The organism is Microbacterium sp. P5_E9, assembly GCF_054049175.1.
In genome coordinates this window covers 55798-112486 of the sequence record NZ_JBFUMV010000011.1, presented here as the reverse complement: position 1 = coordinate 112486, position 56689 = coordinate 55798, and the positions used below count along the sequence as shown (strand labels likewise).

The following is a 56689-nucleotide window of genomic DNA, read 5'->3' as shown; positions in this document are numbered from 1 at the left end:
GTATCTGGACAGCGCCAACATCGCGCGGCGGATCCTGGGTCAGAACGCCACGCCCGAGGCTGTGGCGCAGAAGACCGAAGAACTCGGTCTCAATCGACCCGTCGTCGTGCAGTACTGGGACTGGCTCACGAACGCTCTGACCGGCGACCTCGGTCGATCGTGGTTCAACGGTCAGCTCGTGTCGGTGAGTCTCACGGGCCGTGTCGCTGTGACCCTTTCGCTCGTCATCGGCACGACGATCGTCACTGCGATCTTCTCGGTCCTTCTGGGTGTCTGGGCTGCTCGCCGCAGTGGTGCGGTGGACGGCACGGTGCAGTTCTTCTCCGTGCTGGGCTTCGCGATCCCCGGCTTCCTCATCGCCCTGTACCTCGTGCTCATCTTCGCGATCAACCTGCACTGGTTCAAAGCGACGGGATATATACCGTTGACGGAGTCCTTCACGGGATGGATGTCGTCGGTGACATTACCGATCATCGCCCTCTCCATCGGCGCGATCGCCGCAGTCACCCAGCAGGTGCGCGGGTCGATGATCGACGCGATGTCGCGCGACTACGTCCGCACGCTCCGCAGTCGCGGACTCGACACCCGCAGCGTCGTCTACAAGCACRCACTGCGCAATGCCGGCGGGCCCGCCCTCGCGATTCTGGCCGTGCAGTTCATCGGCCTCCTCGGAGGCGCCGTCATCGTCGAGCAGATCTTCGCCCTCCCGGGGATGGGCCAGCTGACCGTGCAGGCCGGAGTCCAGGGCGACATCCCCGTGATGATGGGGCTCGTCGTCGCGACGGCCGTCATCGTCATCATCGTCAATCTCGTCATCGATCTCGCGCAAGCCGCGCTCAACCCGAAGGTGCGACTGTCATGACCGCCATCGAAGTCCAGGCTGTTCCCACGCCGCACGTCAAGACCTCGCTCTTCCGGAGACTCGTGCGCAAGCCCGTCGGGCTCATCGCCCTCGGCTACCTCGCCTTCGTCATCCTCATCGCGATCATCGGGCCGTTCATCGCCCCATACGACCCCAATAAGGCCTCGCTTCAGCTTGTGCTCGCGCCGCCGAGCCCGGAGCACCCGCTCGGCAACGACAGCGCCGGCCGCGACGTCCTGTCACGGCTGCTGTGGGCGACGTCCACGACGCTGGCGGCAGCATCCGTCGCCATCGTCACGGCCCTCCTGATCGGCGTCATCGCGGGTCTCATCGCCGGCTACTTCAAGGGCTGGTTCGATGCGGCCGCCTCATGGGTGACGTCGCTCATCATGGCGCTGCCTGGCATCGTCGTGCTCATCGCGGCCCGCGCCGTGCTCGGCCCCTCGGTGTGGTGGGCGATGCTCATCTTCGGCATCATCCTGTCGACGGCCTACTACCGGCTCACCTACGCGGCCGTCGTGGGCGTACGCAGCGAACTGTACGTGGATGCGGCCCGTGTCTCGGGCCTCAGCGATATGCGCATCATCGGTCGCCACATCCTCTCGGTGGTGCGCGCGCCGATCATCATCCAGACCGCGATCATCGCGGGCATCGCGATCGGCATCCAGTCGGGGCTGGAGTTCCTCGGGCTCGGCGACATGTCCGTCCCGACCTGGGGCTCGATGCTCAACGACGGCTTCGCGAACATCTACCGCGCACCACTGCTCATGCTGTGGCCCTCGCTCGCGATCGCGACGACGTGTATCGCGCTCACTCTGCTCGCGAACGCGATGCGGGACGTGCTCGAGCGCACCGTGACCGTGCGCCGTCGGCGCCGCCGTGCCGTCGCGACGGCCACCGGCTCGATCGCCGCGGTGACGACCTCGATCTCGATGGGCGGCGGAGACGCCGCCGCGCTGGAGGACTCGGCCGAGCTGCCCGTCGTCGGCATCGACACGATCGTCCACGAGGACGACGTGTTCACCGCCGACCGGCCGCAGGAGGTGGTGCTGTCGATCCGCGACCTGAAGGTGGCGTACCAGCAGACCGAGGGCACCGACATCGAGGTCGTCCACGGTGTCTCGCTCGACGTCCGCAAGGGCGAGATCCACGGCCTCATCGGCGAGTCGGGCTCGGGCAAGACCCAGACCGCGTTCGCCGTTCTCGGGCTGCTCCCCCGCGGCGGTCACGTATCGGGCGGCTCGATCGACTATGAGGGCACCGAGCTCGCGGGTGCATCCGAGCGCGCCTATGCCGGCATCCGCGGCAAGCGGATCGGATACATCCCTCAGGAGCCCATGTCGAACCTCGATCCGTCGTTCACGATCGGGTACCAGCTCGTCGAGCCGCTGCGCAAGACGCTGGGCCTGAGCAAGAAGGAGGCGACCGAGCGCTCGCTCGCGCTGCTGGAGCGCGTCGGCATCCCGAACCCGAAGCGCACCTTCGCGGCGTACCCGTTCGAGGTCTCGGGCGGCATGGCTCAGCGCGTGCTCATCGCCGGCGCCGTCTCGACCGACCCCKACCTGATCATCGCCGACGAGCCCACCACGGCGCTCGACGTCACCGTGCAGGCCGAGGTGCTGGACGTGCTGCGCGACCTGCAGCGTGAGCGCCAGATGGCGATGCTCCTCGTGACGCACAACTTCGGGATCGTCGCGGACCTCTGCGATCGGGTCACCGTCATGCAGCAGGGTCTCTTCGTCGAACAGGGCCCGGTCCGCACGATCCTCGGCGCCCCGTCGCACCCGTACACCCAGTCCCTGCTGGACGCGATCCTCGACGAGGGTCCCGCCCGACCGCCGCTGTCCTACGCAGGCGGCGCATCAGAAGGAGCGAAGTCATGAGCACTCTGCTGAAGGTCACCGACCTCGAGGTCGCTTACCCGGGCAAGGGCTTCCGCGCCAAGCCGTTCCAGGCGCTGAAGGGCGTCTCGCTCGACATCAAGCCCGGCGAGACCGTCGGACTCGTGGGCGAGTCGGGCTCGGGCAAGACCACCCTCGGCCGCGCCGTGCTCGGGCTCGCGCCGGTCACCGCCGGGTCGATCACCTACCGCGACAAGGAGATCGGGCACCTGAACCGTCGGCAGCGCCGAGACCTCAGCAGCGAGATCCAGGTGGTCTTCCAGGACCCGTACTCGTCACTGAACCCCTCGCTGACCATCGAGCAGATCCTCGCCGAGCCGCTCACCGCGCGCGGCGTCGCCGCCAAGGAGGCCCGCGGCCGGGTCGGCGAGCTGCTGGGGCAGGTAGGCCTTCCAGCGGATGCCGCGAGCCGGCTGCCACGCGAATTCTCCGGCGGTCAGCGGCAGCGCGTCGCAATCGCCCGGGCGCTCGCGCTCGACCCGCAGCTCATCGTCTGCGACGAGCCGGTCTCCGCGCTCGACCTGTCCACCCAGGCTCGGGTGCTCGACCTGTTCATCGAAATCCAGGAGCGCACCGGCGTCGCCTACCTCTTCATCTCGCACGACCTGGCCGTGGTACGCCACATCAGCCACCGGGTCGCCGTGATGTACCGGGGCGAGCTGGTCGAGACCGGCGACGGCGACCAGGTCACCGCCCGCCCGGAGCACCCGTACACCCAGCGGCTGTTCCTCGCCGCGCCGGTCCCCAACCCGGACCACCAGAAAGAACGCCGCGCGGCTCGCCGCGCGCTGCTCGACGCCGAGATCTCGCAAGGAGAAGCCGCATGACCACTCCCGCCACCTCGACTCAGCCCGAAACGGTCCAGCACCTGATCCCGCTGCTCGACAAGCTCACCCTCGAGCAGAAGGCCGCCCTCGTGCAGGGCGCGGACTTCTGGACGACCGTGCCGCTGCCCGAGATCGGCCTGCGCGCCATGACGCTCTCCGACGGTCCGGCCGGGGTCCGCGGTCCCCGGTGGGACGAACGGGAGCCCTCGCTCAACATGCCCTCCGGGTCGGCCCTCGCCGCCTCGTGGGATGTCGAGCTTGCGTACCGGTACGGCGCGGCCGCGGCATCCGAAGCCCGTCGCAAGGACGTGGACGTCGTGCTCGGCCCGACCATCAACCTGCACCGCTCCCCGCTCGGCGGCCGCCACTTCGAGTGCTTCAGCGAAGACCCGGAGCTGAGCGCCGAGCTTGCCGCCGCGTATGTGCGCGGTCTGCAGGACAACGGCGTCGCCGCGACGCCCAAGCACTATGTCGCGAACGACTCCGAGACCGACCGGTTCACGGTCGATGTGCGGGTCGACGAGCGCTCGCTCCGCGAGCTCTACCTCGCCCCCTTCGAGCGCGCGGTCGAGGCCGGTGCCTGGAGCGTGATGAGCGCGTACAACGCGGTCGACGGCGTCACGATGACCGAGAACGACCTGCTCGAGACCCCGCTCAACTCCGAGTGGGGCTTCGACGGCGTCGTCATCAGCGACTGGACCGCAGTGCGATCCCTCGACTCGATCCCCGCCGCGCAGGACCTCGCGATGCCCGGTCCCGCCCCCGCCTGGGCCAACATCGTCGAGGCGATCCGCGACGGCAGCCTCGACGAGGCCGACCTCGACCGCAAGGTGCTGCGCATGCTGCTGCTCGCGGAGCGCGTCGGCGCACTCGGCGAGAGCACCCCGATCACCCCCGCGGCGGTCGACGGCGAGGCGTTCGTCCGCGAAGCGTCCGCCGCCGGTTCGGTGCTGCTGAGCAACGACGGCATACTGCCGCTGGATGCCTCGGCCCTGCGTCGCGTGGCGCTCATCGGGCACAACGCCCGTGATGCCCGCACCCAGGGCGGCGGCAGCGCCACGGTGCTGCCCGAGCGCGTGATCTCACCGCTCGACGGCCTCCGCACCGCCCTGCCCGGCGCCGAGGTGACCTACGAACTGGGCGCGGTCGTGCAGGAAGGCGTCGCCGAACTGCCCCTCGAGACGATCACCAACCCGGTGACCGGCCAGCCGGGCGTGCGGGTGACCTTCCTCGACGCCGAGGGCGGCGAGATGTTCGCCGAGGATCGTCGGGCCACCGCGCTGGTGTGGTTCGGCGGCGACGCCCCCGTCTCGACCGCGTCGACCCTCAAGCTCGAGACGACCTACAACCCGGCCGAGTCGGGCGAGATCCTGCTCGGGTTCGCCGGCTCGACCCGTGGCCGCGTATGGGTCAAGGATGAGCTCGTCCTCGACGACACCCCGGCCATCACGGGCACCGACCTCGGCGCCGCCTTCCTGAACCCGCCGTCGGTGACGGCGCGCCTCAGCCTCACTGCGGGCACCCCGGTCGCCCTGCGCGCGGAGTTCGACATCCAGTCCGACGGCGCGCTCGCCGGCGTGCTGAGCGCGACGTTCGGCATCGCACCCGACGACTCCGACCCCGACGGGCTCATCGCCCGCGCGGCGGCCGCGGCCGCGGCATCCGATGTCGCGATCGTCGTCGTCGGCACCAACTCGAAGGTCGAATCCGAGGGCTACGACCGCGAGAACCTCGATCTGCCCGGCCGCCAGGACGACCTCGTCCGCGCCGTCGTCGCGGCGAACCCGCGAACGATCGTCGTCGTCAACGCCGGCGCGCCTGTGGTGCTGCCGTGGGCCGGCGAGGTCGCCGCGGTGCTGCAGGGCTACTTCGGCGGCCAGCAGTTCGGCGCGGCGCTCGCCGACGTCCTCACCGGCGCCGTCGAGCCCGGCGGTCGCCTGCCCACGACCTGGCCTGCCGCGCTCGCGGAGGTGCCGGTCACCGATGTGACCCCCGACTCCGGGGTGCTCGACTACGCGGAGGGCATCCACATCGGCTACCGGGCTTGGCTGAAGGCGGATGCTTCGTCTCGTGCCTCGCTCAGCACAGGTGTCGCGCCGGCGTTCCCGTTCGGCCACGGCCTGGGCTACACGACGTGGTCGTGGGGCGTCGCGCACCGTGACGGCGACGTCGTCGAGGTGACCCTCGCCAACACCGGGGCCCGCCCGGGCAAGCAGGTCGTGCAGGTCTACGCCGAGCGCGCCGACTCCACGATCGAGCGCCCCGAGCGCTGGCTCGTCGGCTTCGCCGTCGTGCACGCCCAGCCCGGCGAGACGGTCACGGCCCGCATCGCGGTGCCCGCCCGCCGCCTGGCGCATTGGGCCGGCGAATGGGTCGTCGAGCCCGGTTCGTTCACCCTGCGGGCCGGGGCATCCGTCCTCGATCTGCCGCTTTCGCTCGAATGGACAATCGAAGGATGACTCAGCTCGCCACCCTCACCGGCGCACTTCACGGCCGCGCCGACTCGCGTCTCGACGACATCGTCGCCCGGCTCGAGGGCTTCCTCGCGGGCGACCCCGACCTGTCGTTCCAGGCGGCGGCCTTCCACGACGGCACTCCGGTGCTCGACGTGTGGGGCGGCCCGCACCTCGACGAGGACTCCGTCTCGGTGCCGTTCTCGGTCACGAAGAACACGATCGGACTCTCGATCGGGCTCCTCGTCCAGCGCGGCCAGCTCGACCTCGACGCGCTCGTCGCCGAGTACTGGCCGGAGTTCTCGCAGAGGGGCAAGGCGCACGTCACGGTCCGGCAGCTGCTGTCGCATCAGGCCGGGGTGCCGCAGGCGACCCCGCCCCTGACCACCGCGGAGCTGCTCGATGACCATGTCGGAGCGGAGCGCCTCGCCGCCTCGACGCCGTTCTGGTACCCCGGCACCGCCTTCGGCTATCACGGCCTCACGATCGGCAATCTCGCGTCGGAGCTGGTGTTCCGGGTCACCGGACGCACGCTGCACGAGTTCTACGAGCAGGAGATCCGCGCGCCGCACGGCATCGACTTCTACCTCGGCCTCCCCGCCGACCAGGAGTCGCGAAAGGCGCCGACCCTCCCGATGATCCGGCCGGTCGCCGACACCTCAACGTTTTACGCCTCGCTGCTCGGTCCGCTCGTCTTCGCATCTCCTGGTCCACCCGTCGATCTCGCGAACGACCCGATCAGCTGGCGGTTCGGGCACCCCGCAGTGTCAGGCACCGGCACGGCTCGCGGACTCGCGCGCCTGTTCGCAGCGGCGGTCACCGGCGTCGAAGGCGCTCCCCCGTTCCTGTCGACGGATACCGTGCTGACCATCGGCCAGCAGCAGGTGCGGGGCTACGACGAGGTGCTCGGGCAGCCCAATCGCTCGCACGCCGTCGTGTTCCAGAAGCCCACTCCCACTCTCGCATTCGGCGGTCCCCGCGCCTTCGGGCACGACGGGGCGATGGGTGCACTCGCGTGCGTCGATCCCGACACCGGCATCGCGTTCGCGTGGATGATCGCCCGCGGCCCCTGGCCGGGCGGCGCAGATCCGCGCGCCCTCGCCCTCGCGAGCGACCTCGGCGCGACCCTCGCGCGCTGAATCCGACGCCGCTCGCGGCATCCCGACCGGAGATGACATGACCACCCTCTACAACCCGCTGCTGAACGGGTTCCACCCCGACCCGAGCGTCGTCAAGGTCGGCGACGAGTGGTTCCTGGCGACCTCGACCTTCGAGTACCTGCCGGGCATCCCGATCCACCGCTCGCGCGACTTCGAGACGTGGGAGCTCATCGGCCATGTCTCGGGTGACCCCGACGTGTTCGGCATCGCCGACGTGCCCACGGCGGGCGGCGTCTGGGCACCGACGATCCGGCACCGCGACGACGTCTTCCACCTCGTCATCACGGTGGCGATGGGGCGCGGGATGCTGCACTTCACCGCGACGGATGCCGCCGGCCCCTGGAGCAAGGGCGACGTGATCCGCACCGCCGACGGCTCGGAGAGCATCAACGGCATCGATCCCGACATCGCGTGGGATGCCGACGGCAACGTCTACATCACCTACTCCGGCCTGATCCTGAGCGGAGCCGACATCGGCACCCACCTCGGCATCCTGCAGGTGAAGGTCGATCTCGACAGCCACCTCGCGCTCGAGGAGTCGCGCTCGGTGTGGTCGGGCACCGGCGGGCAGTTCCCCGAAGCCCCGCACCTCTACGAGGTCGACGGCACCTGGTACCTGATGATCGCGGAGGGCGGCACGGAGCGCGGCCACGGCATCAGCATCGCGCGGTCGGACTCGCCGGAAGGTCCGTTCGAGACGGCGCCGCAGAACCCGCTCGTGTCGGCCCGCTCCACGATCCGTCCCGTCCAGAACACGGGGCACGGCGACCTCGTCGTCGGCCCGGACGGCGACTGGCTGTGCGTCCTGCTCGGCGTCCGTCCGCGCAGCATGACCCGCGCCTTCTCCGCGCTGGGCCGCGAGACCTTCGTCACGCCGGTGCAGTGGCAGGAGAACGGCTGGCCGACGATCGACCCGGTGCTGCTGAACCCGCGTCCCGGAACCCGGGTCGAGGTCGACTTCGCCCCCGACGAGGCGCTCGACGGCGAATGGCTCGCCATCCGCCGCACTCCCTCTGCCGTCGCCGATCTCACCTCGCGACCCGGCTGGCTCACCCTTCAGGGCGACAGCACCACGCTCGACGACGCGCACCCGGTCTTCCTCGGGCGCCGACAAGAGCACCTGACCAACCGCGTGAACGTGCGGATGGATGCCTCGGCCGGCGTCGGCGGTCTCGCCGTGCGCTACGACGAGCGGTTCCACGTCGAGGTCGAGGTGGGCGGCGGCACGGTCACGGCGCGGGCGGTCATCGGCGGCCTTCGGCAGGAGTGGAGCACCGCCTTCGATGGGGATGAACTCGTGCTGCACCTCGATTCGGTGAAGCCCAGCGGCTCCGGCTTCGTCCTGACCAGCGACCTGTTCCACCTCGGATACACCCCGGCCGGCGGCGAGCGCGTGGACCTCGCCGAGATCGACGGCCGCTTCCTGTCGTCGGAGACGACCGAGTCGTTCACCGGCCGAGTGATCGGTCTGTATGCGGAGGGCGGTGTTGTATCGTTTCAAGATTGGATCGCCGAAGGAGACGATGAGTGACCGAGCCCTCCCGTGTCGCAACGCTGCGCGCAGAACTCCGAGACGACACCGCGTTCGTCGCCACCCCGACCCCGCGGCTGAGCTGGACTGTCGAATCGTCCGAGGCCGGCTGGCTGCAGGCCTCCGCGGAGCTGAGTGACGGCCGCGAGACCGTGACCATCGACGGGCGCAGCAGTGTGCTCGTCGCGTGGCCGTTCCCCCCGCTCGCACCCGGCGAGCGCCGCGATGTCACAGTCCGCGTGCGTGCGGTGTCGGGTGCGGAGACCTCGCAGAGCGAGCCGCTGCGCGTCGAGGCCGGCTTCCTCGCCGAGGGCGAATGGGTCGCCCAGCCGATCGGACTGCAGAACCCGTCACGCGAGGCGCAGCCGGTGCTGCTGCGCACGACGTTCAGGCTCGACCGGGCGGTGGAGCGCGCCCTGCTCTTCTGGACCGCCCTCGGCGTCGCCGAGCCCGAGCTCAATGGCTCACCGGTTTCGGACGACGTCCTCGCCCCCGGCTGGACCAGCTATCGCGACCGGCTCGTGCACGAGACCGTCGACATCTCCGCGCTCCTCCGCGAGGGCGAGAACGTGCTGGGCGCATCGGTCGCGGGCGGCTGGTACACCGAGAAGTACGGGTTCTTCGACTTCGCGGCCCGCCTCTACGGCACCCAGCCGTCGTTCCTCGGCCAGCTCCGCGTCACCTACGCCGACGGCACCACTGCGACGATCGCGGCGACCGGCGCCGACTGGACGGCCTTCGGCGACGGCCCGATCGTCGACAGCGGCATCTACCCGGGCGAGACCCAGGACCTGCGCCGTGCCGTGCCCGGCTGGTCGGCCCCGTCTCCCCTGTCGGTCCCTGAGCTCCACCCGGCGGTCCCTGAGCTTGTCGAAGGGCCGGACGACGACGCTTCGACAGGCTCAGCGACCGGCCCATCAGCGGCCGGCCCATCAGCGACCGGCCCATCAGCGACCGACGCCGGCTGGACACCCGTCCGCGTCGGCACGGCCGCGCTCCCCGAGTACGAGAACGTGCCGGTCCCGGAGGCGCGGATCGCCCCGCCGGTGCGCCGCACCCAGACCCTCCCGGTCGTCGAGGTGATCCCGACACCCTCCGGCGGTCGCATCCTCGACTTCGGGCAGAACCTCGTCGGGCGCGTGCGGATCCGGGCCACCGGCGCCGCCGGCACGACCCTGACCATCCGGCACGCCGAGGTGCTCGAAGACGGCGAGCTCGGCATCCGTCCCCTGCGCAACGCGAAGGCGACCGCCGCCTTCACCCTCGCCGGCGCCGGCGTCGAGATCCTCGAGAGCCGGTTCTCGTTCTACGGGTTCCGGTACGCCGAGATCACTGGCGGCGAGATCGACCCCGCCGACGTCGAGGCCGTCGTGCTGCACACGGACATGACTCGCACGGGGTGGTTCGAGGCATCCGACCCGCTCATCGAGCGCCTGCACGAGAACGTCGTGTGGGGCATGCGCGGCAACTTCCTCTCGATCCCGACCGACTGCCCGCAGCGCGACGAGCGCCTCGGGTGGACCGGCGACATCCAGGTGTTCTCGCCGACCGCGAGCTTCCTCTACGACAGCGACGGCTTCCTCACCTCGTGGCTGCGCGACCTGGCCCACGAGCAGGCGCGCAACGACGGCGAGGTGCCCCTCGTCATCCCCGCGGCGCTCCCCGCATTCGGTGGCGGCGGACCGACCGCGGCCTGGGGGGATGCGGCGACCGCCGTGCCGACCGTGCTGTACGAGCGGTTCGGCGATCTCGGCGTGCTCGAGGCGCAGTACGCCAGCATGAAGGCGTGGACCGATGCGGTGCTTCGGGATGCCGGACACCAGGGTCCCTGGGCGGGCCGCATGCAGCTCGGCGACTGGCTGGATCCTTCCGCTCCGCCGGACAAGCCCTTCCAGGCCAAGGTCGACGGCGACATCGTGGCGACCGCCTACCTCGCCCAGTCGCTCCGTCAGGTCGCGGATGCGGCCGCTCTGCTCGGTCTCGACGACGACGCCGAGACCTACGCCGCGCTCGCCGAGCGCAGCCGGGCAGCGTTCGTGGCGCACTACGTGACACCGGCCGGCCGCATGATGAGCGACGCCCCCACGGCGTACGCGCTCGCCCTCGAGTTCGATCTCGTGACCGATCCGGAGCTGCGTCAGGCCCTCGCCGACCGGCTCGCGGTGCTCGTCCGCGAAGGCGGGTACCGCATCGCCACCGGCTTCGTGGGCACACCGCTCGTGACCGATGCGCTCACCGATGGTGGACATCTCGCCGCCGCCGAGCGCCTGCTCGTCCAGACGGAGTGCCCCTCGTGGCTCTACCCCGTGACGATGGGCGCGACGACGGTCTGGGAGCGCTGGGACAGCCTGCTGCCGGACGGTTCGGTGAACCCGGGCGAGATGACCTCGTTCAACCACTACGCCCTCGGAGCGGTCGCGGACTGGCTGCACCGGACCGTGGCGGGGCTCGCCCCGGCCGCGCCGGGCTACGCGCAGCTGCGCATCGCGCCGCAGCCGCTCGCCGGACTCGAGCACGCGTCCGCACGCCACCTCACGCCCTACGGCGAGGCCTCCGTCGCGTGGCACCGCGACGGAGCCGAGATCGTCGTGCGCGCGGTCGTGCCCGCGAACACGACCGCGGTCGTCGAGCTGCCCGGGACATCGGTCGCCATCGAGGTGGTGTCCGGCGTGCACGAGTGGCGCGTCCCCGCGCCGGTCGCGGTCGAGCGAGCGCCGCTGCCGGGGCTCGAAGCATCCCTCGCCGAGATCATCGACGACCCGCGGGCCTACCGCGCCGTGCTCGACACTCTCGCCGCCGTCGACCCAGGCATGGCCGAGGGCGTACGCGCGGGCACCTCCTGGGGCGCGGGGCGGCCACTCGCCACCGCGCTCATGTTCACCCCGCCCGACGTGCTCGCGAAGGTGGATGCGGCCGTGCGCGCCGCGACCTCCTGACTGCCCCGCCGCGTAACCACCACTAGGAGACATCATGTTCGACCGCGCGTCCACCTTCGGCGAAGCCCTCGACAACCCCGCCGCGCGGGCCATCCTGGAGCGGTACATGCCCGGCATCGCCGCGTCGCCGATGGTCGCGCAGTACCGCGACGGCCGGCTGGGTTCACTCGTCGCCTTCATCCCGGCCCTCGAAGACCCGGCCGAGCGGGAGCGCCTGTGGGACGAGCTCTCCGGGGTCGGCGACGGCGTCGGCCGCCCGCCGTACGCGCCGGCGATCGCGCCCGACCCCGCCTACGAGGACGAGACGGTGGCGCGGGGCTCGGCATCCGTCGTCCTTCCGGCTCCTGTGCCGCTCTGGGATGTGCTCGAGGTGCGTCTCGACGGCCCGTCGCACGGCAACCCCTTCGTCGATGTGGAATTGGATGCCGTCTTCACGCGTGGCGACAAAAGGCTGCGGGTCGGCGGGTTCTATGACGGCGGCGGGCGCTACGTCATCCGCGCGCTCGCCGACGTCGAGGGGGAATGGAGCTTCGTCACGCGATCCACCGCGCGATCGCTCGACGGCATCGTGGGGACGGTCACGGTTGTGCCCGCGCGCAAGGGCAGCCACGGCCCGGTTCGCGTGGACGGCTTGCACTTCCGGCACGCCGACGGCACCCGCCACCGCCCGCTCGGCACTACGGCCTATGCCTGGACCCACCAGCCCGCCGCCCTGCAGGAGCAGACGCTGCGCACCTTGGCCGACGCCCCGTTCACCAAGCTGCGGATGTGCGTCTTCCCGAAGTCGTACCTCTACAACGCGAACGAGCCCGAGGACTTCGTCTTCCCCGGGTCGCTCGAAGACGGGTTCGACCTCGAGCGCTTCGATGTCACGCACTTCCACCGACTCGAGGAGCGGATCACCCAGCTCGCCGACCTGGGCATCGAAGCCGACCTCATCCTCTTCCACGCGTACGACCGGTGGGGCTTCGCCGACCTCGGTCCGGCTGTGGACGAGCGCTACCTCCGCTACCTCGTGCGCCGCCTCTCCGCCTACGCCAACGTGTGGTGGTCGATGGCGAACGAGTACGACCTGCTGTGGTCGAAGGACGAAGCCGACTGGGAGCGGCTCGCCGCGATCGTCGGCGAGGAGGACGCATTCGGCCACCTCAACTCGATCCACAACTGCCGGCCGTTCTACGACTATTCGAAGCCGTGGATCACGCACGTCAGCGTGCAGCGCGTCGACGTCTACCGCACCGCGGAGAACACCGACGAGTGGCGGGAGCGCTGGGGCAAGCCCGTCGTCATCGACGAGTGCGCCTACGAGGGCGACATCGACCAGGGCTGGGGCAACATCACCGGCGAGGAGATGACCCGCCGGTTCTGGGAGGGCGCCGTCCGCGGCGGCTATGTCGGCCACGGCGAGACCTACCTGCCGATCGAGTCGGGCGGCACCACCGTGCCCTCTCCCTCCGCCGGCGAAGACCCCGAGGTGCTCTGGTGGGCGAAGGGCGGCGAGCTCTATGGCTCTTCCCCCGCGCGCATCGGCTTCCTCGACATGCTGCTGGAAGAGACACCCGGCGGCGTCTGGGATCCGCTGCCGTCCGACTGGGACGTGCCCTGGGGCGGTATCGCCGGCCAGCACCTGGTCGGGTACTTCGGGTTCAACCGGCCGCGGTTCCGCAACCTGATCCTCCCCGAGGGGCAGTGGAGCGTCGAGGTGATCGACACCTGGAACCTCACCATCGAGCCGGTCGAGGGAACCCATTCCGGCACGGTGCGGGTCGACCTGCCCGGGCGGCAGTTCATGGCGATCCGCGCCATCCGCGTCGCCTGAGGCCCCGCCTATCGAGCCGAGACTCAGCCCCCGGTGGACTCCCGGACGACGAGCTCGGGCTGGAACCGCACATTGCGCTCGTGGTCGGCGCCTGCGACCTCGGCGAGCAGGATGTCGACCGCGCGGTAGCCGATGAGCGCGGCCGGCTGACGGATCGAGCTGAGCGGCACGACGGTCGCCGAGGCGAAGTCGATGTCGTCGTAGCCGATGAGGGCGATGTCCTCCGGCACCCGCAGGTCGGCGATGAGGTGCAGCCCCTGCAGCAGTCCGACGGCGAGCAGGTCGTTCGCGGCGAAGACCGCGTCCGGCCGATCCCCGGGCGCACGGGCGACGATCTGCTCGCCCGCGGCGCGTCCGCGCAGCACTGACAGGGCAGGCATCTCGATCACCTCGAGCGTCGCTCCTGGACATTCCGCGACGGCACGGCGCGCGCCCTCGAGCCGGTCGGCGACCTGCCGGATGCCGAGCGGTCCGCTCACGTACGCGATTCTCCGGCGGCCGATCTCGAGGAGGTGCGCGACGGCCAGATGCCCACCCTCGACGTCGTCGACGGCGACCGAGCTGAACGCCCCGCCGTCGGGCTCGCGGTCGACCAGCACGACGGGCACCCCGGAGTCGCGCAGGCGCTCGACCGCGCCGAGGTCGTCGGTCACGGGGGTGATGAGCACCCCGTTCACCCGCTGCTCGCGGAAGAGGTCGAGGTAGGCGCCCTCCCGCTCGGGGGTCTCGTCGCTGTTGCCGACCAGCACCGACAGCCCGTCCTCCGCCGCACGGTTCTCGGCGCCACGGACGATCTCGGCGAAGAAGGGGTTGCCGACGTCGAGCACGACGAGTCCGATGCTGCGGCTCCGGCCCGCGCGCAGCTGCCGCGCGGCGTCGTTGCGCACGAAGCCCAGCTCCTCGATCGCCAGGAGCACCCGCTCCACGGTCGCCGGCGCGACTTTGGAGGGCGTGTTGAGCACGTTCGACACAGTTCCGACCGAGACGGATGCCGCGGCCGCGACATCCTTCACACTCACCGCCATATCGAACCCTCCCTGGTGGTGATCATCGCAGAACTTGCGCGCGCGCCGCGGACAGCTCGGCCAGTCGGTCAGCGATCAGCTGCTGCAGCTCCGGGCCGGTCTGGTGGAAGATCGCCTCCCCGAGATCGCGGCCGGGCTTCCACTGGATGTTCGTCTTGAACGCGTGCGCGGCAACGGGTTTCCCCGCCTCCAGCACGTCGAGGATGAGACGGTACGCCTCCGGATCGTCGATCACCGCCGCGAGGCTCGAGTCGAATCCGACCTGAGCCGGCGGCAGCGCCGCGGGCGCGGCATCCACCTCCCATTCGTAGATCCCCGAACCCACCTCGAACGTGCGCCCGTCCGGCAGCTCGACCGTGGCGGTCGTGTTGGGCGGGATGGTGGCTTCGATGAGGATGCGGCCGCCGGTGCGCGTCCAGGCCGCACGAGCCCGGCCGTAGGGGGTGAGGTGCTCGGCGGAGGCGGAATCGATGCCGTCCAGCGGGTGCGGCGCGATGCGGATTCGCTCGTAGCCGGGAGCATCGGGGGCGAGCCCCGCGACGACCCGGTGCAGCCAGTCGCCGATGGCGCCGAACGCGTAGTGGTTGAACGACGTCATCTGGCCCGGGTTGATCGTGCCGTCGGGGAGCATCGAGTCCCAGCGCTCCCAGATCGTCGTCGCGCCCATCGTCACCGGGTATAGCCACGAGGGGTTCTCGGTCTGCACGAGCAGGCGCCGCGCGGTGTCGAGGTGCCCGGTGCGCGTCAGCGCGTCCTGGATGATCGGCGTCCCGACGAACCCGGTGCCGATCTTGTAGCCCGACTCGCGAGTGAGCTCGGCCAGGCGAGCGCCCAGCGCCGGGATGAGCGAGGCGGGGGCGATCTCGAAGACGATCGCCATCGCGTACGCCGTCTGCGCGTCGGAGACCATGCGGCCGGACGGCGTCACGTACTCGTTTAGGAAGGCGTCGCGCACCTCCTCCGCGACCGCCGCGTAGTGCTCGGCATCCGCCGAATCACCGAGGAGACGCGCAGCACGTGCCACGGCATCCGCCGACCGGAACAGGTAGGCGCTCGCGACGATGTCGCCGTCGGTCTTCGCCCGCGCCGGCTGGTCCGGCGGAGCGTCCGGGTCGAGCCAGTCCCCGAACTGGAATCTCCCCTCCCACAGCCGGCGGTCCCCGGCGATGTCGAGCAGCACATCGGTCCAGGCCTTCATGCTCGGATACTGCCGTTCGAGGGTTGCCACATCGGCGTAGCGCTCGTTGAGCACCCAGGGCACCACGGTCGCGGCATCCCCCCACGCGGCGGCGGGACGGGCAGACCCCAGCACGTTCGGCACGACGAAGGGCACGATCCCGCCCTCGTGGGCCTGCTCGAGGGCGAGGTCCCGCAGCCAGGAGTCGAGGAACCCGCGCACGTCGTAGAGGAAGCTGGCGGTCGGAGCGAACACCTGGATGTCGCCCGTCCAGCCCAGGCGTTCGTCGCGCTGCGGGCAGTCCGTCGGCACGTAGAGGAAGTTTCCCTTGAGGCCCCAGACCACGTTCTCGTGGAGCTGGTTCACAAGGACATCGGATGTCGCGAACCAGCCGGTGCGCTCCATGTCACTGTGGATCACCACGGCCGTGACGGCTGACGGGTCGAAGACGCCAGGCCATCCGGAGATCTCGGCATAGCGGAACCCGTGGAACGTGAACTCGGGCTCCCACTCGATCTCACCGCCCGCGAGGGTGAGCTGGTCGGTGGCGGCGGCGTCGCGCAGCGGCCGGGTGCCCAGCTCGCCGTGCTCGAGCACCTCGGCGTGGCGCAGGACGATCTCGGTGCCGGCGGGCCCGGTCACCCGCAGCCGCAGCCGGCCCACCAGATTCTGGCCGAAGTCGAGGACCGTCTTGCCCGAAGGAGTCGTGATCACCTCGACCACGGCGAGCTCTTCGAGCCGACGGACGAACGGCGAGACCCGCGCCTCGGGCACCACCACGGGGTCCTGCTCGGCGACGAGGGCCCAGCCCGACTCGTCGTAGCCGGCGTCGGCGAATCCCCGGCCATCCGCGTCGACCAGCACGCGGCGGGCGTCGAAATGCTCACCGTCATAAAGGCCGCTCACCGTGATGGGGCCGGTCGATCCGCGCCAGGAGTCATCGGTCTTGACCCACTCGGAGCGCCCATCGGCGAACTCGAGCAGCAGCTGTGCGGCGAATCGCGGCTGGTCGCCGTAGATCAGCCGGGCGTTCTCGCGGAAGCCGAAGCGCTCGGTTCCCCATGCACCCGCGAGCCGCACGCCGAGCGCGTTGCGTCCGTCGCGCACCAGCGCGGTGACATCGGTGGTCTCGTGGATGGTGCGGAACTGGAACGGCGTCCACCCCGGCTTCATCACCTGGTCGTCGACATCCGCGCCGTTGAGCGCGACCTGGTACACGCCGACGGCCGTTGCGTAGAGCGTCGCCCGCGTCACCTCGGATGCCACGTCGAACTCCGTGCGCAGATAGCCCGGCTGGCCGATCTCCGCCGGCGCGGCGAGCCCGATCGTCGCGGCGTTCCATTCGTCCGCGAGGAACCCGGCGAAGATCCGCCGCGGTTCGCTCCACTCGCCCTGAGCGCCGTCCGCTCCCGTCACGCGGACGCGCAACGCCACCCCTTCACGCGGGGCGAGCGGGGCGAACGGCCACGCGATCTGGGTCGACGCCCTGCCCTCCACGATGTGCGACGCGACAGCGCCGGCGCGGTCGAGCTGCAGTTCCGCCCGAGCCTGACGCCAGTCCGCGGCATCGGTCTCGGTGATCCAGCCGATGGTCGGCTTGGCCGAAGCGACGGTGTCGCTCCGGTACGGCGCATCGACGATGACGCGCGTGGTCAGGTGGGTCATGCCATTCCTCTGTCGTTCCTCGGTCGTTCGGGTCAGACGGCGGCGACGGCGCTCGGGCGGGCCACCGCGGGCGCGGTCACCGCGATCCGATGCGTGCCGTGGGACAGATCGCCGGATGCCGGGGCCCCGTCGATCGTGATGATCGAGGCGTCGCTGACCGGCAGGTCGAGCACGGCGCGAGCGCCGAACGGCACCTCGAGAGTCGCCTCGAACACATCGTCGACAACCCGCCAGTCGATCGCCAAGCGTCCCAGCCGGGTCTCGATCGATGCGCTCGCGTGGTCGAGGCCTTCGGCCGGCCGAGGGGCGACGTGCACCGTCCGGTAGCCCGGGTCGAGGGGATCCGGGGCGAGGCCGCCCACCGTGCGGTAGACCCAGTCGATCATCGCGCCGTAGGCGTAGTGGTTGAACGAGAGCATGCTGCCCTCTTCGCGATCCGCCTCCTCGCTCGGCATCGCGTCCATCGCGCCGGAGTGGATGCTGCCGTCCGGAAGGATCGCGTCCCACCGCTCCCACACTGTCGTCGCACCGCGATCGACCTGGTAGAGCCAGGATGGCGCATCTCGCCGCAGCAGCATGAGGTAGGCCTCATCGAGGTAGCCGTTGCGCGAGAGCGCGAAGAGCACGAGCGGCGTGCCGAGGAAGCCGGTCGCGATACGGCCGTTCTCGCGGCGGACGTCTTCGGCGAGTCCGGCGGCGATGCCCTCGCGTCGCTCAGCCGGTGCGAGATCGAACTCGAGCGCGAGAGCGGCTCCGGTCTGCGTCGTGATGGCGACGTCGCCCCAGGTCTCGAAAGTCGCCGTCGCGACGCGGCCGGCGAGGTCCTCGTAGTCGGCCGCGCGCTCCGGATCGCCGACGAGGCGCTCCGCCTGCGCGAGCAGCCGCGCGGAGCACACGTAGAACGCATTCGCGACATAGTCGCTGGAGACCTTGGCTTCCCAGGGGCGGTCGCCAGGGGCGTCTGGATCCAGCCAGTCGCCGTACTGGAACGGCTCGGTCGGGAGCACCACGCCGTCGCCGGCACGGCGGCGGAGATGGTCGACCCATCGGCGCATGCTGTCGAGCTGGCGCACGAGGATCTCGTCCGAGCCGTACGACTCGTAGACGGCGAGCGGCACGATGGTCGCGGCATCCGCCCACCCGGCCCGGCCCATGTTCTCGGTCGGCACGCCACCCATGAGCATGTCCACCGGACGGATGATGTCGGGCACGACCGATGAGACGCCACCTTCGTCGGTCTGGTCGATCTCGAGGTCGCGCATCCACGACATCCAGAACGACTCGGAGTCCATCAGGGTCGACGCGGTGGCGCTGAAGGCCTGGGCGTCGCCCGTCCAGCCGAGGCGCTCGTCGCGCTGCGGGCAGTCGGTCGGCACCGAGACGAAGTTGTCGCGCTGCGACCAGAAGACGTTCGAGTGGAACCCGTCGAGCGCGGCATGCGACGAGTGGAAGGAGCTCCGCGGCGCGAGATCGCTCGAGATCGCGATGCCCTCGGCCGAGACGACCTCGGCGCCGACGACATCCGCATAGCGGAAGCCGTGGAAGGTGAAGACCGGCTCGAGCACGTGCTCGCCGTCGCGGTCGAGGATGTAGACGTCGGTCGCCTTGGCGCTGCGGAGCGCTGCCGTGTGCAGATCGCCGGAGGGCTCGAGCACTTCGGCATGGCGGATGGTCACGGTGCTCCCGGCCCGGCCGTTCACCGTCAAGCGCACCCAGCCCGAGATGTTCTGCCCCGCGTCGAGGATGGTGCGCCCCCCGTGCGCCCAGGCCTGCATCGGCAGCTCCGCCACGACACGCACCGGCTCGGCGATGCGCGGCTCGAACAGCGTCGCGTCAGTCTCGAGAACCTCGGCCGTCGTCCACCCTTCCGCGGCGAAGCCCGCCGCGTGGACGTCTTCGGCCAGGCGCAGGTCGATCTCGGTGCCGTCGTAGATGCTCGCGGATCGCACCGACCCGAATCCGCCTGTCCACGTCGCATCGGTGACGATGGCGACCTCGCCGTCCACCTCGAGCTGCGCGAGCGCGCCGATGCGGTCACCGTAGATCGACGTGCGACGGGCGAAGCCGAAGCTGCCGCGATACCAGCCTTCGCCGACCGCCAGCACAATGACGTTGACCCCCGGCCGAAGGAGTCCGGTGACATCGACGGTGTCCACGAGGATGCGCTCCTGGTACGAGGTCCAGCCGGGCGTGAGCAGGGCGTCGGAGGCGCGGACGCCGTTGATCCACGCGTCGACCAGCCCGAGGGCGCTCAGGCGCAGGCGCGCCGACGACGGCGCCGATGCGAGCGTGAACTCACGGCGCAGCAGCGGAACGGGTCCGCCCAGCTCGCTCGGGATGCCGATGACCCGCGCGGCCAGGTCGGGGCCGTCCGCTCCCGCCTCGACGACGAGAGTGTCGCTCCAGTCCGTCCAGCCCTCGGCAGTCGCGATCCGCACGGAGTATTCGCGGCGTTCACGCGGGGCGAGCGCCCCAGGGACCGCGATGCCGACGGATGCCGCGCCGTCGACGACGCCGTGCGAGACCGTCTCAGCTCCCTCAGCGGACGAGGCGAGCTCGTACGCCACCTGCCTCGTGCCGGCGCGATCGGACTCGACGCGCCAGCTGAGCCGGAGTCCCTCGCGAGGCACTCCCAGCAGCCCTGGCCCGTACTGGGAGCGCAGTCCGCCGACCTTCGTCGAGGAGTCCAGGATGGTGGATTCGGGTACAGCCGACATGGCGGGGATCCTTTCGGCGCTCGGCATCCTCGCGAAGCGCCGTCCCATCCTGAAACGATTCACGATCGATTGTCAATCGAACGGCGACAGTTGCAGACGAAGTCCCGCTCGCGTTATCGGATCGTGATGAAGCGTTTCAATTATCTGTTGACTGCACACCGCGCGAGCCGTACGTTACGGAAGCTGAATGGTTTCAATCACGAACCGTCCAGAATCGCAGCGCAGCGAGGGCGGACTGGACCGCCCAGCTTTTACGAGGAGGTAAAAGAATGAAGAACTCCCTTTCCCGGAGAGTGCTCACAGTCTCAGCGGGGGTGATTGCTCTCGCACTGCCGCTCGCCGCGTGCAGCGCCGGTGGCAGCGGCGACGCCAGCGACGGTGGCAAGACCGAGATCACCTACCTGACGCAGAGCGACGACGCCAACGCCAATGCGGCGAAGGCCCTGATCGCGGCGTTCGAGAAGGCAAACCCCGACATCAAGGTGGAGCTGGTGACCCAGCCGGCGGGCACCGAGGGTGACAACCTGATGAAGACCAAGCTGTCGACCGAGTCGATGGAGGACGTCTTCCACTACAACTCGGGCTCACTGCTGCAGGCGCTCAACCCCGACCAGACCCTCGTCGACCTCAGCGACCAGGAGTGGGTGAGCACCCTCACCGACGACTTCAAGAAGGTCGTCTCGACCGACAACGGTCTCTACGGTGCCCCGTGGGGCACCTCGTTCGCCGGTGCGGTGCTCTACAACAAGAAGGTCTACGAGCAGCTCGGACTCGAGGTGCCGACGACGTGGGATGAGTTCATCGCGAACAGCGAGAAGATCAAGGCGGAAGGCAATGGCGTCGCCCCGATTCTGCAGTCCTTCGGCGACACCTGGACGAGCCAGCTGTTCGTGCTCGGCGACTTCGCCAACATCAACAAGGTCGACCCGAACTGGGCCGACGACTACACGAACAACAAGGCGAAGTATGTCGACCAGCCGGCGCTCGCGGGCTTCGAGCACCAGGCGGAGGTCCTCGCGAAGGGTCTGCTGAACGAGGATTACCCCTCGATGACGAACGCACAGGCGATGGATGCCCTCGCCACCGGCAAGGGCGCCCAGTACCCGATGCTGTCGGTGACGATCGCGACGGTGCAGCAGAACGAACCGGAGAACGTCGATGACATCGGCGTGTTCGCTCTTCCGGCCGCCGACGCTGCTGACACGGCGATCACCATCTGGCAGCCGAACGCGCTCTACATCGCCAAGACCACGGAGGGCGCGAAGCTCGACGCCGCAAAGAAGTTCCTGGCGTTCGCGAACTCGAAGGACGGCTGCGACGTTCAGAACTCGGCGGGTGGCGCTGCCGGCCCGTACGTGACGACGGAGTGCACGCTGCCGAGCGACGCTCCCGCCCTGATCGCCGACATCCAGGCGTACTTCGACGCCGATGCGACCGGCTCCGCGCTCGAGTTCCTCTCCCCGATCAAGGGACCGAACCTCGAGAACATCACGGTCGCGGTCGGCTCCGGCATCACCTCCGCCAAGGACGGTGCCGCGCAGTACGACGACGACGTGGTCAAGCAGGCCCAGCAGCTCGGACTCCCCGGCTGGTGATCCCGCGCCGGATCTGCTGAGATCAGGCAAACCGGGGCCGGCGGCGCACGCCGCCGGCCCCCACTCAAAGAGGAGTGAGACATGACGACGACCGTCACGCCGACCGGAGCGGCCCCTCCCGCTGCCGGGACGACCAAGCCGCCCATCAAGCGCAAGCGCATGAAGAGCCCGTATCCGTCGTGGTTCTACATCCCCGCCGCTGTGCTGTTCATGATCTTCTTCGCGGTGCCGACGTTCGCATCGTTCTACTTCTCGCTGACCCGCTGGACGCTCTTCAACGTGCAGTTCATCGGGTTCGACAACTTCGTGCAGTTCTTCCAGGAACCCCAGCTCGTCCAGGGCTTCGTCAACACCTTCATCTACGGCTTCGTCACCTCCGCCTCGAAGGTGGTGCTCGGGCTCGCACTCGCGCTGCTGCTGACCGGCCCGATCTTCGGACGCGGCTATCTGCGCGCTGTCATCTTCTTCCCGGTGCTGGTTTCGACGATCGGCGTCGGCCTCACCTTCAAGGCGCTGCTCGACCCCTTCCACGGCATCGTCAACAACATCCTCGGCTTCTTCCACCTGCCCGAACCCGGCTGGTACACCGACCCCAGCCTCGCCCTGCTCACGGTCGCGGGCGTGGACATCTGGAAGGGCGTCGGCATCGCCACGCTGATCTTCATGGCCGGGATCGTCGCGATCCCGCACGAGTACTTCGAAGCCGCGCGAATGGATGGCGCTGGTTCCTGGTCGATCTTCCGCAACATCACGCTGCCACTGGTACAGCCGGCGACCGCGACCGTCATCATCCTGTCCCTGATCGGCGGCCTCCGTTCCTTCGACCTGATCTGGGCGATGACCAAGGGCGGCCCCGGGTTCACCAGCGATGTGATCGCGTCGGTCATCTACAAGCAGTACCAGGCCGGCTTCTTCGGCCTGTCCACCGCGGGAAACGTCATCCTCTTCATCGTGGTGATCGCCGTCATGCTGCCGGTGTCCTGGTTCCTCAATCGAAAGGAGACGGAGCTGTGACCCTCACCGAAGCGATCACGACCGCTGACAGCCGCGGCGGTCGCCGGCCGAAGGACGATCGGCGGCCGATGACGGTCCGCCGCTGGATGCGCAAGTACCTCGTCGGGGTCATCGCGATCGTCGTCTCGGTCGTCGTCTTCCTGGTGCCATTCCTGTTCGTGGTGCTGGAGGCCGCCAAGAACCCCAAAGAGGCCGGGCTCGTCACGTTCAGCTGGCCGACCGAGTGGCTGTTCTTCCAGAACCTCGTCGAGGTGCTCCAAAAGAACGACTACCAGGTGCTGTGGGCGTTCCTCAACAGCGCGGTCCTCACGATCGCCAGCTGCACGATCATGGTCGTGCTGGCTGCGATGGTCGGCTACATCCTGCAGCGCAAGCGCTCGAGGCTCAACCCGCTCGTCAACTTCCTCGTGCTCGCCGCGCTCATCGTGCCGCCCGCGGTGGTCCCCACGATCTGGGTGCTGCAGGGCATCGGACTGTTCAAAACCCTCCCCGGCATGATCCTCATCGAGGCCACGTTCGGGCTCGCGTTCTGCGTGCTGCTCTTTCGCGCCTTCGTCGCCAGCATCCCGAAAGAGCTCGACGAAGCGGCGATCATCGACGGCGCGGGGCCCCTCCGACTGTTCTTCGGCGTCGTGCTCCCGCTGCTGCGACCCGTCATCGTCACGGTGATCGTCGTGCAGGCCGTGTTCGTGTTCAACGACTTCCAGGGCCCGCTCTACTTCCTCCCCGGCAACGACAACCCCACCGTGCAGCTCGGCCTCTACAACTTCCAGAGCCAAGCGGTGAGCCAGTTCAACCTGCTGTTCATGTACATCCTGCTCACCACGATCCCGATGCTGATCATGTACATCTTCTTCAACCGGCAGATCGTCGCGGGAATGACCAGCGGAGCCGTCAAGGGGTGAATCGTGTCCGGCTCACCAGAACTCCGCGGGGATGGTCTTGCGAAGCCAGGCCAGTTCGTTGTCGCGGATGAAGATCGAGAGCGCCTGATCGGGGGTCAGGTCGTCGCCGAGCCATCCGTCCAGCATCGTCATGAGCACGCGCGCGTTCTCGATGCCCGGATCGGCCACGACCTGTTCCCACACCTCGACGAACCCGTCTGGGCTGGGAACGGCGCGGACGAGCTTCGAGATGTACTTCGGCCCCTGCATGAGGGTGTGATCGGCCGCGAGTGCGGCCCTGGCTGCGGCCAGAGCGAGGTGGAGGCCGGCATGACGACGCAGGAACTCATCCTCGCGCTCGACCGCCTGCTGCAGGAAGTACCCGCCGTAGAGGCGCGCCTGGGCGACGTGCGAGCGGACGCGGTCCGCCCAGGCCTCGTCGGGGAGGGTCGTGATCCGCTCGATGACCTGATCGAGGCCATCGACCCGGCTGAACGCGATCCGAGCGCCGAGGAACGAAGCCCGGGTCGGATCGTCGGCGCCCTGCGCAGCTGCCTCGAGGTAGGACAGGCTCGCGAGCTTGATGTCGATGTACGAGCCGGGATAGTCCAGGTCCCACCGGTCGACCCAGGCGAACCGATCGGCGGCGGATGCCTCGGCAAACCGCTCCTCGTCGACGACGAGGTAGACATCGACATCCGAATCCACCCGCTCGCGTCCCTGCGCGACGGAGCCGACCACCACCACGGCGAGCGTTCCCGGCGCGTCGCGCACCGACTCCAGATACGCCGCCAACGCCCGCTCGTGCTGCTCCATCGCGGCTCCCTCGCGTCGTCGATCGGCGCGTGCGCGCCGGCTGAAACGCTACCCGGAACGTCCCGCGACTTGCGAAATCACCGCGTTTCCCCTCATAATGAAACGATTCATTTTTCCCCGCGCACACGCCCCGCCCGAAGAGGACCTCGATGACGAGCAACGCCCCGACCCGCGTCTGCTTCCAGCTGCAGATCGCGCCCGAGCTGCTGGACGAGTACATCGCCCGGCACACGCCGGTGTGGCCAGACATGCTCGCCGAGATCGCCGCCGCCGGCCGGCGCAACTACTCGCTGTTCCTCGCCGACGCCGGGCGCCTCATCGGCTACTACGAGACCGACGACGATGCGGCCGCGCAGGCGTACCTCGCGGCATCCCCCGTCGCTGCCCGCTGGGAAGCCGAGATGGGCCGGTTCTTCGTCGGCCTCGACGGCCGGCCCGACCAGGCGGCCACCCCCCTCACCGAGATCTTCCACCTCGAGTCCCAGCTCGAAGCCTCCGTCCCCCTCAATGAAGAAAGCGACGCATCGTGAGCATCCTCTCCCCCGACGTCCAGTCCACGCTCGCCCAGCAGGGCATCGAGCTGCCCTCGTGGGCGTTCGGCAACTCCGGCACCCGGTTCCGGGTGTGGACGACCGGCGGCACCCCGCGCGATCCCTTCGAGAAGATCGCGGATGCCGCGGAGGTCAACCGCGTGACGGGGCTCGCCCCGAGCGTCGCGCTGCACATCCCGTGGGACAAGGTCGAGGACTACAGCGCGCTGCGCCGCCACGCCGAAGACCTCGGCGTGCAGCTCGGCACGATCAACTCCAACACCTTCCAGGACGAGGACTACAAGTTCGGCGCCCTCACCCATGAGGACGACCGGATCCGCCGCAAGGCGATCGACCACCACATCGAGTGCGTCGACGTCATGGACGCCACCGGTTCGCGCGACCTGAAGATCTGGCTCGCCGAGGGCTCGAACTACCCGGGCCAGACCGACATGCGCGCCCGCCAGGATCGCCTGAACGACTCGCTCCGCCAGGTCTACGACCGCCTCAGCGGCGAGCAGCGGCTCGTGCTGGAGTACAAGTTCTTCGAGCCGTCGTTCTACCACACCGATGTTCCGGACTGGGGAACGTCCTACGCGCAGGTGGCGACGCTCGGCGACCGCGCGATGGTCTGCCTGGACACCGGCCACCACGCGCCCGGCACCAACATCGAGTTCATCGTCATGCAGCTCCTGCGCCTCGGCAAGCTCGGCTCGTTCGACTTCAACTCCCGCTTCTACGCCGACGACGACCTCATCGTCGGCGCGGCCGACCCGTTCCAGCTGTTCCGCATCATCGTCGAGGTCATCCGCGGCGGCGGCCTCAACAACCCGGACGTCGCGTTCATGCTCGACCAGTGCCACAACATCGAGGCGAAGATCCCCGGTCAGATCCGCTCCGTCCTGAACGTGCAGGAGATGACCGCTCGCGCACTGCTGATCGACCAGGACGCCCTCGCCGCCGCGCAGTCGGCGAACGACGTGCTCGCCGCGAACGCCGTGTTCATGGATGCGTTCTACACCGACGTCCGCCCGGCCCTGGCCGAGTGGCGCGAGTCGCGCGGACTCCCGGCCGACCCGATGGCCGCGTTCGCGGCATCCGGCTACCAGCAGAAGATCGAAGCCGACCGCGTCGGCGGCGTGCAGGCCGGCTGGGGAGCCTGATGACCGCAGCGGCCGAGAACCGGACGCTCGACGGGCCGCACGGACCCCTCGGCGTCCGGATCTACACCCCCGATGCGCCTTCGGGTTCAGGACTCGTCTGGCTGCACGGCGGCGGCTTCGCCGGCGGTGACCTGGACATGCCCGAGGGCGACTGGGTCGCCCAGCAGTTCGCCGACCGCGGCATCGTCGTGGTCTCGGTCGACTACCGCCTTGCGCCGCTGCCGCAGGTCTGGGCCGATGCGATGGGCATCGAGCGGCCGGAGGGCGGCTCGCACTACCCGGTGGCCTCCGAAGAGGCCGCCTTCGCGTTCGAGTGGGCGAGCGAGTCTGGACTGGCAGCCGGCCCGTGGGCGCTCGGCGGCGCGAGCGCCGGCGGCAACCTCGCAGCGGGCGCCACGCTGCGCCTGCTGCACAACGGCGGCCGCGTCCCCGCGCTGGCAGTGCTCGCCTACCCGACCCTCCACGCCGTGCAGGGCACACCGGATGCCGCCCTCCGCGCGGCACTCGACGCCAACCCGGACGCCGACGGCTTCGGCCCGGCCGCCGTGCTCGGCATGTACGAGAACTACCTCGGCGGCCCGGCCGAGGGCGCCGAGATCTTCGCCGTGCCCGGCGCTGCGACGACGGCCGACCTGACCGGCTTCCCGCCGACGATCATGATCAACGGCGAGGTCGACGAGCTGCGCGTCTCCGGCGAGGCGTTCGCGGCGGCGCTCCTCGCGGCCGGCACCGAGGTCGACGTCTCGACCGAGCCGGGCACCCGCCACGGCCACCTCAACAATCCCGATCAGGCTGCGGCCGCGGCATCCCTCGACCGATTCGCCGCCCGCATCCTCGAGCTCTCCCCCGCCACGATTGACCGCCTCGCGGCCGCCCCCGGCCCGGCCTGACCGGCCGGCCCTCCCACCACCCTGAGAAGGATCTCCCCATGACGAACCCCACCGCTGCCGAACTGATCGCGCGCAGCAACCGCCTCGGCGCCGACCCGAAGAACACCAACTACGCCGGCGGCAACACGTCCGCCAAGGGCACCGAGACCGACCCGGTCACGGGCGAGCCGGTCGAACTGCTGTGGGTCAAGGGCTCCGGCGGCGACCTGGGCACGCTGAAGGAATCAGGGCTCGCGGTGCTGCGGCTCGACCGCATGCGCGCGCTCGTGAACGTCTACCCCGGCGTGGAGCGCGAAGACGAGATGGTCGCCGCGTTCGACTACTGCCTGCACGGCAAGGGCGGCGCCGCCCCGTCGATCGACACGGCGATGCACGGCCTCGTGGATGCGCCGCACGTCGACCACCTGCACCCGGACTCGGGCATCGCGATCGCGACCGCCGCCGACGGCGAGGCGCTCACCGCGGCCGCGTTCGGCGCGAAGGTCGTCTGGGTGCCGTGGCGTCGCCCCGGCTTCCAGCTCGGCCTCGACATCGCCGAGATCAAGGCGGCGAACCCGCAGGCGATCGGCTGCATCCTCGGCGGTCACGGCATCACCGCATGGGGCGACACCTCGGCCGAGGCCGAGGCGAACTCGCTGTGGATCATCGACACCGCCGCCGCGTACATCGCCGAGCACGGTCGCAGCGCGCCGTTCGGTGCCGCTCTCGAAGGCTACGAGGCCCTGCCGGACGAAGAGCGCCGCGCCCGCGCCGCCGCCCTCGCACCGACGATCCGCGGCATCGCGTCGCACGACAAGCCCATGGTCGGGCACTTCACCGATTCGGACGTCGTGCTCGACTTCCTCGCGAGCGCCGAGCACCCGCGTCTCGCCGCGCTCGGCACGAGCTGCCCCGACCACTTCCTGCGCACCAAGGTCAAGCCGATGCTGCTCGACCTGCCCGCGACGGCCACGGTCGAAGAGCAGCTCGCCCGCCTGAAGGAGCTGCACGAGGAGTACCGCGCCGACTACCAGGCGTACTACGACGCGCACGCGACCTCCGACAGCCCGGCGATCCGCGGCGCCGACCCGCTGATCGTGCTCGTCCCCGGTGTCGGGATGTTCTCCTACGGCGCCAACAAGCAGACCGCCCGCGTCGCCGGCGAGTTCTACGTCAACGCGATCAACGTCATGCGCGGTGCCGAGGCGCTCTCCACCTACGCGCCGATCAGCGACGCCGAGAAGTTCAACATCGAGTACTGGGCCCTCGAAGAGGCCAAGCTGCAGCGGATGCCCAAGCCCAAGACCCACCAGGGCCGGATCGCCTTCGTCACGGGCGCGGCATCCGGAATCGGCAAGGCGATCGCCACCCGCCTCGCCGCCGAGGGCGCCTGCGTCGTCGTCGCCGACCTCGACCTCGAGAAGGCACAGGCGGCGGCCGCCGAGCTGGGCGGGACGGATGTCGCGATCGGCGTCGCCGCGAACGTCGCCGACGCCGCCGGCGTGCAGGCCGCGATCGACGCCACCGTGCTCGCGTTCGGCGGGGTCGACCTCGTCGTCAACAACGCCGGACTGTCGCTGTCGAAGCCGCTGCTGGAGACCACCGAGAAGGACTGGGACCTGCAGCATGACGTGATGGCCAAGGGCTCGTTCCTGGTGTCGAAGGCCGCCGCACGGGTGCTCATCGACCAGAAGCTCGGCGGCGACGTCATCTACATCTCGTCGAAGAACAGCGTGTTCGCCGGCCCGAACAACATCGCGTACTCGGCGACCAAGGCCGACCAGGCCCACCAGGTGCGCCTCCTCGCCGTCGAGCTCGGCGAGCACGGCGTGCGGGTCAACGGCATCAACCCCGACGGCGTCGTCCGCGGCTCGGGCATCTTCGCCGCCGGCTGGGGCGCCAACCGCGCCGCGACCTACGGCGTCAAGGAAGAGGACCTCGGCCAGTACTACGCCAACCGCACGATCCTCAAGCGCGAGGTCGTGCCGGAGAACGTCGCCGACGCCGTCTACGTCCTCACCGGACCTGAGCTGAGCCGCACCACCGGCCTGCACATCCCGGTCGACTCCGGCGTCGCCGCCGCCTTCCTCCGATGAGCACGGGCGCGGTCGCGGCGGTCGACCTCGGCGCGACCAGCGGCCGCGTGATCGTCGGACACGTCGGGCCCGACACGCTCGACGCGTCGACGGTCACGCGCTTTCCGAACAACCCGGTCCAGACCCCGGACGGCCTGCACTGGGACATCCTCTCGCTGTACGCGGGAGCGACGAAGGGGCTGCGCGAGGCGTTCCGGGCCGAGCCCGGCATCGCCAGCATCGGCGTGGACTCCTGGGCGGTCGACTACGGCCTGCTGCGCGGCGGGCGGCTGCTCGGCAACCCGTTCCACTACCGCGATGCGCGCACCGAGCGCGGCGTCGCGGCGGTGCACGAACGGATGCCGCACGCCGAGCTCTTCGAACGCAACGGGCTGCAGTTCCTCCCGTTCAACACGCTCTACCAGTACGCCGCCGAACCCGCCTCGATCCTCGACTTCGCCGACACTGCTCTGCTCATTCCCGACCTGATCGCCTACTGGCTCACCGGCCAGGCGCGCGCGGAGCAGACGAACGCCTCCACCACGGGCCTCGTCCGGGTGCTCGATGGCACCTGGGACGAAGAGCTCATCCGTGCCCTCGGCATCCCTCGCGGCATCCTCCCCTCCCTCATCTCCCCCGGCGAGCGTGTGGGAACTCTGCTGCCCGACATCGCGGCGGCGATCGGCGCACGGGCAGCGACCCCCGTCACCGCGGTCGGCTCGCACGACACCGCCTCTGCGATCGTCGCCGTGCCGATGCGAGCGGATGCCGCGGCCTATATCTCCTGCGGCACGTGGGGGCTCGTCGGGGTCGAGGTGGACCACCTCGTCCTGACCCCCGAGGCCCTCGCGGCGAACTTCACGAACGAGGGCGGCGTCGACGGCCGGGTGCGGCTGCTGCACAACGTCATGGGGCTGTGGGTGCTGAGCGAGGCCGTCCGCACCTGGGAGCGCGAAGGCCACCCGATCGACCTGCCGACCCTGCTCGATTCCGCTGAAGAGGTCAACACCGCGGTCCCCGTGTTCGACATCAACGATCCACGCTTCCTGGCGCCGGGCGACATGTCGGCGCGGATCGACGAGTGGTGCGCCGAGCATGACATCGCGGCGCCTCGGACACGCGCGGAGTACGCCCGCAGCATCATCGAGTCGCTCGCCCAGGCTTTCGCCGAGACCGCCGTCGAGGCGGGGCGCATCGGCCGGGTCGACGTGCGGACGATCCACATCGTCGGAGGGGGCGCCCTCAACGAGCTCCTCTGCCAGCGCACCGCGGACCGGGCGGGGCTCCCCGTGCTCGCCGGACCCGTCGAGGCGACAGCCCTCGGCAATCTGCTCGTGCAGGCGCGGGCCGCGGGGCTCGTTACCGGGTCGCTCGAGGCGCTGCGCGACCTCGTTGCGCGCACCCACGCGCCGCGCCGGTACACACCGCGCGCTCGCTGATGACCCCCATCGATCATTTCGCTAGATAAGCTAGCGAAATGATCGATTTCACTCGCCGCCGCTGGGCGGGGCTGGTCTTCATCAGCATCGCCGTCTCGCTGATCATCGTCGACTCGACGATCGTCAACGTCGCAATCCCGTCGATCGTCGACGACCTCGGCATCACATCGACGCAGGTGCAGTGGGTGCAGGAGGCGTACACCCTGGTCTTCGCCTCCCTGCTGCTCGTCTTCGGCAGCCTTGCCGATCGCTTCGGCAGACGCCGCATGCTCCTGGTCGGCGTCGTCATCTTCGCCGCGGCCTCGGTGGCCGCGGCGTTCGCGGCATCCGGCGAGCTGCTCATCGCCGCCCGCTTCGTGCAGGGCGTCGGGGGCGCGATGATCCTGCCGGCGACCCTGTCGCTGCTCAACGCGACGTTCCGCGGTCGCGAGCGCACGATCGCCTTCGCGGTCTGGGGATCGACGATCGGCGGGATGGCCGCGGTCGGCCCGCTCCTCGGCGGCTGGCTGACGACGGCCTTCTCGTGGCGATGGGCGTTCGGAATCAACGTCCCGCTCGGCATCATCATCATCGTCGGCGTGCTGCTGACCGTCGCGGAATCACGCGGTCAGACCCGAGATCGGGTCGACGTCGTGGGCGCGGTGCTCTCGGTCGTGACGATGTCCGCCCTGGTGTTCGCGCTCATCGAAGGCCGCAGCCTCGGCTGGTGGCGGAGCGAATCTCAGCTGAGCATCGGCGACTGGACGTGGACCTGGGAGATCTCCCCCGTCCCGATCGCGCTCGCGGTCGCCGCCGTCGGCGGGGCCGCGTTCGTGTGGTGGGGCATGCGGCGCACCCGAGCCGGTCGTTCCACGCTGATCGCGTTCGACCTGTTCCGCGTGCCGTCCTTCCGCAACGGGAACATCGTCGCGCTCGTGGTCTCGCTGGGCGAGTTCGGCATCATCCTCGCGCTGCCGCTCTGGCTGCAGTTCGTGCTCGGGCTCAGCGCCCTGCAGACGGGGCTGATCCTCCTCGCACTGGCGATCGGGTCCTTCGTGGCAAGCGGCTTCGCCGGCGCGATGAGCGGACGGCTCGCACCCGTGACGATCGTCCGCGCCGGTCTGGTCGCCGAGATCGTCGGCGTCGCGGCCATCGGCCTCGTGATCGCGCCCGACACATCGTGGGCTCTCCTGCTTCCGTTCCTCTTCATCTACGGGCTGGGTGTCGGCCTGGCGACCGCCCAGCTCACCGGAGTCGTACTGGCAGACGTGCCGGTGGCCGAAGGCGGACAGGCATCGGGTACCCAGTCGACCTCCCGGCAGCTCGGCGCCGCGCTGGGGATCGCGGTCCTCGGAACGATCCTGTTCGCCGGCACGGCGACGGTGCTCGACGCGAAGCTCGACGACCGCGGCATCCCCGCCGATCAGCGCGACCAGGTCGTGTCCGCCGTCGTCGACTCGGCGGGGGGCGCCATCGCGGGCCTGGAGGCCTCACCCCAGACGGAGGCGATCGCCGAGGACGCGAAGGCGGCACTCTCGGACGGCACCAAGTACGCCGCATTCGCGGCCGCCGGATTCCTCGCCCTCGGTCTGGTCGCTACGATCTCGCTCGGCCGCGGGAGGCGCCCGGCTGAAATCCAGCCTCTCCAATCCGACGCGGTGCCGACACCGCTCGACTGACAGGTCCAACGTTCCGGCCGGTAGACGGGCGCCGCTGTCATACCGAGACAGCAGCCCACCGGCACCGGCATGCTGGGGTGATGGCACTTCTCGGACTCGAGCACCCGATCGTCCTCGGCCCATTCGGCGGCATGTCGTCGGTCTCGCTCACCGCGGCGGTGAGCGAGGCCGGCGGCCTCGGCTCGTACGGCCTCTACGGCTACAGCGCCACGCGCATCACCGAGACCGCGGCGCAGCTGCATGCCGCCACGGCGAGGCCGTTCGCCCTCAACCTGTGGGTGCCGATCGGCGATGAGGCACAGCCGCAGGACGTCGACCTCGGGTCCGCCTTCGAGCTGGTCGCCCCGCTCTACGCCGAACTCGGGCTCGACCTTCCCACGGCCGCGCCCGAGCGGTTCCTCCCCGACTTCGACGAGCAGTTCGAGGCGGCGCTCGAGGCGCGCCCGGCGGTGCTCAGCTTCGTCTTCGGGATTCCGGATGCCGCGGCTCTCGCCGCAGCGCGGGCCCGAGGCATCCGCATCGTCGGCACCGCAACGACTGTCGCCGAGGCGCGCCTACTGGCGGACGCCGGAGTCGATGCCATCGCCGCCAGCGGGCTCGAGGCCGGCGGACACCGCATCTCGTTCCTGCGCCCCGCCGAGGAGTCGCTCGTCGGGGCGTTCGCGCTCGTCCCGCAGGTGGTCGACGCCGTCGACGTGCCAGTGATCGCGGCCGGCGGCATCGCCGATCGGCGCGGAGTAGCCGCCGCACTCGCCCTCGGAGCCACCGGCGTGCAGGTCGGCACGGCCTTCCTGCGCACCCGGCAGTCGGGCGCGAGCGACGCGCACCGCGCGGGGCTGAATGGACTCGCCGACGATCAGACCGTGCTGACCCGGGCGGTGACGGGACGGCTGGCCCGCGGCATCCCGAATCGGCTCATCCGGCAGATCGAGGCTGCCGGGGCGATCCTGCCGTTCCCGGCGCAAGGCTGGCTGCTCGGCCCGGTGCGCACCGAGGCGCTGCGCCGCGGGTACGGCGACCTGCAGTCGCTGTGGGCGGGGCAGTCCGCCGGGCTCGCGCGCCATGACGACGCCGCCGAGGTGTTCGCCGAACTGGTGGCGGGCCTGGGCTGACCGGCGGGTGCTACCGGACGCCGCGGCCGGCGTCAACGGGCTGTCGAGGTCGCCCGCAGCGACCTAGCGTGGCGTCATGAATGAGCGACGAGTCGACCCGAACGAAGACATCGAGACGCCGACCGGCACCGAACCCGCACGGAACCCGACCGGCACCGAGGACGCCGAGAACCCGACCGGTGGCGACAAGACGACCGAGGAGCAGCTGGTCGCCGACAACCCGGCCGAGGAGGAGACGCTCAAGGCGCTCGACCCCGACGCACCCTCCGCCTGACCCACCCACGATTTCCGCTGCTGCCCGCCAGTGTTCGAGCACCCCAGACCTAGATGCTCCCCTTGATGCTGCGGATCGCATTGACCCCAGCCGAGTTCAACAGCCCCTGCTCACTCGGCGTGAGCGCCTGGGTGATGTCGAGCGCGCCGCGTAACGTCTCGTTCGCCGGGGCCTTGCGCACGCCCCGGTTGCCATAGGTGCGCGCCCAGACACCGGCGACGTGTCCGGAGGGCGGCGCATCGACGACCCGGTCGGTCAGCGGATCGACGACCTTGATCCATGGGAAGTAGACCGCGCCCCACTCGGACTGCCGCGGCGCGGCTCCGCCGGTCGAACTGCGTTGCGAGGAGTGCGAACTCGATGCCGCTGATGACGACTCGCCTCCAGCCTCTGCGTCGCTCTCGGCCTCGGCCTCGCCGCCGGTCGACGCTGGCGAACCAGACGAATGGGAAGACGACGACGATGCGGTCGCTGGTTTCGTCAGGTCGTTCAGGTCGGCGACGGTCGCCGACGCGTCGAGCACGGCGACCCTGTCCTTCATCCGTTCGCAGTGACTGAGCACCGCGTCGTAGGACGCGGCATCCGTGAATCCGGGCGCGGCGACGATGGTGATCTCGTCGATGTGCTCGAACGCAGACAGGCCCGGATGAGAGGGCGTTCCCGTCAGGGATCCGCCCTCGCCGACGTTCAGCACGTAGCAGCGCTGGCCGCCGTTGAGGAAGAACCCGTGCACGGCGAGCGTGAGGGCAGAGCTGGGTCCTTCGCTCGCGAAGAGGTTCGTGTACTGCGTCCAGTTGTCGACGACGGTCGGGATTCCCATCGGCGCTTCGGAGTCGTCGAGCGCTCCGACGAACGCGGCGACGCAGGTTCCGACGCCTTCGATCGGCCTGGCGCCGACGGGCATCTCTTCGACGTAGACGCCGGGGGTGAGGTACTGGGGCATGTGTCGGCCTTTCTCAGCGTGCCGTTCAGACGGATTCAGGCAGAGGGAGCGTGAGATCCCCGAAGTCTCCCGTCAGCAGGGTCCGGACAAAGGGATTCTCCATGGCGATCTACCTCGCCGGCCCTGGCCGTCCCACGCCCCGTGGCGCGTCGGCATCCGCTGCCGGCGCGACAGTCGGCAGACAGCGCGAGTCACGAACCCACTCGCGGCGCCGCGCCCCCCTCGTCGCCACGGCCACACGGTAGCAGTCGCCGCAGGGCTCCACCAGGGGCGGGGGGAGCGGGCTGCTCGCGGTCGCAATCCCCGCCAGCGGCAGCGCGACTACGCCTCGCGGGTGATCGCCCTTCGATACGGCGCTGCGCGCCTACTCAGGAACCGATCCGCCCATCACGAGCGAAGCTCACGCTTCTCTCGTGATCGTCACCTTCACGTGCAGGTGGCTCTTGAACGGACCGGCGTACACGCCGCGCAGCGGCGGCACGTCGCTGTAGTCTCGGCCGCGGCCGACCAGCACGTGCCGATCGCCGATCTCGACGTTGTTGGTCGGGTCGAAGCCCTGCCAGTCCCCCGCGAACCACTCCACCCAGGCATGCGACTCCCCGGCGACGGCGACGCCGACCTCGGCTTCGCTCTTGGGGTGCAGGTAGCCCGACACGTACCGCGCCGGAATGCCGACCTCCCGAAGGGCGCCGAGCGTGATGTGCGCGATGTCCTGGCAGACGCCCTTGCGGGCCTCCCAGGCCTCGCCGGCCGTGGAGTGCACGCCGGTGATGCCGTGCATGTACTCGACGGCGTCGCCGATCGCCGCGGCGATCGCGTGCGCGGCTTCGCCCGGTCGCTCGTAGCGGCTCGCGATCGACTTGGCGATCTCGACCACCTCCGCGTGCGGCTTGGTGCGCGCGCTCTGGCCGAGCTGCTCGATCGTCTCGATCGATCGGCCGACCTCGCGCTCGAGCCGATCCCAGCTGAGGTCGTGGTGCTCCATCGGGCGCGGGCGCACCTCAACGAGGGACCGCGCGGTGATGTTCAGCTCCGCGTGCGGCGACAGCACGTCGAATGCCGCGACGCGCGTGCCGAAGTAGTCCACGTACTGGTTGACCGAGGTCGACGGCTCGATCTCGAGCGCCGAGCTCAGCACGAACTGGCTGTCGGTGGAGCTCGGCAGCATCCGCGCCTCGTTGTACGAGGCCGACACCTCGCCCTGGTACGAGAACCCGGTCGCGTGCTCGATGCGCAGTCTCTTCATGATTGCAGCCTCACTGGTCCCTGAGCCTGTCGAAGGGTCATGAGATCTCTCCGATCCAGCTCGGCTCGGCCTGCGTCGGGAAGAACCGGTCGCGAATGGCTTCGGATGCTTCGCGCGTGACCTTCTGCACGCGGTCCATGTGCAGCGGCAGCTCGCCGAGGATCTCGCCGATCGGTCGATACTCGAGGTCGTTGCGGATCTGACCGAGCGCCCGCATCACGGTGTTGGAGTGGCCGACGCGGTCGGCGCGGGGGTCGATCGCGCTCATGCAGTCCTCCGCGCGCTGGATCGAGTAGATGATCGAGCGCGGGAACAGCCGATCGAGCAGCAGGAACTCCGCCGCATTGTGCGCGCTCGGCATCCCCCGGTACGTCCGCAGGTATGCCTCGTAGGCGCCGCACGATCGCAGGATGGTCGTCCACGACGGTCCGGATGCCTCGGTCAGCGATCTCGTCGCCAAGAGGCGTGCCGTCATATCGGCGCGTTCGATGCTGCGGCCGAGCGTGAAGAACTGCCACGCCTCGTCACGGCTCGTGGACGAGTCCACGATGCCGACGGCGAGCGCGGATCGCTCGCGCACCCATTGGAAGAATTCGTGGACCTTCTCGGACTGCAGGCGCCGCGGCATCCGGGAGTTCGTGGTGTTGAGCGTCTCCCACAGTTCCGTGCTGACGATCTCGCGCGCGCGGCGGGCGTTCTCGCGGGCCGATGTGAGCGAATAGGCGATGCTCGACGGATTGGTGCGGTCGACGGCGAGCAGCGCGAGCACGTCTTCGCGGGTGACCCGCTCGACGCCTGTCGGGTCCGTCGAGCCCATCACGGCGATCAGGGACCGGCACGCGGTGTCTTCGTCGATCCACGGATCCTCGAGCAGCAGCTGCAGGTGCACGTCGAGGATGCGGGCGGTGCCGTCGCTGCGCTCGATGTACCGCCCGATCCAGAACAGAGACTCAGCGATTCGACTCAGCACGTTCGCTCACACTTCGATTCGAGGCCGGTTGTTGAGTAGGTCGCTCTGCGACCGTATCGAAACACAGCGATGCGGCTCAGCATGTCGCACCGCCCTCTTGGGCGACGGATGCCTCGGCCTGGGCGGACTGCTGCTGCTGCTCCTGCTGCTCGACGTGGGACCGCGGGCGGTCCTGGGGCGAGTGCGTCACGGCGGGCTGGCCGTCGTAGATGATCGGGATCGCCGAGGTCACCGTCGCGGCCTGATCGGCGACGAGCCCGGCGAGGCCGGCGCCCTGCCCGTACTCGACGTGTCCGGGGGCGGATCCGCCGACGATCCAGGTGTCCTTCGAGCCGCCGCCCTGGCTGGAGTTGACGACGAGCTGCCCCTCGGGCAGCGCGACGCGGGTGAGGCCGCCGGGCAGCACCCAGATGTCCTCCCCGTCGTTGACCGCGAACGGGCGCAGGTCGGCGTGCCGCGGGCGCATCCCGTCCTCGACGAGCGTCGGGATGGTCGAGAGCATGATCACCGGCTGCGCGATCCAGCCGCGCGGATCGGCGATCAGGCGCTTGCGGAGCTTCTCGAGCTCGGCGGGCGAGGCATCCGGTCCCACGACCAGGCCCTTGCCACCCGAGCCGTCGACGGGCTTCACGACGAGCTGATCGAGGCGGTCGAGCACCTCCTCGAGCGCGCCGGGATCTTCGAGCCGCCAGGTGTCGACGTTCTTGAGGATCGGCTCCTCGGCGAGGTAGTAGCGGATGAGGTCGGGCACGTAGGTGTAGAGGAGCTTGTCGTCGGCGACGCCGTTGCCGACCGCGTTCGCGATCGTGACGTTGCCGAGCCGGGCGGCGAGCATGAGCCCGGGGGCGCCCAGCATCGAGTCGGCGCGGAACGACAGCGGGTCGAGGAACTCGTCGTCGACGCGACGGTAGATGACATCGACGCGCTTGGGCCCGCGGGTGGTGCGCATGAACACCTTGCCCCCGATGCAGAGCAGGTCGCGACCCTCGACGAGTTCGATGCCCATCAGGCGCGCCAGCAGCGTGTGCTCGAAGTACGCGGAGTTGTAGACACCCGGCGTGAGCACGACGACGTTCGGGTCTTCCACCCCGGGCGGTGAGGCGGCGCGCAGCGCGGCGAGGAGCTTGTTCGGGTAGTCGCCGACGGGACGCACCCGCATCGAGACGAACAGTTCGGGCAGCGTCTGCGCCATGACCCGGCGGTTGGAGATGACGTAGCTGACGCCTGACGGCACGCGCACGTTGTCTTCGAGGACGCGCATCTCGCCGTTCTCATCGCGGATCAGGTCGATCCCGGAGACCTGGATGCGCACGCCGTTGGCGGGATGGATGCCGGCTGCCTGGCGGTAGAAGTACTGCGAGGAGGCGATGAGTCCTGCGGGCAGCACCCCGTCGCGCACGCAGTGCTGGCGACCGTAGGTGTCGTCGAGGAAGGCCTCCAGCGCGCGCACCCGCTGCTTGACGCCGGACTCGACGCGCGACCACTCGTCGTACTCGATGACCCGCGGCACGGCGTCGAGCGGGAACGGCCGCTCCTCGCCGGCGAAGTCGAAGGTGACGCCCTGCGCGAGGTAGGAGCTGGCGAGCGACTCGGTGCGACCGCGCAGCTCTTCCTGCGTCATCTGCGCGAGCGCCTGATAAAGCTCGCGGTAGGCCTCTCGCGACTCCACCGGAGCACCCGGATGCGTCGGAACACCGAACATCTCGTCGAACGCCGGGACGCCGGAGGCGGTCTTTCGAGGCGCCAATGTGGAGCCGTAGCCATCGAAGAGGTCACCCATGGGCACGAGCCTAGTGCGGCGGTGTTGCGGGTGTATTTCGGGTCGTGAACCCAGGGCATCGAACCGCCCCGAGAGCCCACGTACGGACATATGCTCGCGCTATGGCAGTGCAGACGGATGCCGGGGCCCGCACCGGTGCGCGCCGCGGGGTGGTTGCGGCAGCGACGGCGGGCGTCGCGTCCGTCGCGCTCGGGGCGGGGATCGGCGAACTCGCCGCCGCGATGCTCGCGCCCGCGTCCAGCCCCTTCTCGGTCGTCGGCGGTGTGCTGATCGACCTCGCGCCGACCTGGGCGAAGAACGCCGCGATCGCGCTGTTCGGCACGAACGACAAGGCCGCGCTGCTGATCGGGATCGCGCTGGTGCTGCTCGTCCTCGCCGCGGGCGTCGGGCTGCTCGAGGTGCGTCGCCCCCCGTGGGGCGCCGTCCTCTGCCTCGTCGTCGGGGGCACCGTCGCGGTGCTCGCCACCACCCGCGCCGACGCCGGTTCGCTCGCCTGGGCTCCGTCGGCGATCGCGGGGGTCGCCGCCGCGGCTGCACTGTTCTGGCTCGCCGGCCTGGCCCGCAGGGCCGCCGCGTCAGCCCCGACCCAGCAGGCCGCGGCCGACAGACCCGCGGACGGCCCGTCTGACGAGAGCCGACGCCGGTTCTTCGTCTGGGCGGGCGTCGCCACGGCCACCGGAGTGCTCGCCGCGATCGGGGGGTCGGCGATGCGGGTCGGCTCGCGTGCCGCGACGAGCGTGCGGCTGGCGCTGCACCTGCCCGCACCCGCGGTCGCCGCGCCGGCGATTCCCGCCGGCGCCGAGCTCGGCATCCTGGGTCTTGCGGAGGTGATCACCCCCAACGTCTCCTTCTATCGCATCGACACTGCGCTGATCGTGCCTGAGATCGACCCCGCGGACTGGTCGCTGCGGATCCACGGGATGGTCGATCGCGAGGTCACGCTGACGTGGGACGAACTGCTCGCGCTTCCGCTGGAGGAGAGCGTGACGACGCTCACGTGCGTGTCGAACACGGTGGGCGGCGACCTGATCGGCAACGCCCTGTGGCTCGGCTACCCGATCCGGGAGCTGCTGAAGCGAGCCGGACCCAAGGCCGGCGCCGACATGGTGCTGTCGAGATCGATCGACGGGTTCACGGCGAGCACCCCGCTGGAGGTGCTGACCGATGACCGCGCTGCGATCCTCGCCGTGGGCATGAACGGAGAGCCGCTGCCGCTCGAGCACGGGTTCCCGGTGCGGATGGTCGTGCCCGGTCTGTACGGCTACGTGTCGGCGACGAAGTGGGTCGTCGAGCTCGAGGTGACGCGGTTCGATCAGGCGAGCGCGTACTGGACCGACCGGGGATGGTCCGAGAAGGGACCGATCAAGCTCGAATCGCGCATCGACGTGCCCCACCAGGGCCAGGGGCTGAGCGCCGGCGAGGCCGTGATCGCCGGGGTGGCATGGCAGCAGCACGTGGGCGTGGCGAAGGTGGAGGTGCAGGTCGACGGCGGGAAGTGGCAGGAGGCGACGCTCGCGTCGGCGATCTCGGACGACACCTGGGTGCAGTGGAGCATGCCGTGGACGGCGAAGTCCGGCCGCCACGAGCTGCGCTGCCGCGCGACGAACACCCTCGGCGAGACGCAGACGGACGACGAGGCCCCGCCGATCCCCGACGGTGCGACCGGCTGGCATCGCCTGACCGTCGACGTCGCCTGAGCCGCGCGGGTCAGCCCGCGAGCACGATCCGCAGCTGCTCGACGGCCCAGTCCAGCTCCGTCGCGCGCACCACGAGCGGCGGCGCGATGCGGATCGTCTGCCCGTGCGTGTCCTTGACGAGCACGCCTCGTGCGAGCATCCGCTCGGCCACCTCACGGCCGGTGCCGATGGCCGGGTCGATGTCGATCCCCGCCCACAGCCCCGCGATGCGCACGGCCTTGACGCCGTGGCCGATCAGCTCGGCGAGCTTCGCCTCGAGGTGCTCGCCGAGGGCGACCGCGCGGGCCTGGAATTCGCCGGACTCGAGCATCTCGACGACGCGGAGTCCCACTGCGGCTGCGAGCGGGTTGCCGCCGAACGTCGAGCCGTGCTCGCCGGGGTGGATGACGCCGAGCACCGCGGCATCCGCCACCACCGCTGAGAGGGGAAGGATGCCGCCGCCCAGCGCCTTGCCGAGCAGATACACGTCCGGCACGACGCCTTCGCGGTCGCACGCGAACGTCGTCCCGACGCGGCCGAGTCCGGACTGGATCTCATCGGCGATGAACAGCACGTTGTGGCGCGTGCAGATCTCGCGGACCGCGCGCAGGTACCCCTCCGGGGGGATGATGATTCCGGCCTCGCCCTGGATCGGCTCGATCAGCACGGCGGCCGTCTTTGCGTCGATCGCGGCTTCGATCGCCGCGGCATCTCCGAACGGCACCGAGACGAACCCGGGGGCGAACGGCCCGAAGCCGTCACGGGCGGTCGGGTCGTCGCTGAAGCCGACGATCGTCGTGGTCCGGCCGTGGAAGTTGCCGTTCGCGACGACGATCTTCGCGGCATCCGGCACCACGCCCTTGACGCGGTAGGCCCACGCGCGGGCGACCTTGATGCCGGTCTCGACCGCCTCGGCGCCGGTGTTCATGGGGAGAACGAGATCCTTGCCGCACAGTCGCGCGAGCGCCTCGGCGAACGGGCCCAGCTGGTCGTTGTGGTACGCCCGGCTGGTGAGCGTGATCCGTCCGAGCTGCTCGGTCGCGGCGGCGACGATCGCCGGATGCCGGTGGCCGAAGTTCAGCGCCGAGTAGGCGGCCAGCAGGTCGAGGTAGCGCTTGCCCTCGACATCCGTCACCCATGCACCATCGGCGCGGGAGATCACGACCGGGAGCGGGTGGTAGTTGTGCGCGACGTACTGCTCTTCGGCCTCGATGATGCGGGTGGAGGTGGCGTCGGGCGCCACGCTCTGCGAAGTGGTCACGGGATGCTCCTTCAGCGTCGCAGCTCGAGTGTGCAGCACTTGATCCCGCCGCCGCCGAGCAGCAGCTCGGACAGGTCGACGAGGATCGGGTTGTAGCCGCGCTCGCGCAGCTGGGCCTCGAAGCCCTTCGCGCGCGGGGAGATGATGACGTTGAGACCGTCGCTGGCCGAGTTGAGGCCGAACACCGCGCCGTCTTCGTCCGCCACGAGGATCGCGTCGGGGAAGCGCTCGGCGAGCACGCGCCGGCTCTCCGCGTCGAAGGCCCCGGGCAGGTAGGCGATGTTCGCGCGCTCGGCGCCGCCGGCGCCTTCGACCGGGTCGAGCACCGAGATGGCGGTGTCGAGGTGGTAGAACCGCGGGTCGACCAGGGTGAGGCTCACGACCTCCTTGCCGAACACGTCTCGCAGCTCCTGGTGGCTGTCTCCGGTGGAGCGGAAGCCGGTGCCGGCGAGGATCGTGTCGCCGACGAGCAGGAAGTCCCCCTCGCCCTCGTTGACCTGGACGGGCTCGGCGACGGTGAAGCCGTTGGCGCCGAACCACTCCATGAAGGCGGGGCCCTCGGGCACACGCTCCTGGAAGCGGAACTTGGCGCCGTACGCCACCCCGTCGATGATGAACCCGCCGTTGGCGGTGTAGACCATGTCGGGCAGGCCTTCGATCGGGTCAATGAGGTGCACCTCGTGGCCGAGTGCGATGTACGTGTCGTACAGCGCCTGCCATTGCTGCACCGCGAGGGCGGTGTCGGTCGGGTTGGCCGGCTCCATCCAGGGGTTGATGGTGTAGCTGACCGTGAAGTGCTCGGGACGGCACATCAGATAGGAACGACGCTGCGGGATGCGGGGGGTTGCCGCCGTCGCTTCCGCGGTGTTCTGCGTGGACATCGTGCTCCTTCGGGAAGGTGGCGGACGCTGTCCACAGGCCCGGCGGCCCTTCGACTCGCTGGCTCCGGAGTCTGTCGAAGGACACTGACGAAGCTGCGCAGGAAGGGGCGACACGTGCACGCCGACACCCATTCTCGCACGCCGCTTCGAAACCCTCCCGCAGCCGCTTCGTGTCGGTGGTCCTGGCTGGGCGGATGCGACGCCCCGGCGGAAGGCCGGGGCGTCGCCTGAGTGGGTCTACTTCGCGATGAAGGCGAGGATGTCCTGGCCGAGCTCGGTCCGGTAGTCGCCGTAGATGCCGTGCGGGGCACCCGGGTAGACCTTCAGCGTGCCGTCCTTGACCAGTTCGGCCGACTTCAGCGACGCCGCGCCGATGGGGACGATCTGGTCGTCGTCGCCGTGCGCGATGAAGATGGGCACGTCCAGCGCCTCGAGGTCCTCGGTGAAGTCGGTCTCCGAGAACGCCGCGACGCAGTCGTAGGCAGCCGCGAGGTTGACGAGCATGCCCTGACGCCAGAAATCGTCCTTCGCACCCTGCGACACGGCGGAGCCCTCTCGGTTGGCGCCGAAGAACGCCTCGGTCAGGTCCTTGTAGAACTGCGAGGCGTCCTCGAGCACACCGGCACGGATGCCGTCGAAGACCTCGATGGGGAGGCCTTCTGGGTTGCTGTCGGTCTTGACCATCTGCGGAGGGACTGCGCCCACCGTGATGACCTTCGCGACGCGACCCTTGCCGTGCTGGGCGGCGTAGCGGACGACTTCGCCGCCGCCGGTGGAGTGCCCCACGACGACGAGGTTCTCAAGGTCGAGGTGCTCGACGAGTTCGGCGAGGTCCTTCGCGTAGGTGTCCATGTCGTTGCCGGCGTAGGTCTTCGCGGAATGCCCGTGACCTCGGCGGTCATGGGCGATCGCGCGGTAGCCGTTGTCGGTCAGGAGCTTGATCTCGACCTGCCAGGCGTCCGAGCTGAGCGGCCAGCCGTGGCTGAAGAGCACCGGCTGTCCGGCGCCCTGGTCGGTGTAGTAGAGCTCGGTTCCGTCGGTGGTGGTGAAGTGGGGCATGCTTCTCTTCTCTTTCGGGGGGACGAATCAGGACAGGTAGGTGAGGGCTTCGACGATGAGGTCGGCGACGGCGACGGGGTTCGACACCATCACCGAGTGGGAGGCGCCTTCGATCTCGACGGTCTTGAGCGAGCCGGCGCGGTCGGCCATGAATTGCAAACCCTCGGCCGGGATGTTCTTGTCTCCCGTGCCGAAGACGAACCAGGACGGCAGCGTCTTCCACGCGGGAGTCTCCGCCGGAAGAGGCTCGCCGAGGGCGAAGTCGCGGATCGGGCGCTGGGTCGCTCCCGCGATCTTCGCGTCCTCGAGGGGAACGTCGCCGGCGAACTGGCTCGGGAACAGCTCACGGTCGACGGTGAGGTCGTTGGTCCCGTCTCCCAGCGGATAGGCGCGGATCGTCTCGCCGAGGGTGCTGCCGGGGAACCGGCCGCTCAGCTCCAGGGCCGTCTCGCCATGGTCCGGCGCGAACGCGGCGACGTACACGAGCCCCTTCACGACGTCGCTGCCGACGGCGGCTTCGGTGATGACGGCGCCGCCATAGGAGTGGCCGACCAGCACCACGGGGCCGTCGATCGACTCGGCCGCACGGCGCACATTGTCCGCGTCGGTGGTGACGCTGCGCAGCGGGTTCGGGGTCGCGATCGCGGCGACGCCTCGGCCGAGCAGGTTGGCGAGGACGCCGCTCCAGCTCGACGATTCCGCGAAGGCGCCGTGCACGAGCACGACGGTGATGGGTTCAGACATGATTCTGCTTTCTGGTTCGAGCGCGGGAACAGAGGAGCAGGCGATTGATCGCCTGCTCGACTCGACGTCGAGCCAGGATTCACGCTATGAGCTGTGGTCCCGGAGCGCGTGGCCCTCGTTGTACCACCCACCGCCTATGGGAGCGGGTCTGCCTTCTCGCCCGCCTCGGCCAGATCGCGCGATGACCTCAGCGAAGCCGCGAGGCTCGAGAACACGATGGCAGTGCTGCTCTGTGGTGGCGCGGAGAGCACCGTGAGGAGGTATCCCGGCATGCTGCGCACTGCGAGGTTCGCCAGTTCGACCTCGAGGGTTCCGATGTTCTCGACCACCATGTGGATGCGGGCCTCTTCAGGTCCAGACACGTCGTACCGCGACCACAGCCGCACGAAGTCGGGGTCGCCCGACAACTCGTCGATGATCTGCTGCAGGCGGGGCGAGGACGGGTCGGCATCCCGCCGCAGGCTGGCGAGCGCGGCGCGGGTCATGAGCTCCCACTCGGTGACCGTGCGCTTCATCCGCGGGACGAAGAGATCCAGCACGACGTTCGATCCGACCGCGAGGCCCCCCTGGCCGAAGACGGTCGCGAGCGGGTTCGCGGCGACGATGTCGCGGTTGCTGTCGGAGACGTATGCCGGGGTGTGAGTCCAATGGCCGAGGAGTCGCGCGATCCGCTCAGCGGACTCTGCGTCAGGGACCACGGGGCTGGGGATGTCGCCGCTGGCGATCCTGAAGAGGTACTGCCGAGAGTCGGCGTCGAGCAGGAGTGCTCGCGCGATGGCGTTCAGCACCTGGTCGGAGGGCCTGCTGCCGCGACCCTGCTCGAGACGCAGGTAGTACTCCGCGCTGATGCCCGCGATCCTCGCCACCTCGTCGCGCCGCAGTCCAGGCACACGTCGGCGGGGACCGCGGTGAATCCCGACATCCTCCGGCTGGCAGACGTTGCGACGTGCGCGCAGGAACTCCGCAAGCGCGAGCGATCCGTCTGCCATTCGTGTCCTTCCGAGGGGGCTAGTCCACCGTAAGTGCTGCCACACCCGCGTCCCGCCGGTGTGTCACCTGCGGGGTCAGGTCGACGGGTACTGGAAGACGTCGTCGAGACTCACCCCGAAGATGCGCGAGATCTGGAACGCCAGCTCGAGCGTGGGCGAGTACTTCCCCTGCTCGATCGCGATGAGCGTCTGGCGGGTCACCCCGACCTGCTTCGCGAGCTCCGCCTGGGTGAGCCCGGCCTGCTCACGCAGCGCCCTGATCGAGTTGGTGACCTTGGTCGGCTTGACCATCAGGCGATCCCGCGGCGGTAGGCCACCACCCGCGCGATGTCGCCCACGAGCGTCGCGAGCGCGAAGCCGAAAAACAGTGCGTTGCCGATCCAGAACCAGTCAGCCTCGACCATCGACAGCACGAGTGCGAGCAGGGCGAACGCGACGAGGACGCCGTACCCCAGTCGGCTGCCCAGGCGGGAGATGTCGCGGTCGCGCTGGTCTGAGACACCCACCCCGGCGGGATCCCCCATGCCCGCGAAGATGCCCCACAGAATGCTGATCACGATCGCGCCGACGATCGACGCACCCATCGTCCACAGCAGGATCGGCACCCATTCCACCTCGGTGAGCGGTCCGCCATCCGCCTGGACCAGCACGATGACGATGTAGATCGGCACCGTGATGACGGTCGCGATCAGCGTCGCCCAGGTGTTGCGCTCCTGGTAGACCATGGGAGCCTCCTCATGTAAGGAATATTTGACATCGCCAGGCTAGGCCGAGGCTGGCTCCATGTCAAGAATTCTTTACATATTGGGCGGCGGCCGGGCGCTCGACGCGGTGCAGCGCGTCGACGACGTACTCGGCATCCGCTCCCATGCCGAACAGACCGCCCGAGGCCGCCGAGTACTGGAAGTCGAGTCCCACGAACCCGAGCCCGGCGCGGTCGATTGCGATGCCTCTGCGGTGCAGCGGCTCACCCTGCGGGTCGAGCACGCCGTCGATGTGGATCCAACGCAGGTCGGGCAGCGATCCGGTCGCCCACACGACTGTCGTCGCATCGATGGCGGCACCGTCCGCGGTCACCGGCTTGCCATCCACGACCGACTCGATGCGCGCGACGCGGGTGATCCCGGTGCGGTCGAGATCGGCGAGCTTGTTGCGCACGAGCATGATGCCCTGATGCGCCCCCTTGGCGGCGCGCCCCTTCTCGGTGTCGACGGTGAGTCGGCGGAGGCGCCGAAGGAAGAGACCCGTCATCAGGTTTCCGATCGGGTTGTCGACGTCGACGGGGACCTGACCCGGGTGCCGCCCGGCGATCGTCACCTCGTGACCGCTGCGCGCGGCCTCGAGGGCGATGTCGGTGCCGGAGTTTCCGGCGCCGACCACCAGGACATGGCCCGGCGCAAGCTGCTCGGGACCGCGATAGTCGATGGAGGTCACTTGCGTGATGCCGTCGTCGAGCTCCTCCGCGAAGGGCGGAAGCTTCGGCACGCGATGTGCGCCCGCCGCCACGACGACCCGCTCGGAGAGCACGACATCGCCGTTCGCGAGTTCGAGCCGGAATCCGCCGCCGCCCTCCGGGGTCAGGCTGACGACCTTCGCGTCGCTGCGCACGGGAATGCCGAAGCGCGTGGCGTACCGCAGGAGGTAGTCGCCCATCTGCTGCGCACTCGGATATCCGAAGAACCCGACGTCGAGCGGCAGCCCGGGAAGGCTTGAGACGCGCCCCGGGCTGAAGATCCGCAGCGAGCGATATCGCTCCCGCCAGGAGTCTCCGACGTGGGCGTGCTCATCGAACAGCTCGACGCGGACACCCCGATCCATCAGCAGACGGCCCACGTGCAGGCCGGCGGCTCCGGCGCCGATCACTGCGGTATCCAGAACTGTTTCGGTCATGATGACCTCCTTCTTCGCTCTCGAAGGTAGGTCGAGCGCCGAAGCCGGCACATCGGCAGAAATGACCATTTCGGCTCAGGCCGACGTGGTCATTCCGTGCTCGAAGGCGAAGGCGGTGGCGGCTGCGCGATTGGGCAGCGCGAGCTTGGCGAGGATGTTGCTCACGTGTCTGGCGACGGTTCGCTCGCTGAGGAACAGCTCGTTCGCGATTCCTCGATTGGACCGACCCTGCGCGATGAGCCGCAGCACCTCCCCTTCCCGTGGGGTGAGGCCGCCCGCCACCGCCGGGGCGAACGGCTTCGCGATGCGCTCCAACCGGTCGAGATCCGGCACTGCGCCAAGAGCCGTGAGCCCCGCGCGCGCCGCGTCGAACTCGAGCTGCGCCCCTTCCTCGTCCCCCATCGCCCGCGCCGCGCGGCCGAGCTGCACCCGGGTGAGTGCGGCCTCATACGGGGCATCGAGGCGCCGCCACGCCGCCCACGACCGCCGCAGCAATGGGAACGCGCTCCCCGCATCGCCGGTCGCGATGAGCACGATCCCTCGTGCGCGCTCCGCCTGCCCGTGCAGATAGACCGTGTCGAGCACCTGGGCCAGCGCCTCGAGTTCGGAGGCTGCCCGGTCAGCCGCGTCGAGATCGGTGTCGACGATGAGCTCCACCTGGGCCGCGAGCAGGTCCGCACGCCGGTTCGGTTGGTCGGCGGCATCCAGTGCACGGGCGATACCCGTGCGGGCAGTGGCCACATCACCCTCGTCGCGGCGCAGCAATCCCAGTCCGGGCTGCACCTCGCGACCTAGGTCGGCAGCGAGCCGGTATCCGGCTTCGGCCTCGCCTCGACGACCCGCGAGCCGATGCAACTCCGCGAGACCGTAGATCGCGTTCTCCTTGGTCTCGGGACGAGACTCGTGGGCCGCGACCTCGGTGAGCGTGCGTTCTGCCTCGCTCCACTCCCCGCCGATCCGCAGCACGACGGCGCGCAGCACCGAGCACTCCCCCCGGAACGGCTTCAGGCCCTGCTGCATGTCGCACCATGCGCTGAGGTTGCGCGTCCACGACTTTGCACGCTCGATATCCCACCGCGCGAGGCAGCTCGCGATGACGGCGCAGTACGCCGGGCCCGCGACGCGGTCGCTGACGGCATGGGAGGAGATCGCGACCATGACCTGGTCCATCTGCGCGAAGCCCTCTTCGATCCGCCCCGTCGCAACCAGCGCACGGCCGAGCGACATGGTGGCGAGGACTTCGACGTCGGCGTCGGCCGCGGTGCGGGCCAGTTCGACGGCTTCGCGGGCGAGAACGATCGACTCGTCGGCCCGGCCCTGGACGAACGCGGCGACCGAGCGGCACATGACCACGATGGCTTCCGAATCCCGGCTCACGCCGGCGGAGTGCGCCAGCTCGAACAGCCGGCCCATCCAGGCGCCGCCGCGGATGCCGTCGCCCTGTTCGGAGAGCGTGAAGCCGATCCAGAAGACGCACCGGATCGCGGCATCCACGTCGCCGGCAGCGAGGTATGCCCGGTGCGCGGCATCCCATGCCCGCTCCGATTCGTCGGTTCGGCCGATGAACCACGCGGCCAGCCCGAGGTCGTCGAAGTCCTCGGCCGAGAGACCCGTCGCGGCGGACTCGCGCGAGAGCCGGTCGAATCGTGCGGTCCAGTCGTTCAGCGTCGCGGTGACACGACCGCCATCGAGCGTGCCGAAGTCGGGCATGGGCACAGTATCGGCCCGCCATACCGACCTGGCAATGGCGTCAGCGCTGCGAAGCGAGCCCGGAGGCGACAGGGTCCGGGACCGCGGGCCACACGACCAGCAGGAAGGCGGCGATCGGCCCGAGGAACATGGTGGCCAGGAACCACACCCACGGCGAGCGGTTCCGGGTTCGCGCGTAGCCGGCCGCGAGGATCGCGACAGTCAGCCACATGGCTGAAACGAGCGATGTGAGGGTCGCGATGTCCTGCATGACTCGACACTACCCAGAGCTAAATGACCGCCTCGCTCCAGGGGTCGAAATTTCCGAAGCGGTGCGCGGTGATGGTGATCGACTGCTCGTGCAGGAAGGGAAGCAGCTCGAGCCGGCCCGCCGCGGTGACCTCGCTGTCGTAGGTCGCGAGGTCGGGGTTGCCGCCCAGCGCCTCGGCAAGGGCGCGGTGGATGTCTGCCACAGTCGGGGCGGAGCCGACCAGTCGGGCCCGCGACACGGCGGGCCCGGCTTCGGACTCGTCGCCCAGCATCCGTTCCAGCCACTGCTCGTCGGTCTCGACGAACACCGGCAGCCCCTGGTCGCTGAGCGCGCGGCGCACCGGTGCGGGCAGCCCGAAGGGCGCGCTCACCGTGAACCCGGCGCCCGAGCGCAGCCCCGCGATCGCCACGCGCAGGATCGCCTGAAGGCTCGCGTCCGCCGTGGCCCGCACGGCCACGCCGCCTGTGATCGGGCGGTAGCGGAACAGGTTGCGCTCGATACCGAGGTGCGAGGCATCCTTCACCTGTCCGAACTCGCGATCCCACGCGATCGCGTCCGACAGCGCCGCGCGGCGCAGCCACTCGAACGCCTCGTAGTCCAGCGACGGCTGCGCCGCCTCGATCACCGCGGTGATGCGCGAGTCGAGGCCCCGCAGATGCAGGGTGGGCGACGACTGCGCGCCTGACGACCCGCGCCAGGAGCCCAGCCCGACGAGATAGTTCGGTCCGCCCGCCTTCGTGCCGGGTCCGACCGATGAGCGCTTCCATCCGCCGAAGGGCTGGCGCTGCACGATCGCCCCGGTGATTCCGCGGTTGACGTAGAGGTTGCCCGCCTCGACGCGGTCGAGCCAGAGGGCGAGGTCGCCGGGGTTCTGCGTGTACAGGCCCGCCGTGAGACCGTACGCGACCGCGTTCTGCAGTTCGATCGCCTGACTCAGCGACGTCGCGTGCATGACGCCGAGCACGGGTCCGAAGAACTCCTCCCGGTGGAACCGCGAACCGGCATGCACGCCGGTGCGGATGCCGGGGGTCCAGAATCGCCCAGCCGTCTCGGGTCCGAGATCGAGCCTGCGCGGCTCGACGAGCCACTGCTCCCCCTCGTCGAGGGTGGTGAGCGCCCATTCGAGCTTGCCGTGCGGGGGCTCGATGACGGGCCCGACTTCCGATACCGGATCCGTCGGCGGCCCGACGTGCAGCGAGGTGGCGGCGTCGACGAGCTGCCGGGCGAACCGGCGCGAGCGGCCGACGGGTCCGACGAGGATCGCGAGCGACGCGGCGGAGCACTTCTGGCCCGCGTGCCCGAACGCGCTCTTGATGAGATCGGATGCCGCGAGGTCGAGGTCGGCGGAGGGCATGACGATCATCGCGTTCTTGCCGCTGGTCTCGGCCAGGAGGGGAAGATCGGGACGCCAGGAGCGGAACAGGGCGGCCGTCTCCCAGGACCCCGTGAGGATCACGCGGTCGACCGCCGGGTGCGAGATGAGCCGCTGCCCCAGCTCGCCCTCGTCGATGTCGACCAGCGCGAGCACATCGCGCGGCACGCCGGCCTCCCACAGCGCCTCGGCGAGCACGGCCGCGCACCGACGGGCCTGCGGTGCGGGCTTGAATACGACGCCCGATCCGGCCGCGAGCGCGGCGAGCACGCCGCCCGCCGGGATCGCCAGTGGGAAGTTCCACGGTGGCGTCACCACGGTCAGGCGCGACGGCACGAACACGGCGCCGCTGACCCGGTCGAGCTCGCGGGCGGTGGCCGCGTAGTAGTTCGCGAAGTCGATCGCCTCGCTGACTTCGACGTCGGCTTCGGCGAAGATCTTGCCGGTTTCGGATGCCGCGACCTCGATGAGCTCGCCCCGTCGGGCTTCGAGGACTCGGCCCGCGGCCAGCAGCACCGCACCGCGATCGACCGCGGGCTTCGCGCCCCATGCGGCCGCGGCATCCGTCACCCGCCCGATGATCGCGCCCAGCGTGGCCAGGTCGTCGACCCGGGCCGCGGCGATCGTCGCGTCGCCCGCGGTGGAGGTCTCGACCCGGGCGAGGATGTCGCGGGCCCACGCCCGGTTCGCGGGGAGGGCAGGGTCGGAGTCGGCGGCGTTGCGGAATCCGGGGGCTCCGGCGGCGCGGATGGCGGACTCGCGCGGCGCGTAGACCGCGGTCTCGACGAAGGCCTCACCGCCGAAGTGGACCTCCTCGGCGGGGTGCTCGAGCGGGGCACCGGGCTCGTCGTCCTCGCCCGAGTCGTCCGCGCTCGCGGCGGAGCGGGCGATGCCGATGACGGCCTGTGTGAGGTCCTCGTCGGTCGGCGACTCGCGCTGCCGGCGCGCCTGTGCACGCGGCGGGAGCGGCTCGGCTTCGCTGGAGCGGTCCTGCGCCCGATTCGGTCCGATGTGCAGCTCGGGGTCGGCGGCACGGACGGTGGACGCGACGAAGCGATCCCGCTCGCGCTCGAACAGCGTCTGGTCGTCGGCCAGATCGAACGCGGCGGAGAGGAAGTTCTCGGTGGACGCGTTCTCTTCGAGGCGCCGCACGAGGTAGCTGATCGCGACGTCGAATTCGTCGGGGCGCACGACCGGCACGTACAGCAGCACATGGCCGACCTCGCGGGTGACCGCGGCGACCTGACCCTGCGCCATGCCGAGGAGCATCTCGAATTCGACGCCCTCGCGAGCCCCGCGCTCGTCGGCCAGCAGCCAGGCGTAGGCGATGTCGAAGAGGTTGTGACCGGCCACGCCGATCCGCACGGCGGCGGTGTGCTCGGCGTTCAGCGCGAAGTCGAGGCACCGCAGGTAATTCGCGTCGGAGTCGACCTTGGCGTCGTAGGTCGCGAGCGACCACCCGTGCATCACGGCGTCCACTCGCTCCATCGCGAGGTTCGCGCCCTTCACGAGCCGCACCTTGACGCGCGCGCCGCCCGCCGCGACGCGCTGCTGCGCCCAGGCGGTGAGCTGCTGGAGGGCGGGGAGGGCATCGGGCAGGTAGGCCTGCAGCACGATGCCGGCTTCGAGCTCGCGCAGGCGGGGGTCTTCGAGGATGCGGGTGAAGACCGCGATCGTCAGGTCGAGGTCGCGGTACTCCTCCATGTCGAGGTTGATGAAGGTGCGGTCCGCAGCGGCGCTCAGATAGAGCGGCAGCAGCCGCTCGACGACCTTTTCGACGACCTCGTCGAAGGCCCACATCGAAATGTGGCTCGCGACGGCCGACACCTTGACCGAGACGTAGTCGACGTCGGGCCGGCGAATGAGGTCGTGGATGCCGTCGAGCCGGCGCAGCGCCTCGTGCTCGCCGAGCACCGCCTCGCCGAGCAGGTTGAGGTTGAGCCGCGCGCCTCCTGCGCGGAGTTCCGCGATGGCGGGCCCGAGCTTCTCGGGCCGGGCGTCGACCACGAGGTGGCCGACCATCTCCCGGAGCACCCGGCGGGCGATCGGCACGACCGGGGTCGGCAGCACCGGCGCCATCGCGCCGCCCACGCGCACCGCGCCGCGCAGGTACCAGGGAAGGAAGTCGGGCACGAGGGGCGCAACGCGCTGGAGATTGGATGCCGCGGCCGCGAGGCTCTCCGGACGCATGACGCCGTCGACGAAGCCGATCGTGAACGGCAGGCCGTTCGGATCGCGGAGGACCCCGGCCAGCCGTTCGGCCGCGGGGTCGGCCTGGGCGTCGGCTGCCTCGGCGACCCAGCGCTGCGCGAGGGTGATCGCGCGCTCGGTGAGAGCGTCGGTGGGCACGGCGGACGGCATCGGTGTCGACGTCATGCTTCCAGCATCCCGTATCCGATCATTCAGCAAAAGCGATGATCTACGATCAATACCATTCAGTTCTGTCGATGGTTGGGGGGACCTCRTGTTCGAACTGCGCCGCCTCCGTCTGCTGCACGAACTCGCACTTCGCGGCACGCTCGCGGCCGTCGCGGAGGCCCTCTCCTACAGCCCGTCGACGATCTCGCAGCAGCTCGCCCAGCTCGAGAAGGACGCCGGCGTGCCGCTGCTTGTGCCGGACGGCCGCCGCGTACGGCTGACCGCGCACGGGGAGGCGCTGGCCGCGCACGCCGCTCGTGCTCTCGAGCTCGAGGAGCAGATCCGCGGCGAGCTCGAGTCGCTGCAGACCGGGATCGCGCCCGTGCGCGTCGCGGTGCTGCAGACCGCGGCGCAGGCGATCCTGCCGAATGCGCTCACCCTGCTCGCCGAGCGCGAGCCGACGCTGCGGGTGGAGATCGCCGAAGTGCCGCCCGAGGAGGGTCTGTTCGAGCTTTCGGCCCGCGGGTTCGACCTCGTGATCGCCGAGCAGTACCCCGGGCACACTCGTCCGCACCGCAGCGGTCTGCAGCGCGAGACGCTCGGAAACGACCCCATCCGGCTCGCCCTTCCGCCGCACGACCCGGCGGCCGGCCTCACCGCGCTGCGTGATCGCGCGTGGGTGATGGAGCCGGCGGGCACGGCGGCGCGGCAGTGGGCGGTGCAGCAGTGCCGAGCTGCCGGGTTCGAACCCGACGTGCGGTTCGAGATCGCGGACCTCACCGCTCAGGTGCGTCTCATCGCCGCGGGGCGGGCGGTCGGTGTGCTGCCGGATCTCGTGTGGGCGGATGTCGAGCCCCCCGTCCGCCTCGTGGACCTGCCGGAGGCGCCCGCGAGGGAGATCTTCACGGCAGCCCGCCGATCGTCGACCGCACGAGCCGGGATCCGAGCCGTGCGCGCGGCACTGGCCGACGCGTTCGCAGCGCGATCGCGTCTGGCCAGGCCGCGCGAAGACTGAACCCGACTCAGGCTCGGTCGGTCGTAGTGCTGCGGTCCGGTGTGGTTCCGTCGTCGATCACGGGGTCGCCCATGACCGTGCTGCGCCGGGTCTGGGTGACCGGCTCACCGTCCGCGTGCGTCCGCGTGGCGTCGTTCACGACCGGCTCGCCGGTCGCCGTGGTACGTGGGGCGTCGTTCACGACCTGCTCGTCCGTCGCGGTGCTGCGACGGGTGATGGGCGGAGTGTCGGTGGTCGCGGCATCCGTCGTGGCAGTCTCCGTCACGTAGGGGTCGAGGTCGTCGGCCTTGCGGCGGATCTCCTCTTCCTTGGCGCGATGCTCGGCTGCTTCAGCGGCGCGGGCATCGATGTCGTCGGCGTAGCGCTTCTGATCGACCGCAGCCTGAGCGGCCTCGGCTTTCGCGCGCTCTGCGGCCGCAGCCGCCGTCGCGGCGTCGGCGCGCGCCTTCGCCTGCTGCGCTTCGATCTCCTGCGCGGTCATCGCGGACTCATCGGCCTTGGCACGCAGCTCATCGGCCTGCTCGTGGCGCCGCTCGTCGCGGCGCGGAGAGCCCTTGCGGTAGGCGAAGTAGGCGACGATGGCGACCACGATGAGGACGACGACGATCGCGATGATGATCCAGGTGAGTGTCGTACCGGTCATGTTCCCGTTCCTCCCGCTGGACCGGGTCGGGGATCGTCGGCCAGCGTCTTCGAGGTAACCGGACGCGCGCGCCTGCGGCAAACCCCTTGCGCGGGGGGATCGGGTGCGCTACTTCGGCGGGGAGGTGCGGTCAGCGCCAGACACTGGGCGCGGGCTTGCGCGTGGAGGGAAGAGCGGATGCCGCGGCCCAGTCATGCATCCACTCCGCAGGCTGGGGCAGGTCATCGGGCACGTGCATCTCGGCGAAGAGCTCCTCCAACGGCACGATCCCGCCGCTGCGACGCAGGAATCGGGCCCGCACGAGCATCTCGGCGTACACCTCGCCGTCCACGACCGCGCGGTGCACGAGGTACGCCGCTTTGGCATCGTGGCCCTGCAGGCGCGACTCCACCGTGAACGTCTGCCAGAGTTCGAGGGACTTGCGGAAGGTGATCGTCTCCTGGGCGACGACGGCGTACCAGCCCTTGCGCTGGAGCAGGTCCCACATGCCGGTGCGGATGAGCAGGTCGAAGCGCCCGAGGTCGAAGAGCGAGCCGTAGCGGCCGTTGTTCATGTGGCCGAGCAGGTCGATGTCGGTGGGCAGTGTGCGAATTCGGACGCGCCCGACCGAGGTCGGTGCGATGAGCCCGTGCCGGCGCACCTGCACTCGTGCACGCCAGATCGTCAGGAGGGTGCGCCAGATCACATTCACGAGGAGTGATCGTAGCCACCGTGCATGACGAGCGTGATTCGATTGTCGAAGTACGACAGGAATCGGGCGGTGACGGTGGCCGACAGCTCCGCTCGCACAACCGACGCGGCGTGGCGACGCGGCCCTCCGCTCGGCGGAGTGCCACGGGAGAGCGGAGGTTTCTGCAACGCGGATTGGGCCTCCGCTCGCCCCTGCCCCTCCGCTAGGCGGAGGAGGGCTCCCGGCGGCCCGGATCGCCCCGAGCCGAGCGCGCGAGATGACCGAAAGGTTGCCCCCAGATCACGATCTGGTAACCGGACACTCACGTCATCCGCTCGATTTCGCCCTGCGGCAGGCCGCGCGTAGAGTCTGGCCATGGAAGCCGAACTGCAGACCGACATCGTCGTCCGTCCGGTGCGGGACGTGGATGCCGAAGCCCTCGGGCGGGTGCACGCGACCTGCTGGCACGAGACCTACGACCACCTCATCAGCAAGGCGGCGCTCGAGAAGGTCTCGCCGCGCCGCATGGCCGAACTCTGGACCCACTGGGCCGCTCAGGGCAGCGAGTTCAAGCAGTTCGCCGCCCTCGTGGACGGCGAGATCGTCGGCTTCGTCGGCTCGGGCCCCGCGCGCGACAAGGACGCTCCGCGCTTCCGCGAGCTGTACTTCATCTACCTCCTCGACGCCTGGCACGGCACCGGCATCGGCCAGCGGCTGTTCGACGCCGCCATCGACACCGATGAGCCCGTGTACCTCTGGGTCGCCGAGGACAACCCCCGCGCGCACAGCTTCTACGTCCGCAACGGCTTCACGCTCGACGGCGCCAGCCACACCGAGCCGTTCCTCGGCGAGACGCTCACCGAGGTCCGCTTCGTTCGCTGAGGCCCACCGACACCTACGACGGATGCCGCTGACCGGACAGGTCAGCGGCATCCGTCGTTCGTGTGCTCGACTAGCCGGCCCGCAGCACGGCCTGCCCGGCGGAGACGTCCACGCGCACGGTGCTCGAGGCGCCGGGCGTCGAGCCGACGCGGTTGTCGAACTGTCCGGCTGACACGTCGGAACTCACGTCGTAGTCCCCTTCAGGGACGGTCAGATCGGCCGAGCCGGCGCTCACCTCGAGGGTGATCGCATCGGGCTGGTCTCCGGTCAGCCTCCCGACGAGCGCTCCGGCGCTCACCGTGATGTCCGCCGAGCCGACATCGGCGAGGTCGAGGTCGGCGCGACCCGCGCTCACATCCGCAGTGAGCACGTCCGCCGAACCGGCCAGCGAGGCCCGCCCCGCGCCGAGATCGAGCCCGAGCTCGCCGAAATCGCCATCGGCGGTCAGGTCGCCGGCGCCGAGCCCGAAGTCGGCGTCGAGACCCTCGAGCGACGACGGCAGCCGCAGGGTCGCCCGGCCGTTGCCGAACAGCCACGGTGTGCCGAAGTGCCAGTCCGGCGACGCGACGACGAGGGTTCCGCCATCCGTGCGCAGCGTCCACTGATCGGCGCCGAAGCTGCCGGTGACCTCGAGTTCGGCCTCGGTCACGTCGGCGAACTCGACCACCAGCGTCCCCGCGGCGAGGTCGACGTCAAGCGCATCGACGTCGTCGACGGCGAGCGAGCGCCCGGTGGTCTGGATGGATGCCGCGGCCACGGTCGAGATCACCGTGGTGCCGATCGTGCCGAGGATGAGCGCCCCGCCGAGCGCCATCACGAGGATCGCGATGACCTTCGACGATGCCCTG

Annotated in this window: 44 protein-coding genes (1 of these 44 cut by a window edge); 22 read left to right on the top strand and 22 right to left on the bottom strand. The window is 69.9% G+C overall.

What is annotated here, in order from left to right:
* The 8 genes from ACXJ3V_RS14135 to ACXJ3V_RS14100 form a co-directional block, all read left to right on the top strand.
* A partial coding sequence (locus tag ACXJ3V_RS14135) for an ABC transporter permease (protein WP_457100958.1) occupies nt 1-862 on the top strand: 862 nt, incomplete at its 5' end.
* Nucleotides 859-2745 (top strand): ATP-binding cassette domain-containing protein, encoded by a 1887-nt coding sequence (locus tag ACXJ3V_RS14130; RefSeq protein ID WP_457100957.1) that lies wholly within the window; start codon nt 859-861, stop codon nt 2743-2745. The genes ACXJ3V_RS14135 and ACXJ3V_RS14130, both read left to right, overlap by 4 nt.
* Entirely contained in the window at nt 2742-3590 is an 849-nt protein-coding gene (locus ACXJ3V_RS14125) for an ATP-binding cassette domain-containing protein (RefSeq protein WP_457100956.1), read from the top strand. The genes ACXJ3V_RS14130 and ACXJ3V_RS14125 overlap by 4 nt, the downstream gene beginning before the upstream one ends.
* Nucleotides 3587-6049, top strand: coding sequence for a beta-glucosidase (locus ACXJ3V_RS14120; RefSeq protein WP_457100955.1), 2463 nt, complete (start codon nt 3587-3589; stop codon nt 6047-6049). Before ACXJ3V_RS14125 ends, ACXJ3V_RS14120 begins: the two co-directional genes overlap by 4 nt.
* Nucleotides 6046-7182 (top strand): serine hydrolase domain-containing protein, encoded by a 1137-nt coding sequence (locus ACXJ3V_RS14115; protein ID WP_457100954.1) that lies wholly within the window; start codon nt 6046-6048, stop codon nt 7180-7182. The genes ACXJ3V_RS14120 and ACXJ3V_RS14115 overlap by 4 nt, the downstream gene beginning before the upstream one ends.
* 37 nt (nt 7183-7219) lie before the next feature.
* Nucleotides 7220-8734, top strand: a complete 1515-nt coding sequence (locus ACXJ3V_RS14110; protein ID WP_457100953.1) for a family 43 glycosylhydrolase — start codon at nt 7220-7222, stop codon at nt 8732-8734.
* Entirely contained in the window at nt 8731-11670 is a 2940-nt protein-coding gene (locus tag ACXJ3V_RS14105) for a family 78 glycoside hydrolase catalytic domain (RefSeq protein ID WP_457100952.1), read from the top strand. The genes ACXJ3V_RS14110 and ACXJ3V_RS14105 overlap by 4 nt, the downstream gene beginning before the upstream one ends.
* 34 nt (nt 11671-11704) lie before the next feature.
* Nucleotides 11705-13489, top strand: coding sequence for a DUF5605 domain-containing protein (locus ACXJ3V_RS14100; protein ID WP_457100951.1), 1785 nt, complete (start codon nt 11705-11707; stop codon nt 13487-13489).
* A gap of 23 nt (nt 13490-13512) precedes the next feature.
* Here the strand turns inward: ACXJ3V_RS14100 and ACXJ3V_RS14095 are convergent, their stop codons facing one another.
* Genes ACXJ3V_RS14095 through ACXJ3V_RS14085 form a run of 3 tightly spaced genes read right to left on the bottom strand, consistent with a single transcriptional unit; the run spans nt 13513 to nt 20073 of the window.
* On the bottom strand, nt 13513-14514 hold the full coding sequence (locus ACXJ3V_RS14095; protein WP_457100950.1) for a LacI family DNA-binding transcriptional regulator: 1002 nt from the start codon (nt 14512-14514) through the stop codon (nt 13513-13515).
* Between the two features lie 22 nt (nt 14515-14536).
* Nucleotides 14537-17356: a family 78 glycoside hydrolase catalytic domain gene (locus ACXJ3V_RS14090; protein ID WP_457100949.1), complete on the bottom strand. Its 2820-nt coding sequence runs from the start codon at nt 17354-17356 to the stop codon at nt 14537-14539.
* A gap of 32 nt (nt 17357-17388) precedes the next feature.
* Entirely contained in the window at nt 17389-20073 is a 2685-nt protein-coding gene (locus ACXJ3V_RS14085; RefSeq protein WP_457100948.1) for a family 78 glycoside hydrolase catalytic domain, read from the bottom strand.
* 314 nt (nt 20074-20387) lie between these two features.
* Here ACXJ3V_RS14085 and ACXJ3V_RS14080 point away from each other — a divergent pair, with 314 nt between their 5' ends.
* The 3 genes from ACXJ3V_RS14080 to ACXJ3V_RS14070 all read left to right on the top strand — a co-directional run bounded on the left by ACXJ3V_RS14080 (nt 20388) and on the right by ACXJ3V_RS14070 (nt 23587).
* Nucleotides 20388-21668 carry an ABC transporter substrate-binding protein gene (locus ACXJ3V_RS14080; RefSeq protein ID WP_457100947.1) on the top strand — a complete coding sequence of 427 codons (1281 nt, stop codon included), beginning with the start codon at nt 20388-20390 and terminating at the stop codon, nt 21666-21668.
* A gap of 81 nt (nt 21669-21749) precedes the next feature.
* Nucleotides 21750-22682 carry a carbohydrate ABC transporter permease gene (locus tag ACXJ3V_RS14075; protein ID WP_457100946.1) on the top strand — a complete coding sequence of 311 codons (933 nt, stop codon included), beginning with the start codon at nt 21750-21752 and terminating at the stop codon, nt 22680-22682.
* 68 nt (nt 22683-22750) lie between these two features.
* Complete coding sequence (locus ACXJ3V_RS14070; RefSeq protein ID WP_457100961.1) at nt 22751-23587, top strand: carbohydrate ABC transporter permease; 837 nt, start codon at nt 22751-22753, stop codon at nt 23585-23587.
* Nucleotides 23588-23599: 12 nt separating this feature from the next.
* Here ACXJ3V_RS14070 and ACXJ3V_RS14065 read toward each other — a convergent pair whose 3' ends face one another.
* Entirely contained in the window at nt 23600-24382 is a 783-nt protein-coding gene (locus ACXJ3V_RS14065; RefSeq protein ID WP_457100945.1) for a nucleotidyltransferase domain-containing protein, read from the bottom strand.
* A 149-nt stretch (nt 24383-24531) separates the two neighbouring features.
* Here ACXJ3V_RS14065 and ACXJ3V_RS14060 point away from each other — a divergent pair, with 149 nt between their 5' ends.
* The 8 genes from ACXJ3V_RS14060 (at nt 24532) to ACXJ3V_RS14025 (ending at nt 33502) form a co-directional block, all read left to right on the top strand.
* Nucleotides 24532-24912 (top strand): L-rhamnose mutarotase, encoded by a 381-nt coding sequence (locus tag ACXJ3V_RS14060; RefSeq protein ID WP_457100944.1) that lies wholly within the window; start codon nt 24532-24534, stop codon nt 24910-24912.
* Nucleotides 24909-26075 (top strand): L-rhamnose isomerase, encoded by a 1167-nt coding sequence (gene rhaI, locus ACXJ3V_RS14055; protein WP_457100943.1) that lies wholly within the window; start codon nt 24909-24911, stop codon nt 26073-26075. Before ACXJ3V_RS14060 ends, rhaI begins: the two co-directional genes overlap by 4 nt.
* Nucleotides 26075-26965, top strand: a complete 891-nt coding sequence (locus ACXJ3V_RS14050) for an alpha/beta hydrolase fold domain-containing protein (RefSeq protein WP_457100942.1) — start codon at nt 26075-26077, stop codon at nt 26963-26965. Before rhaI ends, ACXJ3V_RS14050 begins: the two co-directional genes overlap by 1 nt.
* 38 nt (nt 26966-27003) lie before the next feature.
* Nucleotides 27004-29040, top strand: coding sequence for a bifunctional aldolase/short-chain dehydrogenase (locus ACXJ3V_RS14045; protein ID WP_457100941.1), 2037 nt, complete (start codon nt 27004-27006; stop codon nt 29038-29040).
* Entirely contained in the window at nt 29037-30458 is a 1422-nt protein-coding gene (locus ACXJ3V_RS14040) for a rhamnulokinase (RefSeq protein WP_457100940.1), read from the top strand. Before ACXJ3V_RS14045 ends, ACXJ3V_RS14040 begins: the two co-directional genes overlap by 4 nt.
* A gap of 38 nt (nt 30459-30496) precedes the next feature.
* Nucleotides 30497-32116, top strand: coding sequence for an MFS transporter (locus tag ACXJ3V_RS14035; protein WP_457100939.1), 1620 nt, complete (start codon nt 30497-30499; stop codon nt 32114-32116).
* A gap of 80 nt (nt 32117-32196) precedes the next feature.
* Nucleotides 32197-33228 (top strand): NAD(P)H-dependent flavin oxidoreductase, encoded by a 1032-nt coding sequence (locus ACXJ3V_RS14030; protein ID WP_457100938.1) that lies wholly within the window; start codon nt 32197-32199, stop codon nt 33226-33228.
* A 76-nt stretch (nt 33229-33304) separates the two neighbouring features.
* Nucleotides 33305-33502 (top strand): hypothetical protein, encoded by a 198-nt coding sequence (locus ACXJ3V_RS14025; protein WP_457100937.1) that lies wholly within the window; start codon nt 33305-33307, stop codon nt 33500-33502.
* 49 nt (nt 33503-33551) lie between these two features.
* Here the strand turns inward: ACXJ3V_RS14025 and ACXJ3V_RS14020 are convergent, their stop codons facing one another.
* The 4 genes from ACXJ3V_RS14020 to ACXJ3V_RS14005 form a co-directional block, all read right to left on the bottom strand.
* On the bottom strand, nt 33552-34445 hold the full coding sequence (locus ACXJ3V_RS14020) for a phage tail sheath subtilisin-like domain-containing protein (protein ID WP_457100936.1): 894 nt from the start codon (nt 34443-34445) through the stop codon (nt 33552-33554).
* Nucleotides 34446-34845: 400 nt separating this feature from the next.
* On the bottom strand, nt 34846-35691 hold the full coding sequence (locus ACXJ3V_RS14015; protein ID WP_457100935.1) for a transglutaminase family protein: 846 nt from the start codon (nt 35689-35691) through the stop codon (nt 34846-34848).
* Nucleotides 35692-35728: 37 nt separating this feature from the next.
* A complete protein-coding gene (locus ACXJ3V_RS14010) occupies nt 35729-36661 on the bottom strand; it encodes an alpha-E domain-containing protein (protein ID WP_457100934.1) in 933 nt (310 codons plus the stop codon).
* Nucleotides 36662-36737: 76 nt separating this feature from the next.
* Nucleotides 36738-38441, bottom strand: a complete 1704-nt coding sequence (locus ACXJ3V_RS14005) for a circularly permuted type 2 ATP-grasp protein (RefSeq protein WP_457100933.1) — start codon at nt 38439-38441, stop codon at nt 36738-36740.
* 101 nt (nt 38442-38542) lie between these two features.
* Here ACXJ3V_RS14005 and ACXJ3V_RS14000 point away from each other — a divergent pair, with 101 nt between their 5' ends.
* Complete coding sequence (locus ACXJ3V_RS14000) at nt 38543-40138, top strand: molybdopterin-dependent oxidoreductase (RefSeq protein WP_457100932.1); 1596 nt, start codon at nt 38543-38545, stop codon at nt 40136-40138.
* A 10-nt stretch (nt 40139-40148) separates the two neighbouring features.
* On the opposite strand, the gene rocD is transcribed toward ACXJ3V_RS14000, so the two are convergent.
* From rocD to ACXJ3V_RS13945, 11 genes are all read right to left on the bottom strand, one after another.
* The gene (gene rocD, locus ACXJ3V_RS13995; protein WP_457100931.1) at nt 40149-41378 is read right to left on the bottom strand and encodes an ornithine--oxo-acid transaminase; all 1230 of its coding nucleotides are present in this window, start codon (nt 41376-41378) and stop codon (nt 40149-40151) included.
* Between the two features lie 11 nt (nt 41379-41389).
* Nucleotides 41390-42259 (bottom strand): dimethylargininase, encoded by an 870-nt coding sequence (ddaH, locus tag ACXJ3V_RS13990; RefSeq protein ID WP_457100930.1) that lies wholly within the window; start codon nt 42257-42259, stop codon nt 41390-41392.
* A gap of 237 nt (nt 42260-42496) precedes the next feature.
* Nucleotides 42497-43318, bottom strand: coding sequence for an alpha/beta fold hydrolase (locus ACXJ3V_RS13985; RefSeq protein ID WP_457100929.1), 822 nt, complete (start codon nt 43316-43318; stop codon nt 42497-42499).
* A 27-nt stretch (nt 43319-43345) separates the two neighbouring features.
* Complete coding sequence (locus ACXJ3V_RS13980; RefSeq protein WP_457100928.1) at nt 43346-44062, bottom strand: alpha/beta fold hydrolase; 717 nt, start codon at nt 44060-44062, stop codon at nt 43346-43348.
* Nucleotides 44063-44196: 134 nt separating this feature from the next.
* The gene (locus ACXJ3V_RS13975) at nt 44197-45051 is read right to left on the bottom strand and encodes a helix-turn-helix domain-containing protein (protein ID WP_457100927.1); all 855 of its coding nucleotides are present in this window, start codon (nt 45049-45051) and stop codon (nt 44197-44199) included.
* A 75-nt stretch (nt 45052-45126) separates the two neighbouring features.
* Nucleotides 45127-45342 (bottom strand): helix-turn-helix transcriptional regulator, encoded by a 216-nt coding sequence (locus tag ACXJ3V_RS13970; RefSeq protein ID WP_457100926.1) that lies wholly within the window; start codon nt 45340-45342, stop codon nt 45127-45129.
* Nucleotides 45342-45776 (bottom strand): hypothetical protein, encoded by a 435-nt coding sequence (locus ACXJ3V_RS13965; RefSeq protein ID WP_457100925.1) that lies wholly within the window; start codon nt 45774-45776, stop codon nt 45342-45344. Before ACXJ3V_RS13965 ends, ACXJ3V_RS13970 begins: the two co-directional genes overlap by 1 nt.
* Before the next feature lie 61 nt (nt 45777-45837).
* The gene (locus ACXJ3V_RS13960; protein WP_457100924.1) at nt 45838-46941 is read right to left on the bottom strand and encodes a flavin-containing monooxygenase; all 1104 of its coding nucleotides are present in this window, start codon (nt 46939-46941) and stop codon (nt 45838-45840) included.
* A 75-nt stretch (nt 46942-47016) separates the two neighbouring features.
* Complete coding sequence (locus tag ACXJ3V_RS13955) at nt 47017-48651, bottom strand: LuxR C-terminal-related transcriptional regulator (protein ID WP_457100923.1); 1635 nt, start codon at nt 48649-48651, stop codon at nt 47017-47019.
* 40 nt (nt 48652-48691) lie between these two features.
* The gene (locus ACXJ3V_RS13950; RefSeq protein ID WP_457100922.1) at nt 48692-48901 is read right to left on the bottom strand and encodes a hypothetical protein; all 210 of its coding nucleotides are present in this window, start codon (nt 48899-48901) and stop codon (nt 48692-48694) included.
* A 19-nt stretch (nt 48902-48920) separates the two neighbouring features.
* Nucleotides 48921-52649, bottom strand: coding sequence for a proline dehydrogenase family protein (locus tag ACXJ3V_RS13945; RefSeq protein ID WP_457100921.1), 3729 nt, complete (start codon nt 52647-52649; stop codon nt 48921-48923).
* Between the two features lie 88 nt (nt 52650-52737).
* Between ACXJ3V_RS13945 and ACXJ3V_RS13940 the strand changes: the two genes are divergently transcribed.
* Nucleotides 52738-53646, top strand: a complete 909-nt coding sequence (locus ACXJ3V_RS13940) for a LysR family transcriptional regulator (protein WP_457100960.1) — start codon at nt 52738-52740, stop codon at nt 53644-53646.
* Nucleotides 53647-53653: 7 nt separating this feature from the next.
* Here ACXJ3V_RS13940 and ACXJ3V_RS13935 read toward each other — a convergent pair whose 3' ends face one another.
* Together ACXJ3V_RS13935 and ACXJ3V_RS13930 are read right to left on the bottom strand one after the other, a co-directional pair.
* Entirely contained in the window at nt 53654-54289 is a 636-nt protein-coding gene (locus tag ACXJ3V_RS13935; RefSeq protein ID WP_457100920.1) for a hypothetical protein, read from the bottom strand.
* Between the two features lie 130 nt (nt 54290-54419).
* Nucleotides 54420-54980 (bottom strand): acyl-CoA thioesterase, encoded by a 561-nt coding sequence (locus tag ACXJ3V_RS13930; RefSeq protein WP_457100919.1) that lies wholly within the window; start codon nt 54978-54980, stop codon nt 54420-54422.
* A 354-nt stretch (nt 54981-55334) separates the two neighbouring features.
* Here ACXJ3V_RS13930 and ACXJ3V_RS13925 point away from each other — a divergent pair, with 354 nt between their 5' ends.
* Entirely contained in the window at nt 55335-55841 is a 507-nt protein-coding gene (locus ACXJ3V_RS13925) for an N-acetyltransferase family protein (protein WP_457100918.1), read from the top strand.
* Between the two features lie 70 nt (nt 55842-55911).
* Here ACXJ3V_RS13925 and ACXJ3V_RS13920 read toward each other — a convergent pair whose 3' ends face one another.
* On the bottom strand, nt 55912-56689 hold the 3' portion of the coding sequence (locus ACXJ3V_RS13920) for a hypothetical protein (RefSeq protein WP_457100917.1). Its footprint extends 77 nt past the window's final position; the window shows 778 of its 855 coding nt (coding positions 78-855); the start codon falls outside the window, past its right edge; its stop codon occupies nt 55912-55914.

Coding starts and splice junctions, on each gene's coding strand:
- ACXJ3V_RS14125 (WP_457100956.1), top strand. CDS start 2,742: ATGAGCACTCTGCTGAAGGTCACCGACCTCGAGGTCGCTTACCCGGGC.
- ACXJ3V_RS14120 (WP_457100955.1), top strand. CDS start 3,587: ATGACCACTCCCGCCACCTCGACTCAGCCCGAAACGGTCCAGCACCTG.
- ACXJ3V_RS14115 (WP_457100954.1), top strand. CDS start 6,046: ATGACTCAGCTCGCCACCCTCACCGGCGCACTTCACGGCCGCGCCGAC.
- ACXJ3V_RS14110 (WP_457100953.1), top strand. CDS start 7,220: ATGACCACCCTCTACAACCCGCTGCTGAACGGGTTCCACCCCGACCCG.
- ACXJ3V_RS14100 (WP_457100951.1), top strand. CDS start 11,705: ATGTTCGACCGCGCGTCCACCTTCGGCGAAGCCCTCGACAACCCCGCC.
- ACXJ3V_RS14095 (WP_457100950.1), bottom strand. CDS start 14,514: ATGGCGGTGAGTGTGAAGGATGTCGCGGCCGCGGCATCCGTCTCGGTC.
- ACXJ3V_RS14090 (WP_457100949.1), bottom strand. CDS start 17,356: ATGACCCACCTGACCACGCGCGTCATCGTCGATGCGCCGTACCGGAGC.
- ACXJ3V_RS14085 (WP_457100948.1), bottom strand. CDS start 20,073: ATGTCGGCTGTACCCGAATCCACCATCCTGGACTCCTCGACGAAGGTC.
- ACXJ3V_RS14075 (WP_457100946.1), top strand. CDS start 21,750: ATGACGACGACCGTCACGCCGACCGGAGCGGCCCCTCCCGCTGCCGGG.
- ACXJ3V_RS14070 (WP_457100961.1), top strand. CDS start 22,751: ATGACGGTCCGCCGCTGGATGCGCAAGTACCTCGTCGGGGTCATCGCG.
- ACXJ3V_RS14065 (WP_457100945.1), bottom strand. CDS start 24,382: ATGGAGCAGCACGAGCGGGCGTTGGCGGCGTATCTGGAGTCGGTGCGC.
- ACXJ3V_RS14060 (WP_457100944.1), top strand. CDS start 24,532: ATGACGAGCAACGCCCCGACCCGCGTCTGCTTCCAGCTGCAGATCGCG.
- ACXJ3V_RS14050 (WP_457100942.1), top strand. CDS start 26,075: ATGACCGCAGCGGCCGAGAACCGGACGCTCGACGGGCCGCACGGACCC.
- ACXJ3V_RS14045 (WP_457100941.1), top strand. CDS start 27,004: ATGACGAACCCCACCGCTGCCGAACTGATCGCGCGCAGCAACCGCCTC.
- ACXJ3V_RS14040 (WP_457100940.1), top strand. CDS start 29,037: ATGAGCACGGGCGCGGTCGCGGCGGTCGACCTCGGCGCGACCAGCGGC.
- ACXJ3V_RS14035 (WP_457100939.1), top strand. CDS start 30,497: ATGATCGATTTCACTCGCCGCCGCTGGGCGGGGCTGGTCTTCATCAGC.
- ACXJ3V_RS14030 (WP_457100938.1), top strand. CDS start 32,197: ATGGCACTTCTCGGACTCGAGCACCCGATCGTCCTCGGCCCATTCGGC.
- ACXJ3V_RS14025 (WP_457100937.1), top strand. CDS start 33,305: ATGAATGAGCGACGAGTCGACCCGAACGAAGACATCGAGACGCCGACC.
- ACXJ3V_RS14020 (WP_457100936.1), bottom strand. CDS start 34,445: ATGCCCCAGTACCTCACCCCCGGCGTCTACGTCGAAGAGATGCCCGTC.
- ACXJ3V_RS14015 (WP_457100935.1), bottom strand. CDS start 35,691: ATGAAGAGACTGCGCATCGAGCACGCGACCGGGTTCTCGTACCAGGGC.
- ACXJ3V_RS14005 (WP_457100933.1), bottom strand. CDS start 38,441: ATGGGTGACCTCTTCGATGGCTACGGCTCCACATTGGCGCCTCGAAAG.
- ACXJ3V_RS14000 (WP_457100932.1), top strand. CDS start 38,543: ATGGCAGTGCAGACGGATGCCGGGGCCCGCACCGGTGCGCGCCGCGGG.
- ddaH (WP_457100930.1), bottom strand. CDS start 42,259: ATGTCCACGCAGAACACCGCGGAAGCGACGGCGGCAACCCCCCGCATC.
- ACXJ3V_RS13985 (WP_457100929.1), bottom strand. CDS start 43,318: ATGCCCCACTTCACCACCACCGACGGAACCGAGCTCTACTACACCGAC.
- ACXJ3V_RS13980 (WP_457100928.1), bottom strand. CDS start 44,062: ATGTCTGAACCCATCACCGTCGTGCTCGTGCACGGCGCCTTCGCGGAA.
- ACXJ3V_RS13975 (WP_457100927.1), bottom strand. CDS start 45,051: ATGGCAGACGGATCGCTCGCGCTTGCGGAGTTCCTGCGCGCACGTCGC.
- ACXJ3V_RS13970 (WP_457100926.1), bottom strand. CDS start 45,342: ATGGTCAAGCCGACCAAGGTCACCAACTCGATCAGGGCGCTGCGTGAG.
- ACXJ3V_RS13965 (WP_457100925.1), bottom strand. CDS start 45,776: ATGGTCTACCAGGAGCGCAACACCTGGGCGACGCTGATCGCGACCGTC.
- ACXJ3V_RS13960 (WP_457100924.1), bottom strand. CDS start 46,941: ATGACCGAAACAGTTCTGGATACCGCAGTGATCGGCGCCGGAGCCGCC.
- ACXJ3V_RS13955 (WP_457100923.1), bottom strand. CDS start 48,651: ATGCCCGACTTCGGCACGCTCGATGGCGGTCGTGTCACCGCGACGCTG.
- ACXJ3V_RS13950 (WP_457100922.1), bottom strand. CDS start 48,901: ATGCAGGACATCGCGACCCTCACATCGCTCGTTTCAGCCATGTGGCTG.
- ACXJ3V_RS13945 (WP_457100921.1), bottom strand. CDS start 52,649: ATGACGTCGACACCGATGCCGTCCGCCGTGCCCACCGACGCTCTCACC.
- ACXJ3V_RS13935 (WP_457100920.1), bottom strand. CDS start 54,289: ATGACCGGTACGACACTCACCTGGATCATCATCGCGATCGTCGTCGTC.
- ACXJ3V_RS13925 (WP_457100918.1), top strand. CDS start 55,335: ATGGAAGCCGAACTGCAGACCGACATCGTCGTCCGTCCGGTGCGGGAC.